This is a genomic window from Gammaproteobacteria bacterium (genome assembly GCA_035501935.1).
Classification (GTDB): Bacteria; Pseudomonadota; Gammaproteobacteria; order JAJPIJ01; family JAJPIJ01; genus JAJPIJ01.
Genome location: DATJVC010000023.1, coordinates 1 through 46,994 on the forward strand (window position 1 = coordinate 1; position 46,994 = coordinate 46,994).

44 protein-coding genes are annotated in these 46,994 nt (G+C 61.8%); 34 read left to right on the forward strand and 10 right to left on the reverse strand.

All coding sequences use genetic code 11. From position 1 onward, the window contains the following. Positions 1–256 (reverse strand): type I restriction-modification system subunit M N-terminal domain-containing protein (locus VMH34_05670; GenBank protein HTT08261.1); only part of this gene is annotated, 256 nt, incomplete at its 3' end. A gap of 225 nt (positions 257–481) precedes the next feature. On the opposite strand from VMH34_05670, the gene VMH34_05675 reads away from it, so the two are divergent. Both VMH34_05675 and VMH34_05680 read left to right on the forward strand, forming a co-directional pair. Further along, the gene (locus VMH34_05675) at positions 482–1,702 is read left to right on the forward strand and encodes a divalent metal cation transporter (protein HTT08262.1); all 1,221 of its coding nucleotides are present in this window, start codon (positions 482–484) and stop codon (positions 1,700–1,702) included. A gap of 329 nt (positions 1,703–2,031) precedes the next feature. Then, positions 2,032–3,603: an NAD(P)/FAD-dependent oxidoreductase gene (locus tag VMH34_05680; protein ID HTT08263.1), complete on the forward strand. Its 1,572-nt coding sequence runs from the start codon at positions 2,032–2,034 to the stop codon at positions 3,601–3,603. Here the strand turns inward: VMH34_05680 and gluQRS are convergent. The 4 genes from gluQRS to queF form a co-directional block, all read right to left on the reverse strand. Beyond that, positions 3,590–4,498, reverse strand: coding sequence for a tRNA glutamyl-Q(34) synthetase GluQRS (gene gluQRS, locus VMH34_05685; protein ID HTT08264.1), 909 nt, complete (start codon positions 4,496–4,498; stop codon positions 3,590–3,592). The genes VMH34_05680 and gluQRS overlap by 14 nt on opposite strands. Before the next feature lie 159 nt (positions 4,499–4,657). After that, positions 4,658–5,059, reverse strand: coding sequence for an RNA polymerase-binding protein DksA (gene dksA, locus VMH34_05690; GenBank protein HTT08265.1), 402 nt, complete (start codon positions 5,057–5,059; stop codon positions 4,658–4,660). A gap of 371 nt (positions 5,060–5,430) precedes the next feature. Beyond that, positions 5,431–6,162 carry a sulfate transporter CysZ gene (cysZ, locus tag VMH34_05695; GenBank protein ID HTT08266.1) on the reverse strand — a complete coding sequence of 244 codons (732 nt, stop codon included), beginning with the start codon at positions 6,160–6,162 and terminating at the stop codon, positions 5,431–5,433. Positions 6,163–6,175: 13 nt separating this feature from the next. Beyond that, positions 6,176–6,565, reverse strand: a complete 390-nt coding sequence (gene queF / locus VMH34_05700; protein HTT08267.1) for a preQ(1) synthase — start codon at positions 6,563–6,565, stop codon at positions 6,176–6,178. Between the two features lie 160 nt (positions 6,566–6,725). Between queF and smc the strand changes: the two genes are divergently transcribed. The 3 genes from smc to ligA all read left to right on the forward strand — a co-directional run bounded on the left by smc (position 6,726) and on the right by ligA (position 13,274). Beyond that, positions 6,726–10,244 (forward strand): chromosome segregation protein SMC, encoded by a 3,519-nt coding sequence (gene smc, locus VMH34_05705; GenBank protein HTT08268.1) that lies wholly within the window; start codon positions 6,726–6,728, stop codon positions 10,242–10,244. 250 nt (positions 10,245–10,494) lie between these two features. Further along, positions 10,495–11,238, forward strand: coding sequence for a cell division protein ZipA (gene zipA / locus VMH34_05710; GenBank protein HTT08269.1), 744 nt, complete (start codon positions 10,495–10,497; stop codon positions 11,236–11,238). Further along, positions 11,235–13,274 carry an NAD-dependent DNA ligase LigA gene (gene ligA, locus VMH34_05715; protein HTT08270.1) on the forward strand — a complete coding sequence of 680 codons (2,040 nt, stop codon included), beginning with the start codon at positions 11,235–11,237 and terminating at the stop codon, positions 13,272–13,274. The genes zipA and ligA overlap by 4 nt, the downstream gene beginning before the upstream one ends. Before the next feature lie 9 nt (positions 13,275–13,283). On the opposite strand, the gene VMH34_05720 is transcribed toward ligA, so the two are convergent. Beyond that, complete coding sequence (locus VMH34_05720) at positions 13,284–13,781, reverse strand: hypothetical protein (GenBank protein HTT08271.1); 498 nt, start codon at positions 13,779–13,781, stop codon at positions 13,284–13,286. Between the two features lie 5 nt (positions 13,782–13,786). Next, on the reverse strand, positions 13,787–15,427 hold the full coding sequence (nadB, locus tag VMH34_05725; protein ID HTT08272.1) for an L-aspartate oxidase: 1,641 nt from the start codon (positions 15,425–15,427) through the stop codon (positions 13,787–13,789). Positions 15,428–15,566: 139 nt separating this feature from the next. Here nadB and rpoE point away from each other — a divergent pair, with 139 nt between their 5' ends. The 13 genes from rpoE (at position 15,567) to VMH34_05790 (ending at position 27,657) form a co-directional block, all read left to right on the forward strand. Beyond that, positions 15,567–16,142 carry an RNA polymerase sigma factor RpoE gene (gene rpoE / locus VMH34_05730; GenBank protein HTT08273.1) on the forward strand — a complete coding sequence of 192 codons (576 nt, stop codon included), beginning with the start codon at positions 15,567–15,569 and terminating at the stop codon, positions 16,140–16,142. Positions 16,143–16,149: 7 nt separating this feature from the next. After that, positions 16,150–16,749 carry a sigma-E factor negative regulatory protein gene (locus tag VMH34_05735; GenBank protein HTT08274.1) on the forward strand — a complete coding sequence of 200 codons (600 nt, stop codon included), beginning with the start codon at positions 16,150–16,152 and terminating at the stop codon, positions 16,747–16,749. A gap of 4 nt (positions 16,750–16,753) precedes the next feature. Continuing rightward, positions 16,754–17,755, forward strand: coding sequence for a MucB/RseB C-terminal domain-containing protein (locus tag VMH34_05740; GenBank protein HTT08275.1), 1,002 nt, complete (start codon positions 16,754–16,756; stop codon positions 17,753–17,755). A gap of 37 nt (positions 17,756–17,792) precedes the next feature. Then, positions 17,793–19,226: a DegQ family serine endoprotease gene (locus VMH34_05745; protein HTT08276.1), complete on the forward strand. Its 1,434-nt coding sequence runs from the start codon at positions 17,793–17,795 to the stop codon at positions 19,224–19,226. Between the two features lie 253 nt (positions 19,227–19,479). Then, entirely contained in the window at positions 19,480–21,276 is a 1,797-nt protein-coding gene (gene lepA, locus VMH34_05750) for a translation elongation factor 4 (GenBank protein HTT08277.1), read from the forward strand. Beyond that, on the forward strand, positions 21,276–22,055 hold the full coding sequence (gene lepB, locus VMH34_05755) for a signal peptidase I (protein ID HTT08278.1): 780 nt from the start codon (positions 21,276–21,278) through the stop codon (positions 22,053–22,055). Before lepA ends, lepB begins: the two co-directional genes overlap by 1 nt. Before the next feature lie 28 nt (positions 22,056–22,083). Beyond that, complete coding sequence (locus VMH34_05760) at positions 22,084–22,476, forward strand: DUF4845 domain-containing protein (GenBank protein HTT08279.1); 393 nt, start codon at positions 22,084–22,086, stop codon at positions 22,474–22,476. Between the two features lie 12 nt (positions 22,477–22,488). Next, positions 22,489–23,172 carry a ribonuclease III gene (rnc, locus tag VMH34_05765; protein HTT08280.1) on the forward strand — a complete coding sequence of 228 codons (684 nt, stop codon included), beginning with the start codon at positions 22,489–22,491 and terminating at the stop codon, positions 23,170–23,172. Further along, on the forward strand, positions 23,162–24,097 hold the full coding sequence (gene era, locus VMH34_05770) for a GTPase Era (GenBank protein HTT08281.1): 936 nt from the start codon (positions 23,162–23,164) through the stop codon (positions 24,095–24,097). Before rnc ends, era begins: the two co-directional genes overlap by 11 nt. A 30-nt stretch (positions 24,098–24,127) precedes the next feature. Continuing rightward, complete coding sequence (gene recO / locus VMH34_05775) at positions 24,128–24,832, forward strand: DNA repair protein RecO (GenBank protein HTT08282.1); 705 nt, start codon at positions 24,128–24,130, stop codon at positions 24,830–24,832. Between the two features lie 78 nt (positions 24,833–24,910). After that, a complete protein-coding gene (gene pdxJ, locus VMH34_05780; protein ID HTT08283.1) occupies positions 24,911–25,648 on the forward strand; it encodes a pyridoxine 5'-phosphate synthase in 738 nt (245 codons plus the stop codon). After that, on the forward strand, positions 25,624–26,025 hold the full coding sequence (acpS, locus tag VMH34_05785) for a holo-ACP synthase (GenBank protein ID HTT08284.1): 402 nt from the start codon (positions 25,624–25,626) through the stop codon (positions 26,023–26,025). Before pdxJ ends, acpS begins: the two co-directional genes overlap by 25 nt. 3 nt (positions 26,026–26,028) lie before the next feature. Beyond that, positions 26,029–27,657, forward strand: a complete 1,629-nt coding sequence (locus VMH34_05790; GenBank protein HTT08285.1) for a peptide chain release factor 3 — start codon at positions 26,029–26,031, stop codon at positions 27,655–27,657. 11 nt (positions 27,658–27,668) lie between these two features. Here the strand turns inward: VMH34_05790 and VMH34_05795 are convergent, their stop codons facing one another. Next, positions 27,669–29,972, reverse strand: a complete 2,304-nt coding sequence (locus VMH34_05795; GenBank protein HTT08286.1) for an Rne/Rng family ribonuclease — start codon at positions 29,970–29,972, stop codon at positions 27,669–27,671. Positions 29,973–30,325: 353 nt separating this feature from the next. Between VMH34_05795 and VMH34_05800 the strand changes: the two genes are divergently transcribed. Both VMH34_05800 and VMH34_05805 read left to right on the forward strand, forming a co-directional pair. After that, positions 30,326–31,327 carry an RluA family pseudouridine synthase gene (locus VMH34_05800; GenBank protein HTT08287.1) on the forward strand — a complete coding sequence of 334 codons (1,002 nt, stop codon included), beginning with the start codon at positions 30,326–30,328 and terminating at the stop codon, positions 31,325–31,327. A gap of 32 nt (positions 31,328–31,359) precedes the next feature. Further along, the gene (locus tag VMH34_05805) at positions 31,360–32,322 is read left to right on the forward strand and encodes a S49 family peptidase (GenBank protein HTT08288.1); all 963 of its coding nucleotides are present in this window, start codon (positions 31,360–31,362) and stop codon (positions 32,320–32,322) included. Here the strand turns inward: VMH34_05805 and VMH34_05810 are convergent. Further along, complete coding sequence (locus VMH34_05810; GenBank protein HTT08289.1) at positions 32,314–32,925, reverse strand: Maf family nucleotide pyrophosphatase; 612 nt, start codon at positions 32,923–32,925, stop codon at positions 32,314–32,316. The two genes, VMH34_05805 and VMH34_05810, sit on opposite strands and share 9 nt — an antisense overlap. A gap of 136 nt (positions 32,926–33,061) precedes the next feature. Here VMH34_05810 and VMH34_05815 point away from each other — a divergent pair, with 136 nt between their 5' ends. From VMH34_05815 to VMH34_05880, 14 genes are all read left to right on the forward strand, one after another. Beyond that, positions 33,062–33,496 carry a DUF177 domain-containing protein gene (locus tag VMH34_05815; protein HTT08290.1) on the forward strand — a complete coding sequence of 145 codons (435 nt, stop codon included), beginning with the start codon at positions 33,062–33,064 and terminating at the stop codon, positions 33,494–33,496. Positions 33,497–33,530: 34 nt separating this feature from the next. Continuing rightward, positions 33,531–33,710: a 50S ribosomal protein L32 gene (gene rpmF, locus VMH34_05820; protein HTT08291.1), complete on the forward strand. Its 180-nt coding sequence runs from the start codon at positions 33,531–33,533 to the stop codon at positions 33,708–33,710. Between the two features lie 39 nt (positions 33,711–33,749). Continuing rightward, on the forward strand, positions 33,750–34,766 hold the full coding sequence (gene plsX, locus VMH34_05825) for a phosphate acyltransferase PlsX (GenBank protein ID HTT08292.1): 1,017 nt from the start codon (positions 33,750–33,752) through the stop codon (positions 34,764–34,766). Further along, on the forward strand, positions 34,763–35,740 hold the full coding sequence (locus VMH34_05830) for a beta-ketoacyl-ACP synthase III (protein ID HTT08293.1): 978 nt from the start codon (positions 34,763–34,765) through the stop codon (positions 35,738–35,740). The genes plsX and VMH34_05830 overlap by 4 nt, the downstream gene beginning before the upstream one ends. Continuing rightward, entirely contained in the window at positions 35,741–36,682 is a 942-nt protein-coding gene (gene fabD / locus VMH34_05835; protein HTT08294.1) for an ACP S-malonyltransferase, read from the forward strand. After that, entirely contained in the window at positions 36,683–37,426 is a 744-nt protein-coding gene (gene fabG / locus VMH34_05840; GenBank protein ID HTT08295.1) for a 3-oxoacyl-ACP reductase FabG, read from the forward strand. A gap of 160 nt (positions 37,427–37,586) precedes the next feature. Next, a complete protein-coding gene (acpP, locus tag VMH34_05845; GenBank protein ID HTT08296.1) occupies positions 37,587–37,823 on the forward strand; it encodes an acyl carrier protein in 237 nt (78 codons plus the stop codon). Between the two features lie 111 nt (positions 37,824–37,934). Beyond that, the gene (fabF, locus tag VMH34_05850) at positions 37,935–39,176 is read left to right on the forward strand and encodes a beta-ketoacyl-ACP synthase II (protein HTT08297.1); all 1,242 of its coding nucleotides are present in this window, start codon (positions 37,935–37,937) and stop codon (positions 39,174–39,176) included. A gap of 15 nt (positions 39,177–39,191) precedes the next feature. Next, a complete protein-coding gene (gene pabC, locus VMH34_05855) occupies positions 39,192–40,064 on the forward strand; it encodes an aminodeoxychorismate lyase (GenBank protein ID HTT08298.1) in 873 nt (290 codons plus the stop codon). After that, positions 40,057–41,088 (forward strand): endolytic transglycosylase MltG, encoded by a 1,032-nt coding sequence (gene mltG, locus VMH34_05860; protein HTT08299.1) that lies wholly within the window; start codon positions 40,057–40,059, stop codon positions 41,086–41,088. The genes pabC and mltG overlap by 8 nt, the downstream gene beginning before the upstream one ends. Continuing rightward, entirely contained in the window at positions 41,085–41,708 is a 624-nt protein-coding gene (gene tmk / locus VMH34_05865) for a dTMP kinase (protein ID HTT08300.1), read from the forward strand. The genes mltG and tmk overlap by 4 nt, the downstream gene beginning before the upstream one ends. Beyond that, a complete protein-coding gene (holB, locus tag VMH34_05870; protein ID HTT08301.1) occupies positions 41,702–42,715 on the forward strand; it encodes a DNA polymerase III subunit delta' in 1,014 nt (337 codons plus the stop codon). Before tmk ends, holB begins: the two co-directional genes overlap by 7 nt. After that, on the forward strand, positions 42,712–43,068 hold the full coding sequence (locus VMH34_05875) for a PilZ domain-containing protein (GenBank protein ID HTT08302.1): 357 nt from the start codon (positions 42,712–42,714) through the stop codon (positions 43,066–43,068). The genes holB and VMH34_05875 overlap by 4 nt, the downstream gene beginning before the upstream one ends. Before the next feature lie 61 nt (positions 43,069–43,129). Further along, complete coding sequence (locus VMH34_05880) at positions 43,130–43,930, forward strand: TatD family hydrolase (GenBank protein ID HTT08303.1); 801 nt, start codon at positions 43,130–43,132, stop codon at positions 43,928–43,930. Positions 43,931–43,947: 17 nt separating this feature from the next. Here the strand turns inward: VMH34_05880 and VMH34_05885 are convergent, their stop codons facing one another. Continuing rightward, positions 43,948–46,038, reverse strand: coding sequence for a copper-translocating P-type ATPase (locus VMH34_05885; protein HTT08304.1), 2,091 nt, complete (start codon positions 46,036–46,038; stop codon positions 43,948–43,950). Positions 46,039–46,994: the final 956 nt, after the last annotated feature.

The following is a 46,994-nucleotide window of genomic DNA, read 5'->3' on the forward strand; positions in this document are numbered from 1 at the left end:
GGGCGTCTTCAGGGACAAAAAATGTGTATTTGTCTGGATTGGCTAGCTGTGTGGCAATGGCATCGTCCGCCATCCCTTTGGCCCGGAGGTCTTTGGTCAGTTGCTCGCGTTCCTGATCGAAGAGATCACTCATTCGCTTAAGGAACAGCATGCCGAAGATGTATTCCTTGTACTCTGAGGCATCCATATTCCCGCGTAGGTCATCGCACGCGCGGAACAGGAGGCTTGAAAGCTGGCTGAGGGTAAGCTTAGTCATTGGGTGATCGACGTTTAAAGATCCTGGACCGAGTGCATTACTCAGTCGCTTTTTATTATTTAAAGATTATGGCGCAATCGGATAGGGAACGCACTTTGAACTGAGTCGGTAAAAAGCGGTCTCCAGTAATACTCAAAAAAACATAAATAAGATACAGTTGCCGCAATGACTTCTGCTCATCACAAACATCGCCCAAAGATTACCCTGCGGCGGATTTTGTCAAGTTTGGGGCCCGGACTCATCACGGGGGCCGCGGACGACGATCCGTCCGGGATCGCCACCTACTCGATAGTTGGCGCGCAGCTTGGCAACAGCATGTTGTGGACCTCCCTGCTTACCTGGCCGCTGATGGCGGCGACGCAGATGATGTGCGCCCGCATCGGCATGGTGACGGGGCGGGGACTGGCGTTCGGGCTCAAGAAGAAATTTCCCCGTTGGCTGGTGGTTGTGGCGGCTCTGGCGCTGCTGGTGGCCAATACCATCAATATCGGCGCGGATCTCGCGGGCATGGCCGACGCCGTCGAGATGCTGAGCGGGACCTCATCGCATTTCTGGGTAGTGCTGTTTGCCATGGGGATCAGCTGGGCCACGGTGCAGCTGCGCTATGCGCAAATCGCCAATACGCTGAAGTGGCTGGCGGTCTTTTTGTTCTCTTATGTGCTGTGCGCCCTGGTGGTCAAGCCCAACTGGCACGCGATTATGAAGTCGGTGCTGTTGCCGTCACTGCCGCGGACGTCGGATGAATGGCAGATGCTGGTGGCGCTCCTCGGCACCACGATCAGCCCGTATCTGTTTTTCTGGCAGACCTCGCAGGAGGTGGAGGAGGAGAAGGCCAGCGGTCGGCGCACCCGCCGGGCGCGCCGGAATGCCACGCCTGACGAAATTCTCAATCGCAAGCTGGATGTCGGGATCGGAACGTTTTTCTCGAACATGGTGATGTTCTTCATCATGGTGACGACGGCGGCCACGCTGCACCGGCACGGCATTCTGCACATCGAGACTTCGCGCGAGGCGGCCGAGGCGCTGCGGCCCATCGCGGGCGACGGCGCGGCCATCCTCTACACGATGGGGATCATCGGCGTGGGCCTGCTCGCCATCCCGACGCTGTCCGGCTCGGCGGCCTACGCGATCGCCGAGGTGTTCGGCTGGCGGCGGCAGGGGCTGGACGAGAAGGCGCACAAGGCGCGGGCGTTCTACGCGGTGGTGCTGCTGGCCACGGCGGCGGCCCTGGGACTGGACTTTTCCGACGTGAACCCGGTGCGGGCGCTGTACTGGACGGCCGTCATCAACGGGGTGCTGGCGCCGGTGCTGCTGTTCGGCATCCTTGCGGTGGCCATGGACAGGCACATCATGGCCGGGCAGCCGAGCTCCAATCTGGGCCGCACCATGGTCGCTATCACTGCTGTCATCATGTCTTCGGCGGCGGTCGCGATGTTCGTGGTCTAGCCAGGTTGGCGCAAAACTACTGCGCTCGACATCACTTTGTTGCTCGGGATTCGAAAATCCTCATTTACTGGCGTGTAAACTCCGGTTTTCTCACCCCTCGCGTCGCGTGCTGTACACGGCCGCGACCCGGTGCGCGCAGCGGCGAGTGCGGGAGCGGTCGACAGCGACCCGGTCAGTGTTGAACGCGGCCTTTGCGCCCCTACCCGAAAGAGCTGCTTCGCAGCCACGAGTCCGGGGCGCCTCGTGACGTTTTGCACCAACCTGTTTGAGCGGGTTAATGCATACTACTAAGCTCGGCGCCGAAGCGGCGGACAGGACGGAGAGGGCGCGTGGACAATCACTACGATGCCATCGTGATCGGCTCAGGGATTGGCGGCCTGACCGTCGCGGCGATGCTGTCCCGCTACAACCGCAAGCGCGTCCTGGTGCTGGAGCAGCACTTCACCGCCGGCGGCCTGACGCACTGCTTCAAGCGCAAATCGGTGTACCTATTCGACGTCGGCTTGCATTACATCGGTCAACTGCAGCCAGGCACGATGCAACGGGCGATCCTGGACTACCTGACCGGCGGCGGCTTGCAGTGGACGCCGATGCCGCACGTTTTCGACTGCTTCGTCTATCCGGACATCGAGTTTCATGTGCCGGCCGATCCGGCGGAGTACCGCCGCGCGCTACAGGAGCGTTTCCCCGCCGAGGCGGCCGCCATCGCGGCCTACTTCGCGGATATCGAGTCTACCGCCGCCTGGTACACGATGGCGCACATGACGGAGACATTTCCCTGGCTCGCGCGCAAGGGCTTCGATCTGGCCTTAGCGCTGCTGGGTGGCCGCGCGCGCATGATCACGAAGGCGTATTTCGACTCGCGCTTCCGTGACGACAAACTCAAGGCGCTGCTGGCCTCGCAGTGGGGTAATTACGGGCTGCCGCCCTCGCAGAGCTGCTTCGGCATCCACGCGCTCATCGTGGCGCATTACTTCAAGGGCGCCGCCTATCCGGTCGGCGGCGCCCGGCGGATATTTTCCGCGATCCTGCCCGCAATCGAGGCGAATGGCGGCGCGGTGCTCACGCGCAGCCGGGTCGATGAGATCCTGGTGCGCGATGGGCGCGCCTGCGGCGTTCGCGTTTCCGATCCATACAAGCCGGACCGACCTTCCCGGGAATACCGGGCGGACGTCATCGTCTCCGACGCGGGGGCAAAGAACACCTACCTGCGCATGCTGCCGCGCGATGTTCCGATCCCGTTTCGCACGGCGCTTGAGGCCGTTAAGCCCGGCTACAGCGCGGTCGCAGTCTATGTCGGTTTCAAGGAGTCGCCCGCTGCGCTGGGCTTCAAGGGCGAAAACTACTGGGTCTACAAGGGCTACGATCACGATCGCCTTGCCACGGAAGGCGCATGGGGGGATTTTTACTATCTTTCATTTGCTTCTCTGAAGGACCCGCAGGCGCGTGCCCATACCGCCGAGATCATTACTTTTACGACCTATGAGAAATTTGCCCGATGGAGAGGCACCGACTGGCGACGGCGCGGGCCGGAATACGAGGCATTCAAGCAGCGGATCGCAGACAGCCTGCTCTCCGAGGTGGAAAAGCGCTTCCCCGGGTTTCGAGGACTGATCGATTACATGGAGGTCTCCACGCCGCTTACCGTGGAGAAATTTCAAGCCGGCCCGGCCGGCGCCTTCTACGGGCTGCCGGCGGTGCCCGAGCGCATCGGCAAGCCATGGACGCACGCGCGGACGCCGGTGCGGAATCTTTACCTGACCGGCACCGACACCATGTCTCTGGGGATTGTCGGCGCCATGATGGGCGGGATGAAGACGGCGGCGTTGTTGAACGGCGCTCTGGGCTTCCCACGCTTGATGAGCGCCGTGAAACGGGCGGCGCGGACTAACCGATCGTAATTGCGCCTTTCACAGGTACTGACGCCCGCATCCAATTGTTGCCCGCCCAAGCCAGGACATCGGAAGCAGAGGCAGTTTCCAGTCCTCCCGGTGGCATCTGACCGAGAAATTGCAGGGCGTGACAGAGCAGGGCGCCGGCCTGCGTGGTGTCGATGGCGGTGGCGCCGTTCTGCTTGCTGAGTTTGCGTCCATCGGCGCCGAGGGCGACCGGCAGGTGCAGGTAGCGCGGCGTGGCCAGACCGAGCAGGCGTTGCAGGTAAATCTGGCGCGGGGTGGAGTCCAGCAGGTCCGCGCCGCGCACGATGTCGGTGATGTCTTGCGCGGCGTCATCAACGACTACGGCGAGGTGATAGGCGATGACGCCGTCCGCGCGTTTGAGGATGGTGTCGCCGGCCTCGCGTTGCAGGTGCTGGGTAAATTCGCCTTGCAGTGCGTCGGTGAAGCTCAGGGGTTCATTGGGCAGGCGCAGACGCAGCGAGCGGCCGCGCCTGCCGGGCGGCAGGCCACGCCGACAGGTGCCGGGGTAGGGTTTGTCGCCGACTTCGGCACGGGTGCAGGCGCATTCGAACAACCGACGCTCCTTTTTGAGCCGCTCCAGCACGGCAATATATTGTTCGCGGCGGGCGCTTTGGTACAGCACTTCGCCGTCCCAGCGCAGGCCGAGCGCATCGAGCGCGCGCAGAATGGCGTCCGCCGCGCCGGGGCGGTTGCGCGGCGTGTCGAGGTCTTCGATGCGCACCAGCCAGCGGCCGTTGCGGGCGCGGGCGTCGAGGTAGCTGCCGAGCGCGGCGACGAGGGAGCCGAAGTGCAGCGGGCCGGTCGGGGAGGGCGCGAAGCGCCCGATGTAGAGATGGGAGGATGAAACAGGGGCAGTTTTATTGATACGGGAAATCAAATCATTTCACGGCAACGCGATTATTAATCCGGGTGTTATTTTGTATCCGTTCGTGCTTCGATACCTCAGTACGAACGGTTGAAACGTAACCTGCCGTTCACTCTTCGATACCCTTCGGTACCCCGGGACAGGCCTCAGAGCGAACGGCATTTTATTGTTTTACGCGCGTTGCTTCTCGCGGATTTCATCCAGCGTCTTGCAGTCGACGCACAGGGTCGCCGTGGGCCGGGCCTCCAGCCGCTCGACGCCGATCTCGATGCCGCATTCCTCGCAGTAGCCGTACACGCCGGCGTCCAGCGCGGCGAGCGAATCGTTGATCTTCTTGATCAGTTTGCGCTCGCGGTCGCGGGTGCGCAGTTCGAGCGCGAATTCCTCCTCCTGCGTGGCGCGGTCGTTCGGATCGGGGAAGTTGGCGGCGTCGTCCTGCATGTGGGCCACGGTGCGGTCGACTTCCTCCATCAGATCGCGCCGCCAGCCGAGCAGCAGTTGACGGAAATGCTCGACCTGTTTGGTGTTCATGTAGTCTTCGCCCGCGGAACGGCGGTAGGGCGTGACCGGGATCTTCGGGCCTTTGGTGGTGTCCGGCGGCTTTATGGGCGGCAGCGGGCGGGCCGAAAAAACCTTTGGAACCGGCGGCGGCATCCTGGTTTGCTGGGCCGTGCTGACCACCTTGAGCATCGGCGCGGCGGGTTTCCTGACGGGAACGGCGGCCGCTTTGACTTTGGATTTGGCCACGACCGGCTTTTTCACGGCCTTGACGGATTTTTTGGGCGCCGGGCGTTTCTTCGCCTGCGCCTTTTTCTTCGCCGGGCTGGACTTCGCGGCGGGTCTCTTTTTCGCTTTGGGTTTCTTTTTTGCGGCCATGTTTTCACTCCTGCCTCGCAAAACAGGCGGCGATATTACTCGCAAAAAGTGATGGTAGGCAACAACGGTCAGGATCGGGGTTTTGTCAAGGCGGAACCCGAACGGTCGAGATACATCGCGGTGGCGCCGGCCACCGCCGCCGGCATGGCGATGAAGTTGATGAGTGGCAGCAGGCTCAGCAGCAGCGTGCCCGCGCCGAAGCCCAGGCACAGCCAGCGGTTCTCCGACAGCCAGCGCCGCTGGGCGGCGAAATCCAGTCCGTGCAGGCTCATGGGATAGTCGACGTAATTGTAGGCCAGCAGCCAGGCGGTGAAGAAAAACCACAGCACCGCGCCAACAACAGGCACGAACAGCAACAGTAAAAAAGGAATGGTCAGCAGCAGGATGTAGCCCAATTTACGCAATTCGGTGAGAAAACCCTTCAGGATTTCGGCCGGCAGATTGCCGAGGCGCGTCGCCGCGGCCGGCCCGCCGCCGAGGTGGCGGGCCACCGCCCCGGCAAGCCAGCCGTTGAACGGCGCGCCGATGAGATTGGCCAGCAGGCTGAAGCCGAAGTACAGGATCATGAGCGCGGCCAGCGCCACGACGGGCCAGATGAGATATTGCAGCCAACTGAGCCACGCCGGCAGCAGCCAGTGCATCAGATGGCTCAGCCAATCCCACAGCCACCACAACCCGCCGGTGAAGAGCAGGGCGCTGATGCACAGCGGCACCAGCACGTAGGGACGCACGCCGGGGCGGTTCAGCAGCCGCGCGCCGGTATGGACATAGCGTGCGCCTTGTAAAAATGTTCCAAGCATCAATCGGCCTGTGTCAGGGCAGGGTGACGGGCGCGGGCGGCTGCCAGCCGGGCTGGCGGTATTCCGCGACGACGGTGGGATAGGTGCCGCCGCGGACGTTGAAGGCCGCGGTCAGGCGGGCATAGCGCGGCGCGGCGGCGCGCACGATGTCATCGAGCATGCGGTTGGTGACGGCCTCGTGGAAGGCGCTGTCATCGCGGAACGACCAGATGTAGAGCTTGAGCGATTTCAGCTCCACGCACAGCCGGCCGGGTACGTAATGCAGGTCCATGGTGGCGAAGTCCGGCTGGCCGGTCTTCGGACACAGGCAGGTGAACTCCGGCATGCGGATGTGGATGGTGTAGTCGCGCTCGGGCGCCGGATTGGGGAAGGTTTCCAACTCGCGGCTGGGTTTGCTGGACATGTTCAGGCTCGAAATTTTCCGGCGATTAAGATAACACAGCGCGGGATTTTTATGGCGGAGCGCGATTTTCGATAACCATTAAATAATCAGCCGCTTATACGATCACGTCTGCGTTTCCACGCGCTTGTCGGCGGCTTGGTGAATTGTGTATTCTCCCGCCATGCGCATCAGCAAGATCAAGCTCTCAGGCTTCAAGTCGTTTGTCGATCCCACTGTCATTGAACTCCCCGGAAATCTGACCGGCATCGTCGGCCCCAACGGCTGCGGCAAGTCGAACATCGTCGACGCCCTGCAGTGGGTGCTGGGCGAGATGTCGGCCAAGCATTTGCGCGGCGATTCCATGGCCGACGTCATTTTCAACGGCGCCACGACGCGCCAGCCGGTCGGGCAGGCCTCCGTCGAGGTGATGTTCGACAACAGCGACGGCAAGCTCGGCGGCCAGTACGCGAGCTACGGCGAAATCTCCATCAAGCGCCAGGTCGGGCGCGACGGCATTTCCTCCTATTATCTGAACGGGGCGTCCTGCCGCCGCCGCGACATCATTCATCTGTTTCTCGGCACCGGCATCGGCCACCGCACCTATTCGGTCATCGAGCAGGGCATGATCACGCGCGTCATCGAGGCCAAGCCGGACGAGTTGCGCATGTTCCTGGAGGAGGCGGCCGGCATCTCCAAGTACAAGGAGCGCCGCCGCGAGACCGAGAACCGCATGCACGCCGCCAACGAGAACGTGGCCCGCCTGAATGACATCCGCACCGAACTCGACACGCAGTTGCAGCACCTGACGCGGCAGGCCAGGTCCGCCGAGAAATACCAGCAGCTGAAGCAGGAGGAGCGCCTGACGCAGATGCAATTGCACGCGCTGCGCTGGCGGGCGCTCAAGACCGGGGCCGATACGCAGCGCGCGCAGAGCGAGGCGGCCGTCAACGCGGTCGAGGCGACGCTGGCGGCGCTGCGCTCGACCGAGGCCGAAATCGCCCGCCAGCATGAGGCGCAGACCGCGGCGACCGACGAGTTCAACACCCTGCAGAGCCGCTACTACCAGATCAGCGCCGATCTGGCGCGCACCGAACAGAGCATCCAGCACGCCGGGGAACGGCGGCAGGGCATGGAGCATGAGCTGGCGCAGACGCGCGCCAACGTCGAGGAGACCCAGCGCCAGATCGCCGGCGACCGGGAACGCCTGGCCGCTCTGGGCTCCGAGCGGCAGCAGCGGGAGCCGGAGCAGAACAAGCGCCAGCAGCAGGAGCAGGCCACCGCGGCGAAGGTGCAGGCCGCCGAGCAGTCCATGCATGAGTGGCAGACGGCGTGGGACGCCCTGAACGATCGCTATGCGGAAGCGAGCCGCGCCGAGCAACTGGAACAGACCCGGCTGGAACATCTGCAGGAAGGCATCGCGCAGGCGCAACGGCGTCTGGGCGCGCTGAAACAGGAGCAGGCCGACATCAAGCCCACGGCCCTGACGAAGGAAGTGGAGTCCCTGCAAACCCGGTTTGCCTCCGCGGAGTCCGGTCATCAGGACATGGGCAGGCGTCACGACGCGCTTCAAGCCGCCATGCAGGAATTGCGCGAAAAAATACGGCGCCATACGGAACAGCTCGACCAGCTGCGACAGGAGCGGCAGGTATTGCGCGGTCAATCGGCCTCCGCGGAGGCGCTGCAACAGTCCGCGCTGGGACTGGAACGGCCCGGCATGCGCGAGTGGCTCACCAGGCACGGCTGGCAGGCCAGCCAGCGGCTGACCGCCGCGATCGAGGTCGAGTCCGGCTGGGAGCACGCGCTGGAGGTGGCGAGCCCCCTGCCGCTGTCCACCTTGTGCCTGCCCGATCTCGACAAGGCCGTGACGGCGATGACGGACCTGGCCGAGGGTCGCATCGCGGCGCTCGCCACCAAACGCGCCGCCGCCGCGGGCGCGGAGATGCCGTCCGTGCCGCTGCCGGCGCTCGCGTCCAAGGTGAAGGCGCCGTGGCCGCTGAATGATCTCCTGGAGGGAATTTACGCCGCCGAGGACATCGCCACGGCGCGGAGGTACGTGAAATCACTGCGCGCCGGCGAATGCATCGTGACGCGTGACGGCACCCGGCTCGGGCCCGGCTGGGTCGACGTCCAGCATGACGCGGCGCAGGGCGGCATGCTGGCGCGGGCGCAGGAATTGCAGAAATTGCAGCAGCAGCTCGCCGCGCTGGAGACGCGCATCGACAGGTTTTCCGTCGAGTTCGAATCGCAACAGAAGAAACTCACCGAACTGGAGGCGCAGGAAGGCGATGTACGCGCGGCGATGGAACAATCGCACGGCGGCATGGCCGCGTTGCAATCGGAACTGGCGGCACGCGGCGCGCGGCTGGAGGAGACGGAGGCGCGCCGCCGGCGCATCGAGGAGGAGATCGGCGAAATCAACGATCAGATCGCGTTGGACAAGGAGGCGATGGAGCGCGCGCAAGAGGCGATGCAGGAGGCGCACCGCGACGCGGCGCGGCTGGAAAAGGAGCGCGCCGGCCAGCAAAAGGCGCGCGAACGCCTGCAGGAGGCATTGCTGGAGGCGCGCGAACATTGGAAGCAGGCGCACGAACTGTTGCGCCAGTCGGCGCTGCGCTGGGGTGGCGTGGTCTCGGAGCACACCGCGGTCGAGGAGGCGGTGGCCCGCAACCAGACGTTGTTGCAGCGTTTGCAGGATCGGCAGCGGGAGTTGGATAAAGCGCTGAAAGAATCGGTGGCGCCGACGCGGGTACTCGAGAGCGAGCGGGAAGCGCTGCTGAAGTTGCGGGTGGAGGCCGAGGGTACGCTCAAGCAGGCCCGTGAAAAAGTGCAGGAACTGGACCGCCAGTTGCGCGACTCCGAGCAGCGCCGCCTGACGGTCGAGCGCGAGTTGTCGGAACGCCGTGACGAACTGGAACGCGTGCGCGTGGAGATGAGCACTCTTGAAGTGCGCCTGCAGGCCATCCAGGAGCAGGTCGAGGCCGCCGAGGGCAGACTCGAGGAAGTGCTGGCGCAATTACCGGCGGACGCCGAAGTGCCGGCGTGGGAGGAGAGGCTTGGCGAACTCAACCGCAAGATTCAGCGCCTCGGTCCCATCAATCTGGCGGCCATCGACGAATGCACCACGCTTTCGGAGCGCAAGGAATATCTGGACCGCCAGCACGCCGATCTCACCGAGGCGCTGAACACGCTGACGGAGGCGATCCGCAAGATCGATCGCGAGACGCGCACGCGCTTCAAGGAAACCTTCGACAAGGTCAATTCCGGTTTCCAGACGTTGTTTCCCATCCTGTTCGGCGGCGGTCACGCCTATCTGGAGATGGTCGGCGAGGATCTGCTGGAGACCGGCGTCACGGTCATGGCCCGCCCGCCGGGCAAGCGCAACAGCACCATTCATCTTTTGTCCGGCGGCGAAAAGGCGCTGACCGCGGTGGCGCTGGTGTTCGCCATCTTCGAGCTCAACCCGGCGCCCTTCTGCCTGCTGGACGAGGTGGACGCGCCACTCGATGACGCCAATGTCGTGCGCCTGTGCGATATGCTGAAACAGAAGGCGCGCGACATCCAGTTCCTGTTCATCACCCACAACAAGATCACCATGGAGATCGCCGGGCAGTTGATCGGCGTCACCATGCAGGAGGCGGGCGTGTCGCGGCTGGTGGCGGTGAACATGGAGGAGGCCGTGCGCCTCGCCGCCACCGGCTAGCAGGTTGATGTAAAGCTGCTGCGCTCGACATCACTTTGTTGCTCGGGATTCGAAAATCCTCATTTACTGGCGTGTAAACTCCGGTTTTCTCACCCCTCGCGCCGCGTGCTGTCTTCGCTCGCGACGCTTTACATCAGCCTGCCAGAGTCTTTCATTCACATGATTTAATGACTTGGCGCGCTGCGAGGCGTGCCGCAAGTTATAATTCCGCTCTGCTGACCTTGACTGGGAAAGGTTTCTCCCGCGCGCCATGATGACGCTGGCCATTGGAATCGCCATCGGACTGGTTCTGCTCGTGGCTGCGGTGTTGTGGCGCCGTCGTGCGGCGGCGCGCCTGCGGTCGTTGCGCGCGCAGGCGACGGCCTTTACGACCGATGACCTGGGCAGGCCCTTTACCGCCAGGCGCGAAGAAGAAGGCGTTGACTACGCCGGCACGCTCGCCGAGTTGAGCGGCTGGGTGCGGGAGGCCAAGCGCGACCCACTGGCGCCGGGCACGTCCGCCAAATCCAAACGACCGGCGCGCGGCGCGCCGCCGCCCGCGCAGATGCCGCTCACCTTCGCCGAGGAAGCCGCCCACTGGCGCAAGGTCGAGCGCGTCATCACGTTATATGTCGCGGCGCCGGGCCAGGCTGAATTCAACGGCGGCGATCTGCTCGATGCCCTGGCCGCCATGGATATGCGCTTCGGCGAGATGTCCATCTTCCATTACTACGGCGCGGGACAACTGCACGGGACGCAACCGCTGTTCAGCGCCGCCAATATGCTCGAACCCGGCGGCTTCGACTTGTCGGCGATGGAGCGGTTCACCACGCCCGGAATTGCGTTGTTTTTGTGCCTGCCCTGCCGGCTGAATCCCGGCATGGTGTTTGAATTGATGTTGAACACCGCCCAGCGCCTGGCCGAACGACTGCAAGGGCGGGTGCTTGATGATGTGCGCGAGCCGTTGAACGCGGCGGCCATCGAGCACATGCGCCGTTCCGTGAAACAGCCATGACCCGCGGCAGGCGGCAAGTGGCGGATGAAATCGAGGCGCTGCGGGAGCAAATCCGCAGGCATGACCATGCCTATTATGTCCTCGATCAGCCCACCATCCCCGATGCCGAATATGACCGGCTGTTTGCCCGGTTGCAGCAGCTGGAATCCGAACATCCCGGACTGGTCACGCCCGATTCGCCGACACAGCGCGTCGGCGGCCGGCCGCTGACGGAATTCAAGCCGGTCCGCCATGCCGTGCCCATGCTGTCCATCCGCACGGAGACCGACACGCAGGCAAGCGGCGCCGAAAATTTCGATGCCCGCATCCGCCGCGAATTGAAGCTGACGAACGACGATCCACCGGTGGAATACGCCGCCGAGCCGAAGTTCGACGGCCTGGCGATCAACCTGCGCTATGAACGTGGACACCTCGCAAGCGCCGCCACGCGTGGCGACGGCGAGACCGGCGAGGACGTGACGCAGAACATCCGCACCATCCGTTCCATCCCGCTGCGTCTGCATGCGGAACACGCGCCCCGCATTCTGGAGGTGCGTGGCGAGGTGTATCTGCGCCGTGATGACTTCGAACGACTGAATGAGCAGCAGAGCGCGCGCGGTCAGAAGATCTTCGTCAATCCGCGCAATGCCGCCGCCGGCAGCGTGCGCCAGCTCGATCCGGCCATCACCGCGCAACGGCCGCTGTCATTCTTCGCCTACGGGCTCGGCGAAGTGCAGGGCGGCAAGTTGCCCGCCACGCACAGCGGCCTGCTGGATTGGCTCATCAAGATCGGTTTGCCGGTATGCGAATATCGCGCGGTGACCGAGGGGGTGGCGGGGTTGGTCGAATTTCACCGCCGCATGGGCGGGCAACGCGACCATCTGCCGTTCGACATCGACGGGGTGGTGTACAAGGTCAACCGGCTGGATTTGCAGGAGCGCCTGGGTTTCGTGACCCGTGAGCCGCGCTGGGCGGTGGCGCACAAGTATCCCTCGCAGGAACAGGTCACCAGGGTTCTGGACATCGTGGTGCAGGTCGGCCGCACCGGCAAGGTCACGCCGCTCGCCAGGCTGGAGCCGGTGTTTGTCGGCGGGGTCACGGTCAGCAACGCCACCCTGCACAACGAGGATTTCATTCGCGCGCTGGATCTGCACATCGGCGACACCGTCATCGTGCGCCGCGCCGGCGACGTCATCCCCGAGGTGGTGAGCGTTCAGACCGAGCACCGGCCGGCGAAGGCACGCGCCTTCAAGATGCCCAAAGAATGCCCGATCTGCGGCTCGCCCGTGGTGCGCGAGGAGGGTGAGGCCGCGCATTACTGCACGGGCGGCGCGCAGTGTCCGGCGCAGCGCGCGCAGGTGCTGCTGCACTTTGCCTCGCGCCGCGCCATGGATATCGAGGGCCTCGGCGAGAAACTCGCGGAACAGCTGGTGGCGGCGGACAGGGTCAAGACGCCGGCCGATCTCTACCGCCTGACGGATGAGCAGTTGCTGTCGCTGGAGCGCATGGGCGAGAAGTCGGCGGCCAACCTGCGCGAGGCCCTGGAGAAAAGCAAGCATACGACATTGAGCCGGTTCATCTATGCGCTCGGCATCCGCGACGTCGGCGAGGCGACGGCGGAGACCCTGGCGCGGCATTTCGGCAGCCTGGAGGAATTGATGCAGGCCACGGAAGAGGAATTGCAGGGGGTGGAGGACGTCGGTCCGGTGGTCTCCGCCAACATCGCCTCATGGTTTCATCGCGCGGAGAATCGGGAATTCGTCCATCGACTTCGTCAGGCCGGGATCCGCTGGGAGAATCTGCCGCCGCGTCCGCGGCAGCTGCCCTTGTCCGGCAAGACCTTCGTGCTGACCGGCACGCTCAACTCGCTGTCCCGTGACCAGGCCAAGGAAAAATTGAAGCTGCTCGGCGCCAAGGTGGCCGGCAGCGTCTCCAAGAAGACGGATTACGTGGTCATGGGCGCCGATCCGGGCGGCAAGGCCGACAAGGCTCGCGAACTCGGCGTCAAGATCCTGGATGAGGACGCCTTGCTGGCGCTGCTGAAGAGCACTCAATAGGAGTACGCATTACCGGGGCTTTCTCCTCCCGAAGAGGAACCACGCGTAGAGGATGGCGAGCAGCAGCACGTTCGGAATGAAAATGATCGGGTGCGACCACGGCACGCCGTTGAAATGGGTCTCCGCCACCGGCCACAGGAACGGCGTCGGAAAGAACGCGGTGCTGTGCGTGAAGATGTCCATGACGATGTGCAGCGCCCACGCGCCCATCTCGAGGAGCGGTTTCCTCCTGATCAGCCACACCAGCGCGAACGCGACGGAGAACACCACGAGGCTGTGCGTCACGTTGTAGACGCTGTGCACGTAGGCGGGGATGGTCGAGGGGTCCGGCCGTCTGCCGAGATGGTTCATGAAATCGAGCCCGTGGATCAACATGCGGTTTGCGAACAGCGGTCCAAACGCGAACAGATCGGGCATCACGCCGAACGCGAACGCCGTCCAGAAACTCCGCCTGCTGCCGCGGCCGACCGTGATGCCGCCCCAGAGGCCGTGGGAGAGGATGTCCATTCTTGTTATTGGCGGCGGATGGCGGCGAGGGTGTCGGCGCTCAAAACGGTGTCGCGCTGCCAGACCCGATCGTCGCGATTGGGATAATCCAGCGTGTAATGCAGCCCGCGGCTTTCCTTGCGCAGGAGCGCGGAGTGGATGATCAACTCCGCGACCTGCGCCAGATTGCGCAGCTCGATGAGGTCGTTGGTGACGCGGAAGTTGCCGTAGTAATCGGCGATCTCGGAATGCAGCAGCTGCACACGGTGCAGCGCGCGCTGCAGGCGCTTGGTGGTGCGCACGATGCCGACGTAGTCCCACATGAAGCGCCGGACCTCCTCCCAGTTGTGCGACACCACCACTTCCTCGTCGGAGTCGGTGACCTGGCTTTCGTCCCAGAACGGCAGCGCAGGCGGCGCGGGAACGGCGTCGAGATGGGAGAGAATGTCGGCGGCCGCGGCCCGGGCAAAGACGCAGCACTCAAGCAGCGAGTTGCTGGCCATGCGGTTGGCGCCGTGCAGTCCGGTGCAGGCGGCCTCGCCGATGACGTACAGCCCCGGCAGATCGGTGCGGCCCTTGAGATCGGTGACGACGCCGCCGCAGATGTAGTGCGCCGCCGGCACCACCGGGATCGGTTCGTGCGTCATGTCGATGCCGAACTCCAGGCAGTGGGCCTGGATGGTGGGGAAGTGCTCGCGGATGAATTCCGCGGGCCGGTGATGGATGTCCAGATAGACGCAATCCGCGCCGAGGCGCTTCATTTCGTGGTCGATGGCGCGGGCGACGATGTCACGCGGCGCCAGCTCCGCGCGCGGATCGAATTTGTGCATGAACGGGGCGCCATCCGGGAGCAGCAACCGTCCCCCTTCGCCGCGGATGGCCTCCGTGATCAGGAATGACTTCGCCCTGGGATGGTACAGACAGGTGGGATGGAACTGGATGAACTCCATGTTGGCCACCCGGCAGCCGGCGCGCCAGGCCATGGCGATCCCATCGCCGGTGGCGACGTCGGGATTGCTGGTGTAGAGGTATACCTTGCCGGCGCCGCCGGTGGCCATGACCACGAAGCGGGCACGGAAGGTCACGACGTGCTGGTGCTTGCGGTCATAGACATAGGCCCCCAGACAGCGGTTCTCGGTCAGCGCGAGCTTGGCGCCGTAAATCAAATCGATGGCCAGATGGTTTTCAAAGATGGCAATCTGCGGATGGCCGCGAACGCGGGCCTCCAGCGTTTCCTCCACCGCCTTGCCGGTGGCATCGGCGGCGTGCACTATCCGACGATGGGTATGGCCGCCTTCGCGTGTCAGATGCAGTTCGGTGCGGCCGCTGGCATCGGTGACGGTGGTAAACGGTACGCCCAGTTCCTTCAGCCAGCGGATGCATTCGTGGCCCCGCTCGACCACGTATTCGACCACCTCACGGCGGCACAGCCCGGCCCCGGCCTCCATCGTATCCGCCACGTGTGAGGCGATGGAGTCCTTGGCGTCCACCACCGCCGAGACCCCGCCCTGGGCGTAGAGGGTGTTGCTCTCGGTGAGCCGGCTTTTGGACAGGACGGCCACCCGGGCCCCCTTGGGGGCGTGGCCGGCCAGATGCAGGGCCAGACTCAGACCCGCGGCGCCGCTGCCGATGACGAGAATGTCGTAATCCTGTTGTTGCTGGCTCATTCGGTAATCGCCGATAATCCCTGAAAATCAAGGCGTCATCTTATACGATGATGCCCCTGTCGCGTTGAAACTATCCCTGCGCCCCGGGGTCTATTGCCTTCAGACTCGGGCGCTGTGAGTGAACTAAGGAGCGGGCCCGGTGGGCGATAACAGCGCAGATGTGGCCTTGGTGGAGAGGGTGCAGCATGGCGACAAAAAGGCATACGACCTGCTGGTTCTCAAGTACCAAGGCAAGATTATCAAGCTGGTGTCGAGGTTCGTACGCGATCCCAGCGATGCACTGGACGTGGCTCAGGAAGCCTTCCTCAAGGCCTACCGCGCGCTGCCCAACTTCCGCGGCGAGAGCGCCTTCTATACCTGGCTGTACCGCATCGCCATCAACACAGCCAAGAATTACCTGGCCACCATGTCCCGGCGTCCGCTGGAGGCGATGACGGGGAGTGATGAGGATGGCGAACAGGAGATTGAAGACTGGCAAAGTGATTGGGAAACGCCGGAGAATCTGCTGCTGACGGAGGAGATTCAGCAGACGATCGCCAGGGCCATCGCCGGCCTGCCGGAGGATTTGCGCATGGCGATTACGCTGCGCGAGCTGGAAGGGATGAGTTATGAGGAGATTGCCACCGTGATGGCCTGCCCCATCGGCACGGTGCGATCGAGAATTTTCAGAGCGCGGGAAGCCATCGATGGCAAACTGCGTCCGCTTTTGGAGTAATATTTTTATGGCACATGATGATCATAAAGAACAGCTGTCCTTGCTGGCGGACGGTGCGCTGACCCCGCTCGAAGCGGTACGAATGGTCGGGGTGATTGCCGGCAACGATGAGTTGCGGCGCACATGGATGCGGTACCACCTCGTCGGCGAGGTGATGCGCACCCCGGGACGGATTGCCTGGACGCCCGGGCTGGCCGCGCGGATTCGTGATGCGCTGGAAAGGGAACCCGCGCTGCTGGCTCCCCGTCCGCAGCGCGCCATGATGGCGCAGTGGTTCAGACCGCTCGCGGGGCTGGCCGTCGCAGCCTCCGTGGCGGCGGCCGCGGTGTTGTTGCTGCCGCGTAATCAGCCCGCCGTCGTCAATTCCACACCCGCGCTGGCGTCGGCACCGGCAATGGAAGGCAATGCCGGCCCCATCATCCTCGGCGCGCAGACGGTGGGCTGGCCGGGTGAAAATGCGGCGCCGCATGCCGCCACCGTGGTCAAGCCCATCCCGCGCTCCCGGCTGAATGGTTATCTGGTCAACTACAGCGAGCAGCGTGCGCTTATCGGCAGCCCCGGTGTGCCTTATGTGCGGGTGGTCGGTTACGAGCCTGATCAACCCTGACTCCATGTCACCAAATCGCAGAGTGAACCGGCGGCCGGCGGCGTCGCTTCTCCTGTTGGCGCTGGTTATTCCGTTGACGGCCGCGGCCGCCGAGGCGGTTTTGTCGGCACGGGAGCTTTTCGATCGCATGAAGGACGCGGTCCGCGATCAGAGTTATGACGGCGTGCTGGTCTATGAGCGCGGCCAGGCCGTCGACAGCATGCGCATACTTCACCGCAACCGCGAAGGTGCGGAAGAGGAACGCCTGGTCTCGCTCTCCGGTCCGCCGCACGAGGTTGTCCGCAATAATGGCACCGTCAGTTGTTACTTCCCGGAGTCCCACTCGGTCATCGTGCAGAAGAACCAGCCTCCGTCGCTGTTTCCCGGATGGATTCATAATGCCGATGAGACCTCGCGACTCTACCGGTTCGTGACCCTGGGAAGGGATCGATTGGCCAATCGCGACGCCACCATCATCGGCATACAGCCGCGCCACGCATTCCGCTATGGTTACCGGCTGTGGATCGACGACGCCACGTACTTATTGCTGAAATCGGACGTGGTCAACAGCCGCGGCTCCGCGCTCGAGCAGATTTTTTTCACGCAACTTACCGCGCCGGCGGACATCCCTGACGGCGATCTGGCGCCTTCCATGCAGAACCAGGACTATCAGCGCGTGGAGAACACGGGGGAATTGACGGCGACGGAGTCGCAGGAGGAGGTGACGAAGACCCATTGGCAGGCGCACTGGCTGCCGGAGGGCTTTACGCTTCGTGAGCATGAAGTGAAGACCATACCCGCGCACCAGATGCCGGTGGAAAATCTGACTTATTCCGATGGCATCGCCGTGATATCCGTATTCGTTGAAAAGACCGATCAATCGCAGGAACCGCTGCAGGGGTTTTCCATGGTGGGCGCCGTCAGCACCTACAGCATGCTCATCGGCGATCACCAGATCACCGCGGTCGGCGAGGTGCCGCCATTGACCGTGCGACAAATCGCCTCGTCCATGGCGCCCGCGCCTTGACGTGTTCATTTCCAAATTCATCAACCGGGGTTCAATCATGTTTCAAATTCGTTCATTGCTGGTGCTGGCACTGGGATTGAGTTGGCTGACGGTCGGTGTTGCACAGGCACGTTCGCTGCCTGAATTTACCAAGCTGGTCGAAGACAATGGACCGGCGGTGGTGAACATCGCCACCACCTCCAAGATTGAACGCGGCCCGCACGGCCTGCCGCGCGAGTTCCAGATCCCCGATTTGCCCGAAGACAGTCCGTTGAACGATTTCCTGAACAAATTTTTCGGGCCTGAAGGCGCACCCGGCGAGGCCGCCCCCAGCCAGTCCCTGGGATCCGGATTCATTATTTCCAAGGACGGTTACATCATCACCAACTATCACGTGGTGAAGGACGCGGATGAGATCGTCGTGCGCCTGAGCGACAAACGCGAGCTCAAAGCCAGACTCATCGGCCAGGATGAGCGCAGTGACATCGCGGTGCTCAAGATCAGCGCCGATAATCTGCCCACGGTCAAACCCGGCAACACCACCGATCTCAAGGTCGGGGAGTGGGTGCTGGCCATCGGCTCGCCCTTCGGGTTCGACCACTCGGCCACCGCCGGCATCGTCAGCGCCAAGGGCCGCACATTGCCCAATGAAAACTACACGCCTTTCATACAAACCGACGTTGCCATCAATCCCGGCAATTCCGGCGGGCCGCTGTTCAATCTGGATGGCGAGGTGGTGGGCGTGAATTCGCAAATTTTCAGCCGCACCGGCGGTTCCGTGGGAATTTCGTTTGCCATCCCCATTGAAGTGGTGATGAACGTCTACCAGCAACTGCGCGACAAGGGCAAAGTCAGCCGCGGCTGGCTGGGCGTGCTTATCCAGGATGTCACCCAGGATCTGGCGGAATCCTTCGGCATGAAAAAACCACACGGCGCGCTGGTCTCGAAGGTGGTGCCCGACGGCCCGGCCGCCAAGGCGGGCGTACAAGCGGGCGACGTGGTGGTGGCGTTCAACGGCAAGGATATCGACAGTTCCGCCGATCTGCCGCCATTGGTGGGCAACGCCCACGTCGGCGATCACCTGCCGCTGACCGTCCTGCGCGACGGAGAGGAGAAAAGTCTGCAAGTCGAGGTTGGGGAACTGCCCAAGGAAGAAACCCCGGTGCTGGCGTCCGAGGGGCCGGCCCCCTCCGGAACCCGGAGCGAACAGCTAAAGGTGACGGTGAAGGATTTGACCAGCAGTCAGCGGGAGAAGATGGATTTGGAGGATCAAGGCGTACTGGTCGAAAAGGTGGACCAGGGACCGGCCTATCACGCGGGAATCCGTGAAGGCGACGTCATCCTCATGGTGGACAATGAAAAGATACAGAACGCGGGACAATTCAAGGAAATCGTGGGCAAGCTCGCGGTGGGGAAATCCGTGCCGGTGCTCGTGCAGCGCCGGGGCAATCCGCTGTTCCTGGCGATGAAAATGCCGCCCAAGAGCGGCTGAGCATGGCCGCCCCGGCCGGCGGGGCCGCCTGTGCGATCGCGGCCGTGCGTCGATGCGGGCCATTGGTTTTCAGGGGGTGGATTTTTCCTTCACGTTTGCGGCGGAGACTGGCGATGGCGATTCGTTGTCGGCATCTATTTGAGCCTCCGGCAATCTCGGCTAGAATCGCGACCCTGTGCACGGCCGGTGTCTGTAGTCAGACGCGCGGGCTGCCGGCAGACGCCAACTCTCATCACTATTGCCAACGCCCGCGATGGAGCATATCCGCAACTTTTCCATTATCGCCCATATTGACCACGGCAAATCAACCCTGGCTGATCGGCTCATTGAAGCCTGCGGTGGCTTGAGCGCGCGGGAGATGGAGGATCAGGTGCTCGATTCCATGGATTTGGAGCGTGAGCGTGGCATCACCATCAAGGCCCAGTGCGTGACTCTTGATTTCACGGCGGATGACGGCAGGGTGTATTGCCTCAATTTGATTGACACACCCGGGCACGTGGATTTTGCCTACGAGGTTTCCCGTTCACTCGCCGCCTGCGAGGGCGCGCTCCTGGTCGTGGACACGGCCCAGGGCGTCGAGGCGCAGTCCGTGGCCAACTGCCATACGGCGGTGGACCAGGGACTGGCAGTCCTGCCGGTGCTGAACAAGATTGATCTACCGGCCGCCGAGCCGGAGCGCGTCAGGAAGGAAATCGAGGAGATTATCGGCATCGACGCGAAAGACGCGGTGGCGGTCAGCGCCAAGCTGGGGACGGGCATCTCCACGCTGCTGCACACGCTGGTGCGCCGCATCCCGCCGCCGAAGGGAGATCCGCAGGCGCCGCTCAAGGCCCTCATTATCGATTCATGGTTCGACAATTACCTGGGCGTGGTGTCGCTGGTGCGCGTGGTCGATGGCAATCTGCGCGTGGGCGAAAAAATCCGGGTCATGTCCACGGGGCGGGATTTCGAGGTCAGCCGCGTGGGCATATCGACGCCCAAGAAGATCGACCGCAAGGAACTGCGAGCCGGCGAGGTGGGCTGGGTCATCGCCGGCATCAAGGACGTGGATGGCGCGCCGGTGGGCGATACCCTGACCGACAGCGCGCGGCCCGCGACCAAGCCGCTGCCGGGGTTCAAAAAGATCAAGCCGAATGTATTTGCCGGCCTGTATCCCACCGATCCGGCAGACTACGAATCGCTGCGCGAGGCGCTTGCCAAGCTGCGGCTCAATGATTCCTCCCTGCATTACGAGCCTGAGAATTCGCAGTCGCTGGGATTTGGATTTCGTTGCGGTTTTCTGGGCAAGCTGCACATGGAAATCGTGCAGGAGCGGCTGGAGCGGGAATACAACCTGCAATTGGTCACGACCGCGCCAACCGTGGTTTATGAGGTGCTGACGTCGGGCAATGATGTGATTTATGTCGACAATCCCGCCCGGCTGCCGCCCGTGGGGAAAATCGCGGAAATCCGCGAACCCATCATTCGCGCCGACATCCTGGTGCCGCAACAATACCTGGGGCAGGTCATCACCTTGTGCGTCGAGCGGCGCGGCGTGCAGAAGAAACTTCTTTATCTGGGCGGACAGGTGGCCGTGAGTTACGAACTGCCGCTCTCCGAAATGGTCCTGGATTTCTTTGACCGGCTGAAGTCCGTGAGCCGGGGTTATGCCTCGCTGGATTACAGCTTCGTGGGGTACCAGCATGCGCGGCTGGTCAAGCTGGATATATTGATCAACGGCGACCGGCTGGATGCCCTGTCCACCATTGTTCATCAGGACCAGGCGGCGCGGCGCGGGCGCGAGGTGGCGGAAAAAATGAAGACGCTCATTCCGCGTCAGATGTTCGAAATCGCCGTTCAAGCCGCCATCGGCTCGCAGATCGTGGCCCGGGAAACCGTCAAGGCATTGCGCAAGAACGTGCTGGCAAAATGTTACGGCGGCGACATCACCCGCAAGCGCAAGCTTTTGGAGAAGCAGAAGGAGGGCAAGCGCCGTATGAAACAGTTCGGTACGGTGGAGATCCCGCAGGAAGCCTTCATGGCCGTGTTAAACATTGGAAAGGACAAATAATGCAGACAAGTGTGGACTTCGGACTGGTGTTGACGGTGCTGACCCTGGTCAGCGGCGGTCTTTGGGCGATCGATGCCTGGGTTTTTGCCCCCCGCCGCCGGCTGCTTGGCGGGGATGGGACGGCAGTCTCCCGGCCGTGGTGGGCGGATTATGCGCAGTCGTTCTTCCCCGTGTTTCTCGCGGTGCTTTTGCTGCGCTCATTCCTCGTGGAACCCTTCCGCATACCCTCCGGCTCCATGATGCCCACGCTCCTGGATGGCGATTTCATCCTGGTGAACAAATACGTCTATGGATTGCGCCTGCCCGTCGTGAACTGGAAAGTGCTGGATGTCGGAAAACCGCGACGCGGCGATGTAATTGTATTCCGCTACCCGGTGGACGGAAGGACGCCTTTCATCAAACGTGTCATCGGTCTGCCCGGAGATCATGTCGTTTACGATGACAAGACCCTCTATATAAACAATGAGAAAATTGCGGTGGAGGAAACCGGCGTCTATGAAGGCAAGGGGCGTTACGCAAGCCATACCGGCGCCTCGGTGCGTGTTGAGCACCTGGACGGCGTCGACCACAGCATACTGGTGTTTCCCGAGCGGCCGCCGCGGAACGCGGATATAATCGTCCCGGCGGACAATTATTTTGTCATGGGCGACAACCGTGACAACAGCATGGACAGCCGTTTTTGGGGCGAGGTTCCAGATGCCAACATCGTTGGCAAGGCCTTCCTGATCTGGATGAATCTGGACCTGGACTGGAGTCGCCTCGGCAACCGTATAAAATGAAACCACGATCGGACTAACAGGAGGTTTTATGTCAGCACATCGTCATCAACAGGGTCTCACTTTCATCGGCTTCCTTATTGTGGCAATCATGGTTGGCTTTTTTGCCTTCGTGGCATTGCGACTTTTCCCAATCTATTCGGAAAAATTCGCGGTGATACAGTCCATGAAATCCGTGGCCAATCTACCCAATATCGGCGCGGCCTCGCCCACGCAAATCCAAAATGACTTGATGAAGAACTTCGTCATCCAGGGCATTGATGAAAAATTCATCAACACTCTCAAGGACGAACTGACGATAGACAAGGACGAAGACGGCAACCGCACCATGACGCTGGAATATGAGATACGGAACAATTTCTATGGCGAACTGGATCTCGCATTGAATTTCAGCTACACCGTCATCCTGCCGGTGAAAGAATAATAGCCGCCATTGATGTTGACGGAACAACAACGCCTGCAGCGATGTGCCGATAAAATCGGCCATCAGTTCCGAAAGGTGGGATTGTTGCGGGCCGCGTTGACTCACCGTAGTGCCGGCGCTGACAATAACGAACGTCTGGAGTTTCTCGGTGATGCAGTCCTGAATCTTTTTATCACCCAGGCACTCTTTGACCGCTTTCCGGAAAAAGATGAAGGACACCTGACCCGCCGGCGGGCGGCGCTGGTCAGGCGGGAGGCACTGGCACGAATCGCCCGACAGCTGGAGCTGGGTGATCTCCTCAAGCTGGGGGAGGGCGAATTGAAGAGTGGTGGAGGCCGGCGTGATTCCATTCTGGCCAATGCGCTGGAGGCAGTCATCGGCGCCGTCTATCTTGATGCCGGATTTGCGGCATGCACAAATACCCTGCACCGGTTGTATGGCACGATGATCGCAGAACAGGATTCGGACGAGATTGCCAAGGATCCGAAAACACGACTGCAGGAATATTTGCAGGCCCGACGCATGCCTCTGCCGATTTACCGCTTGAAGGGCATGGAGGGTGAAGCTCATCAACAGACGTTTGTCGTGGAATGCGAAACGGCAGCGCTCTCCGGCGCCTGGCAGGGCAGGGGGGGCAACCGCCGGGCGGCGGAACAAGCCGCGGCGGAACAAATTTTAAGTCATCTTGAAGCCTGATTTGGCATTGAAATCCCCCGTTGAGGGTTCTGTTCAAGCGCCGGTGCAGCGCTGCGGTCTGGTCGCCATTGTGGGCCGCCCTAATGTCGGCAAATCCACCCTGCTGAACAAGCTGATCGGACGCAAGCTCAGCATCACCTCGCGCAAGCCCCAGACCACCCGCCATGCCTTGCTCGGGATCAAGACCCGCGGAATGAATCAAATCCTCTATGTGGATACCCCGGGTCTGCATCGCAGTCCGGAAAAACACCTCGGTCGTTACCTTAACCGTGAGGCAATGCGTACGTTGCGTGATGTCGATGTAATTCTGTTTCTCATCGAGGCGGCTGGCTGGCGCAGGGGGGATGAACACGTATGGAAGCAATTGCGGGGCATCCCGGCGCCGATCCTGCTGCTATTGAACAAGGTGGATAAATTGAAACAAAAAAAAGAATTGTTACCGCTGTTGAAACAGTTGCAGACGCACGGCCCCTGGGCGGAGATCATCCCTGTCTCGGCCCGCAACGGTGACAATCTGGATCACATGGAGGACGTGATCAGCCGCCACCTGCCCGGACAGTCGTGGCTCTATCCTCCCGATCAACTCAGTGACCGCCCGGAACGCTTTTTCGCGGCGGAGGTCATTCGCGAGAAACTGATGCGTAATCTGGAGCAGGAACTGCCATATCATACCGCTGTCATCGTGGATAAATATGAGGATTCAGCGCACGATGTGCATCTGCATGCCACGATATGGGTGGAGCGCCCCGGGCAGAAGGCTATCGTCATCGGCAAACAAGGCGCCATGCTCAAGCTCATCGGCGAACGTGCCCGGCGGGATATCGAAGCCCTGGTGGGCAAGCGCGTTCATCTCAAGACGTGGGTTAAAGTGCGCGGCGGCTGGACGGACGACGTTCAGCAACTGCGCGAACTCGGATTTTCCTGATGCTCCGTTTGACAGGAAGGGTTGCTCGTAATGCGGGTTGACCTGCATCCGGCGTACTTGCTGCACCGGAGGAATTACCAGGAAAGCAGCTATATCGCGGAGGTGCTTTCCTCCCAGCACGGCCGCGTGGCCCTGATCGCGAAGGGAGCCGCCCGTCCTTCCGCGAAAAGGGCCGCGGGCGCGGCGGCAGCCCTGCAGCCTTTCCAAATGCTCAATATAGCCTGGGCCGGACGGGGCGAACTGCCGGTGCTGACCGGCATTGAATCCTTGGGCCCGGCGCATTTAAACGCGTCAAAATTATTGAGCGGATTTTATATGAATGAATTGTTGCTGCGGCTGCTTCATCGTTCTGATCCGCATCCGGAGTTGTTCGACGCTTACCAGCGGGCGCTGCGTGACCTGGCGGGGGAGGATCGGCCGGAATGGCCGCTGCGCCAATTTGAAGTTCGGTTGTTGCGCGTCATCGGTTATGCGCCGATATTGGATCGCGATGCGGTCTCCGGTCTGCCGGTGCGGAATGATGCGCGCTACGGATACCGCCTTAGCCAGGGGCCCAGCACGGCGTGGGATGGCGACCAGGAAGCCATTGCCATCAGTGGGGCGGGCCTGCTGGCCCTGGCGGGCAATCAGCCTCCGGATCGCGAACTATGGCCTGAGCTCAAACGGTTGTTGCGGGCGCTGCTCGCAGTACATCTTGGCGATCGGCCGTTGACCACGCGTGCATGGGTGCGCTAACAGCGCCGCTTCAGTTTCACGTGTGGCAAAGTCACTGTAGAATGCACGCCCCTTGAACTCGTCAGGGCTCGAATACCCATGCCACCTGCGCCGCCATTGCTGGGCGTGAATATTGATCATGTCGCGACTTTACGGCAGGCGCGACATACGTTTTATCCGTCTCCGCTCGATGCGGCGCTGCTGGCCGAAGGCGCGGGCGCCGATCTAATCACGGTGCACCTGCGCGAAGACAGGCGTCACATCCAGGAGGAAGACGTGCATCGACTCGCCGCTGCGCTGCGGGTGCGATTGAATCTTGAAATGGCGATGACGGAAGACATGATTAATTTCGTGATGCGCCTGCAGCCTTCGGACTGCTGCCTGGTGCCTGAACGCCGCGAGGAATTGACCACCGAAGGCGGTCTGGACGTGGCTGGCCAGACTGACAGGGTGCGATCGGCCTGCGCCAGAATAACGGCGGCCGGCGTGCGTCTGTCACTGTTCATCGATCCGGTTCAACAGCAGGTGGACGCCGCCAGCAAGAGCGGCGCGCCGGTCATCGAGATTCACACCGGCCATTACGCCAATGCCGCCACGCCGGAAGCGCAGGAGAGGGAATTGAACCGCATACGTTCTGCCGCACATCGGGCGCTGGCTCTCGGGTTGCAGGTCAATGCCGGCCACGGACTGCATTATGACAATGTCCTCCCCATCGCCGCGTTGCCGGAGATTCGCGAATTGAACATCGGTCACTCGATTATTTGCCGGGCCGTATTGCACGGTCTGCCGGCGGCGGTGCGCGAGATGAAACAATGCCTGCAAAGGGCGCGCGCATGATTTTTGGCATCGGCGTGGACATGGTGGAAGTGACACGCATCGAATCGGCGCAAAGACGGTTTGGTCCGCGCCTGGCGCGGCGCCTGCTGGCGCCGGAGGAGTTGCAGGAGTATGCCCGCTCCCGCCGGCCATCGCAGTTTCTCGCCAAACGCTTCGCGGCCAAGGAGGCACTGGTCAAGGCGCTGGGCACCGGCATCGGACGCGTGCTTTCCTGGCGGGCCATCCGCGTGGCACATGATCAAAAAGGGCGGCCCTATTTCGATCTCGGTTCGACTTCGGGATATTTATTAAACCAGCATCAGATTTCGGCAAGTCACCTGAGTATTTCAGACGAGCGGGGTTATGCGCTGGCTTTCGTCATCCTGGAGCGTACATAGAAGATGAGCACAAGGCCATCCACTGTGCACAGCACCGCGTCGGAATCACCGGCCGAGGTCCTCCGTGCCGAAGTCGGCCGGCGCCGCACGTTCGCCATCATTTCCCACCCCGACGCCGGCAAGACCACGCTGACCGAAAAACTGCTTTTGCTCGGCGGCGCCATTCAAATCGCCGGCACCGTCAAGGGGCGCAAGAGTTCGCGCCACGCCACCTCGGATTGGATGGAGATCGAGAAGCAGCGCGGCATCTCTGTGACCTCATCGGTGATGCAATTTCATTATCGCAACTGCGTCATTAATTTGCTGGACACGCCAGGACACGAGGATTTTTCAGAGGATACGTACCGGACCCTCACCGCGGTGGATTCGGCATTGATGGTCATCGACGCCGCCAAGGGTGTGGAGGAACGCACGATAAAATTATTGGAAGTATGCCGGCTGCGAAATACCCCGATCATCACCTTCATCAACAAGCTGGATCGCGAAAGCCGCGACCCGTTGGAATTGCTGGATGAAATCGAGCGGATTCTGAGGATTCAATGCGCGCCGGTGACCTGGCCGCTGGGCTCGGGGAGGGACTTTCGCGGTGTCGTCCAACTGCAAGATCAGCGCGTGCGCCTGTTCCGCTCACGCAGCGATGACGGCACAGGCGAGGGCAGGCTGCTGGATGGCATGGGGCATCCGGAAGTGCGGGCCGCCCTGGCGGGACAATGCGGCGAAGTCGAGGAGGCCATGGAACTGGTGCGTGCGGCAGCTACGGCGCCCGATGAAGGCGCCTTTCTCGCCGGCAAGCAAACCCCCGTGCTGTTCGGTTCGGCCCTGAACAGTTTCGGCGTGCGTGAACTTTTGGATTATTTCGTGGTGCATGCTCCACCGCCACGCCATCGCGATACTTTGACGCGTACCGTGCAGCCAGTGGAGGAGAAATTCAGCGGTTTCGTCTTCAAAATCCAGGCAAACATGGATCCCGCGCATCACGACCGCATCGCCTTCCTCCGCATCTGTTCGGGCCGATATCACAACGGCATGCGCGTACGCCATGTGCGTGCAGGCAGGGATGTGACGCTGCAGGGGGCGCTGCGTTTCATGGCGCAGGATCGCGGCGCCACGGAAACCGCCTGGCCCGGTGATATCATCGGCCTGCACAACCACGGCACGATTCAGATTGGCGACACCTTCACCCAGGGTGAGAACCTGAAATTTATCGGCATACCCTATTTCGCGCCGGAATTGTTCCGACGTGTCGTATTGCGGGATCCGTTGCGCATGAAGGCGTTGCAGAAGGGTCTGGTGCAGTTGAGCGAGGAGGGCGCCACTCAGGTGTTCCGTCCATTGCTCGGCAATGAGCTGATTTTGGGGGCGGTGGGAATGCTGCAATTTGAAGTGGTGGCCTGGCGCTTGCAACATGAATACGGCGTGCAATGCAGCTTCGAACAGACTCCCGTTGCCGTGGCGCGCTGGGTGGAATGCGGTGACGGCGGCCGTTTGAAACAGTTCGAGGAAAAACTGCACGCGCACCTGGCGCGCGACGGCGCCGGCAATCTGGCCTATCTGGCGCCCAGCCGCGTCCATCTGGAATTGACCATGGAACGCTGGCGGGAGGTTCAATTCCGGACCTCCCGCGAACATTAAAAAAGAAGGTGCTACGGATCCGCGGAAGGTTCCGGGGGACGATTGGGGTTGATTTCCGTGACTTCCTCGTCCGAACTGCGATCCTCAGTAGAGTCAGGGTGATCTTCGAAGGAATGTTCCGTGACTGAAGAAGACGCTTCTTCCTGAGGCTCCGGATGTACCGCCGGCTCCTTGTGGAATCGCGGATGCAGTTCCGTGATCGCCTCGGAATCCTGCTCCGCTTCCATGCCGATGTGAGACTGCTCATCGCCAGCCATCGCCGGTTCTGATTCAGGGGCGGTCGCACCGCCATCTTCCGCATGGCGCTTTTCGGAGTGCACCTGCATGCCCCGCTCCCCCTCACGGCGCCGGCGTCGGCCGCCGCGGCCACCTCGCCGACGTCGGCCACCACGGCGATGCTCGGAAGCCTCGTCTTCCTCGGGATGGACTTCGGCAGGCGCTGAAACAGCCGTGGGTGCGGCGGATTCCTCCACCGGTTTGGCGGGTGGATGGCGTGCGGGACGATGCCCCCCACCGCGATGCTTGGCGTCGCGGCCCGCCTTCGGTGCGGCATGATGTGGCTTGGGGCGCGCGGGACGATGATCCGGCTCGGCGGGCGCGGCCTGTTGATACCCCGCGTCATTGGCGGGGGCCGCCCCGAACAGGCGCGAGAACAGGCGCTTGGCGGTGCTCCAGAGCCCGGCTTCGGAAGTCACCACGGGCATGGTTCGCGGCGGTAGTCGCTTGTGCACGTCCTTGACGGCCGGTTCCTCATGGAGCGGCTTCAATGGCGGTGGTATTTCCGGCTCCTCCAGCGCGGGTGCGGCCACCAGCTTGTAGCTGCTTTCGCTGTGCGCCGAATGGCCGGTGTCCTGATCCCGCAGGCGCTCCAGTTTGAAATGCGGCGTCTCGAGGTTGATGTTGGGCACCAGCACCACGCTGATCTTGTGCCGTTCTTCTATGCGATGGATCTCGCGCCGCTTTTCGTTGAGCAGAAAGGTGGCGGCATCCACCGGCACCTGCGCCACCACCTTGGTGGTGGATTCCTTCATGGCCTCCTCCTCGATGAGGCGGAGGATGGACAGCGACAGTGATTCGACGCTGCGGATGGCCCCATTGCCGCTGCAACGCGGGCAGACGATGTGGCTGAATTCCGCCAGCGAAGGGCGCAGCCGCTGCCGCGACATTTCCAGCAGGCCGAAGCGGGAAATCTTGCCGACCTGCACCCGTGCCCGATCAACCTTCAGGCTTTCACGCAGGCGGTTTTCCACGTTCCGCTGGTTGCGCGGGTTCATCATGTCGATGAAATCGATCACGATCAATCCGCCCAGATCGCGCAGACGCAATTGCAGGGCGATCTCCTCGGCGGCTTCGAGATTGGTGTTGGTGGCGGTTTCCTCGATGTCGCCGCCGCGCGTGGCGCGCGCCGAATTGATGTCGATGGTGATCAGCGCCTCGGTCGGCTCGATGACAATGGAACCGCCGGAGGGCAGGGTGACTTCGCGATCGAACGCGGATTCGATCTGGCTTTCAATTTGATAGCGCGTGAACAGCGGAACGCTGTCGCTGTACAGTTTGAGCTTCTTCAGATTATGCGGCATGACATGCTGCATGAAATCCGCCGCTTTTTCGTATAGCGACTGATCATCGATGAGAATCTCGCCGATGTCGCTGCGGAGGTAATCGCGGATGGCGCGGATGATGACGTCGCGATCCTGATAGATCAGGAATGGTGCGTGACGTTCGCGCGCGGCTTCTTCTATGGCCTGCCACAACTTGAGCAGGTAATCGAAATCCCATTGCAAATCCTCCGGGCCCTTGCCCACCCCCGCGGTGCGGAGGATAAGGCTCATGCCTTCGGGAACGTTCAGGGCGTTCATGGTGTCACGGGCTTCGTCGCGATCGGCGCCCTCGATCTGGCGCGAGACGCCCCCGCCGCGGGGATTATTGGGCATCAACACCAGATAGCGCCCGGGGAGGCTGATGAAAGTGGTGAGCGCGGCGCCCTTGCTGCCGCGTTCGTCTTTTTCGACCTGGACGATCAGTTCCTGGCCTTCACGCAGCAGGTCACGGATGTTCTGACGGCCGCCGGCGGATTCGGAAAAATATGCGCGCGAGACTTCCTTGAGCGGCAGAAAACCATGACGTTCGGCGCCATAGTCGACGAACGCAGCCTCAAGACTGGGCTCGATATGGACAATGCGGCCTTTGTAAACGTTGGACTTTCTTTGCTCCCGGCCGGTGGACTCGATATCCAGGTCGTAGAGCTTTTGTCCATCCACCAGTGCTACCCGCAACTCTTCCCGTTGAGTCGCGTTGATCAACATTCTTTTCATTATCGCAATCCCGTAGCGTCGGCGGCTGGTTTCCGGCGGCGGCGTCACTCTGGACCACCGCGCACTCGAACCCCGATTGCCACCGCCGTCGCTGATGCGCAACAGCGCGGCAACCACCGCGCACGCCTGTCAAATCCCACAACCCCAAGGGCGTGGAGAAAAAATTGAACGGTATCTCGGTGTCATGCGTACGTGGCGCATGCCCCCATGGCCCACTATGATGATAGCGGCGCCTACCGGTCAAACAGCCGCTGGCAGGCGCTAACCAGATGGATGCACAAGCGAGAAGACTTTAAAGATCATTGAGTTAGCGTACAAATCTCGCAAGCCAGCGGTTAGCTACTATATCAGCGATGAGAATCTACGGCAATAAAACGGCCCTCAAGGGCATGGAAACGGCATTGGAACCGCGTCTGAGCGGCGTCCGGCATGTCCACGTGGACGGCGAACAAGCCGGCCGAAGGGTGGATAATTTCCTGTTTGGTTTGTTGAAGGACGTGCCTAAAAGCCGCGTCTATCGCATGTTGCGCACGGGGGAGGTGCGCATCAATGGACGGCGGGCAAAACCCGAGACGCGCCTGGCGGTGGATGATCGGGTGCGCATTCCACCCGTCCATGTGGAAAACACCGCGCCCCGCGCCCACGGCACAGGCGCGACTCCGCTGCCGGTGACGGTGCTTCATGAGGATCCGGGCCTTTTGGTGATTGACAAGCCCGCCGGCATGGCGGTGCACGGCGGTTCGGGCATTCGTTTGGGGGCCATTGAACTGTTGCGGCGCCAGCGTCCGGAGTGTGCCTATCTCGAATTGGCGCACCGGCTGGATCGGGACACCTCCGGCTGTCTGATGATCGCCAAGAAGCCGTCGATTTTGCGGTTGCTGCACGAACAACTGCGCTCGGGGCGGATTGAAAAACGCTATCTGGCGTTGGTGAGGGGCGCCTGGCAGGGAGGTGAACGGACGGTGCGGGCGCCGTTGCTCAAAAATATCCTCGCCGGCGGCGAGCGCCGGGTCAGCGTCAGCCGCGACGGGAAGGAATCGGTTTCGCATTTTGCGCCAATACAGGTATTCCCGCAGGCCACCCTCGTGGAGGTTCTGCTGGAGACCGGGCGCACGCATCAAATCCGCGTCCACGCCGCGCATATAGGCCATCCCATCGCGGGTGACGGGAAATACGGCGATGTCAAATTCAATCGTGACATGAAACTTCGGGGACTGCGCCGCTTGTTTTTACACGCAGAGCGATTGCATCTGCCGGCACCAAGGCCGGATGAACGGTCATTGGAGTTCCACGCGCCGCTGCCGCAGGAATTGAACGCCGTACTCAATGAACTTAAAACCGGGGTACAATTCTAATTTCTGACACACATCACGACGCAAAGTAACTTATGACGGAACCCGCACCCACATCGGCCGGCAGCAATGACTGGCAACGCCGGCTTGTTGATCGCTTCGCGTTCGAGGTGCTGGCCGAGCAGCGACGCAGCCGCCGGTGGGGGATTTTTTTTAAACTGCTGGGACTTGCCTATCTGTTCTTGCTGCTTGCAGCCTACAGCGGTTCCAGTTGGAAGACCGGTGCCATTACCGCCGGACGTCATACTTCGCTCATCAATATCCAGGGAATCATCAGCGATGACGCGGATGCGAGCGCGGACAATGTCATCGGCAGCCTGCGGGAGGCCTTCGAGGACAAGAACACGGCCGCGATCATATTGCGCATCAACAGCCCCGGCGGCAGCCCGGTGCAGGCGGGTTATATCAACGATGAGATCTACCGCCTGCGTCAGAAACACCCGGACATCAAGGTATATGCGGTCATCACCGATATCTGTGCCTCCGGCGGCTATTACATTGCCTCGGCGGCGGATGAAATTTATGCCGACAAGGCCAGCATCGTGGGTTCCATCGGCGTGCTTATGGACGGATTCGGTTTTGTCGGCACCATGCAGAAATTGGGGGTGGAGCGACGCCTCCTGACTGCCGGCGAGCACAAGGGTTTGCTCGATCCCTTTTCACCGGAGAAACCCGACGAAGTGGCGCACATCCAGGGTCTGCTCAAGGAAATTCATGACCAGTTCATCAATACCGTCAAGAAAGGTCGTCGCGATAGATTAAAGCTGGACGATCCGCAATTGTTTTCCGGATTGGTGTGGACCGGGGTGCAGGCGCTGGAGCTGGGGCTCGTCGACGGCCTGGGCAGCAGCAGCTATGTTGCCCGCGAGGTGATCAAGGAGGAAAAGATCGTCGATTACACCCACAAACAGGACTATTTCGAGCGGTTGACCAGCCGGATGGGCGCCACGTTGTACAATTCCTTCAGTCGCCTCGGCGAACCCGCCCTGTTACGCTGAATGGGCGGCGGGCGCGAACACATCGATGCCGGCGTTGGCCAGCATGCGCGTCAAGGTGATCAACGGCAGTCCGATGAGCGCCGTTGGATCGTCGCCGGACATTTTCTCAAATAGTGCGATGCCGAGTCCTTCGGACTTGAAACTGCCGACGCAATCGTAGGGTTGTTCGCGCAACAGATAGGATTGCAATTCCTCATCCGTGTAATTGCGCATGTGGACCGTATAAGGCACGCATTCCACCTGCTCGGTGCCCTGTGCGGCGTCCAGAACGCAGATTCCCGTGAGAAAAGTCACCGGGCGTCCCCGCATCAATATCAATTGCTCCGCCGCCCTCTGAAAATCCCCCGCCTTGCCGAGCATCTGCGATCCCAGGGTGGCCACCTGGTCCGCCCCGATGATCAGGGCCGCTGGAAAGCGGATCGCAATGGCCCGCGCCTTGTGCCGCGCCAACCGGATGACCAGATCGGCCGGCACCTCCCCCGCATGTTGCGACTCATCCACCGCCGGCGCGAATGTGGTGAACGGCAACCCCAGGCGCTGCAGCAGCATTTTTCGGTAAGGGGAAGAGGAGGCCAGAACGACCCGTGACGGGGCTGAAGACATGGGATCAATTAGCTTTTGAGTTTGTCCGGCATATATAATAGCCGGCCTTATGGGTGGGGTATTACCCGATTATATTGAGCCGCTGCGGCTGGCAGAAGCCGGGGCGCATCTCAACGGAGCGATACCTGCGGAACGCATGCCCAGGTTGGCGCCCTTGCTGATCAAGGGCGCGGATGCGGGTGACGTTTGCGTCGATTTTCATTTTAATGATGATGGCGAAGGTCATCCGGTGTTGACGGGCCGGCTGACCGCCACATTGCCGGTATCCTGCCAGCGCTGTCTGCAAGCCATGACTGTGCGTATCGATGCGCCGGTGCGATTACGCATGGTTCGGGATGAGGGTGAGACGCCGCCTGATGTGGATGTGCTGCTTGTGACCACAGAGGCCATGTCACTTGCCCATATTGCCGAGGAGGAGTTGCTGTTGAGCATGCCGATGACGGCCAGGCATCCACAGGCCGATTGTCCCGTGAAACTGCCGCGTGGACAGGGTCCGGCGGGTGAGCATCCTTTTGCGGCCCTGGCGGCGCTGAAGAGGGAGGGGCGGACGAAGCATTCTGACGTTAAGTGACACTATCATATGAGTTTCAGTAAGGAGATCCATCATGGCGGTACATCAAAATCGTAAAACATCTTCGCGGCGCGGCATGCATCGATCGCACGATGCACTGACACCGGCCACTTTGTCGACCGAACCCACCAGTGGCGAGGTGCATCGCCGGCACCATGTAAGCCCCGACGGTTACTACAAAGGCAAGAAGGTCATTCGCGACGCGGGCGAATAGTCCGCCCGCGCTCCATTCGCGCTGCCTGGCCGGCGTCTTGTGCATACTCGAATCGCGGTGGACGCGATGGGTGGGGACTTCGGCCCGCGTGCCACCGTGCCGGCGGCGCTGGCCGCCATGCGCAAATATCCCGATCTGGCCCTGATCCTGGTGGGCGATGGCGATGTGCTGCGCCGGGCGCTGGTCGCGCAAGGCGTCCCGGAGGGCGAGCGGCTGGTGGTGCGGCATGCCTCCCAGCAGGTTGAGATGCATGATTTGCCTTCGCAGGTCCTGCGCAAGAAGAAAGACTCCTCCATGCGGGTGGCCGTCGATCTGATAAAGGAGGGATTGGCGCAGGCTTGCGTCAGCGCCGGCAACACGGGGGCGCTCATGGCCATCGCGCATTTTGTTTTGAAGACCCTACCGGGCATCGATCGACCCGCGATATGCACCGCGCTTCCCGGCGTGCACGGACACACCCATATGCTGGATCTGGGCGCCAATGTGGATTCCAGTTCCGAGGAGCTCTTTCAATTTGCGGTCATGGGCAGCGTGCTCACCAGCGCGGTTGAGAACAAGGAGCGGCCCACCGTGGCGCTGCTGAATATCGGTGAGGAGGAAATCAAGGGCAATGATCGCGTCAAGCAGACTGCGGCCCTGCTGGCTGGCAGTTCACTGAACTATGTCGGCTATGTCGAAGGCGATGACATCTTCGAGGGCAGGGTTGACGTCATCGTTTGCGACGGCTTCGTGGGCAATATCGCCCTCAAGACAGCTGAAGGTGTCGCCCGCGCCCTCGTGCAGTTTGCGCGGGAGGAGTTCACGCGATCAACCTTCACAAGAATGGCGGCCCTGCTCAGCCGGCCGGCGTTGCGCGCGGTCAGGAAACGGCTGGACCCCCGTGAATACAACGGCGCCAGTCTGCTCGGGCTGCGCGGCATTGTCATCAAGAGTCACGGCAGCGCCGATGATTTGTCTTTTCTGCGCGCCATCGAGGAGGCACGGCTGGAGATTGAAAAGAATGTGCCGGAACGGATTTCCCAGCAGTTGAGCGCCTATCTGGGGACGGCACAATGAACGTCGTTCACTATTCCAGAATAGCGGGCACGGGCGGATATCTGCCCGCACAGGTGTTGACCAACGCCGACCTGGAAAAGCGGATCGATACCACGGACGCCTGGATCAGCGAGCGTACGGGAATAAAAAAACGTCATATCGCCGCCGCCAATGAAACCACTTGTGATCTGGCCGAGCACGCCGCCCGGCGGGCGCTGACCGCGGCGCAAATCACGGCGGGCATGCTTGATTTAATCATCGTCGCCACCACCACGCCCGACGTGGTTTTCCCCAGCACCGCCTGCCTGCTGCAGGCGCGTCTGGGCATCGGGGGTTGCGCCGCATTCGACGTGCAGGCCGTCTGCACAGGATTCATTTATGCGCTGGCGATTGCCGATCAATTCATCCGCGGTGGCACATCGCGGCGGGTGCTGGTGGTGGGGGCCGAAACGCTGTCGCGCATCATCGACTGGACCGATCGCAGCACTTGCGTGTTGTTCGGCGACGGCGCGGGCGCGGTGGTGCTGGAGGCCGCCGATCGGCCCGGCATCTTGAGCACGCATCTGCATGCCGACGGACAATATCAATCCCTGCTGCATGTGCCCGCCGGGGTATCCAAGGGCTACGACCAATTGCGCAATGGCGAGGCCTACATGCAGATGGAGGGCAAGGAGGTCTTCAAAGTAGCCGTGAACACGCTGGGGCGCATCGCGGATGAAACCCTGGCGCACAACCAGATGGATCGGTCCCAGATCGACTGGCTGGTGCCGCACCAGGCCAACCATCGAATCATCGCCGCCACCGCGGAAAAACTAAAATTGCCCATGTCGCAGGTGGTGGTGACGGTGGCGGAGCACGGCAATACCTCGGCGGCCTCGGTCCCGCTGGCGCTCGATGTCGCGGTGCGCGACGGCCGCATCAAGCGCGGTGAAATCCTCCTGCTGGAAGCCTTCGGCGGCGGCTTCACCTGGGGCTCCGCGCTGTTGCGATATTAAATGTCGCTCGCGTTTGTTTTTCCCGGCCAGGGTTCACAGTCCGTCGGCATGTTGAATGCGCTGGCGGCGCACAGCCCGGTCATCGAAGCTGCTTTTGCGCAGGCCTCGGCGGCATTGGGCCATGACCTCTGGCGGGTGGTGCGCGAAGGGCCGGAGAAAAAATTAAACAGTACGGTAATGACGCAACCGGCCATGCTGGCCGCAGGCGTTGCCATCTGGCGTTTGTGGCGCGAGCGGGGCGGCGTGATGCCGCAAATCATGGCCGGCCACAGTCTTGGGGAATACACGGCCCTGGTATGCGCGGACGCGCTTGATTTTGAAGCTGCGGTCACTCTCGTGGCGGCGCGCGGGCGCTGCATGCAGGAGGCGGTGCCCGAAGGCAGCGGCGCCATGGCGGCAATCGTGGGTCTGGAATTGGAACCGTTGCAGCAGATCTGCGCCCATGCCGCGCATGGGGAGGTGGTCGCCTGCGCCAATCTCAATGCGCCGGGGCAAATAGTCATCGCCGGTCTTCGGGCGGCGGTGGGGCGGGCGATGGAGGCCGCGAAACAGGCAGGCGCGAAACGTGCCGTGCTCCTGCCGGTCAGTGTGCCGTCGCATTGCGAATTGATGCGCCCGGCCGCCGATCGATTCCACGCTGTTTTGAACAAATTACCCTTGCAATCCCCGCATATCCGCATCCTGCACAATTATGACGTGGAATCTCATGATTCGCCTTCGGACATCGTCGAGGCGTTGCGGCGGCAGCTTTACAGTCCCGTGCGCTGGATAGAAACTACGCAAAAGATCGCCGCCAGCGGCGTGCGTTTCCTGATCGAGGCCGGTCCGGGCAGGGTGCTGAGCGGGCTGTGCAAACGCATCGACAAGACATTGCAATGTCTGCCGGTTTACGATCCGGAAACATTACAGGCGGCACTGACCGCGACTTCGGGGGGACAATAAATGGAATTGTCCGGGCAAATCGCGCTGGTTACCGGCGCCAGCCGTGGCATCGGCGCCGCGATTGCACAGGCCCTGGCGCAACAGGGCGCCATGGTCATCGGTACGTCGACGACCGCTGCCGGCGCGGCGACCATCAGTCAGGCGCTGCAAGGGTTCAATCCCGCCGCACAGGGCGTGGTGCTGGATGTGACTCAGCCAGGCTCCATAGAAGCATTGATGATCGCATTGGAAGCGCAGAAGCTGAGTCCCTCCATCCTGATCAATAACGCGGCGATCACCCGTGACAATCTGCTGATGCGGATGAAAGATGAAGAATGGGAGGCCGTGGTGAACGCCAATCTGTCCTCCGTGTTTCGTCTTTGCAAAGCGGTGCTTCGAGGCATGATCAAGGCGCGCTTTGGGCGCATCATCAATATCTCCTCCGTGGTGGGAGAGACGGGAAATCCGGGGCAGTGCAATTACGCCGCCGCCAAGGCCGGCCTGTCCGGGTTCACCAAATCGCTGGCCCGCGAAGTGGCCAGCCGTGGCATCACCGTAAATGCGGTGGCACCGGGGTTCATTGACACCGACATGACCCGTGCGCTCAACGAGGCGCAGCGTGAAGCCCTGTTGTCGCAGATCCCCGTCAACCGGTTGGGCAGACCGGAGGACGTCGCCGCCGCCGTGGTCTTTCTGGCCTCCAAATCAACCACCTATATCACCGGGGAAACCCTGCACGTGAATGGCGGCATGTACATGCCGTAAATGTTTATTTATAACTTTAATTATACAATATAACTAATTGATATTATATATAAAATTAATATTTATACAAATGATAATTTTTGCTTGCAAGTTGAGTGGTTTCCACTAAACTAACGCCGCCGCAGAGATGGCGGCCAAAACGTTGGAGGAGTCATCCGCTATGAGCAGCATCGAAGAACGGGTAAAAAAGATCGTGATTGAACAATTGGGCGTGAAGGAAGAAGAAGTGAGCAATGAGTCCTCTTTCGTGGACGATCTGGGCGCGGATTCTCTGGACACGGTGGAACTGGTGATGGCGTTGGAGGAGGAATTCAAGACCGAAATTCCGGATGAGGAGGCCGAAAAAATCACCACCGTTCAGCAGGCTATCGATTACGTCAAGGCCCATCAGGGTTAATGCCCGCAGGGGTCACGGAAAGGCCGCCGATCATGAGGCGATGATCGCGGCCTTTCGCATTAATGAGCGGCGGCGGAATGTAATGTCAGTATCATGGGAGGATTACCGGTAGTGGCGAGAAGACGCATTGTAGTGACGGGGTTGGGCATGGTCAGCCCGGTCGGTAACACGGTTGCGGAATCCTGGGCCGCCATACTGGCGGGTCGGAGCGGCATCGGACCGATCACCGTTTTTGACGCCTCCAATTTTTCCGTGCGCATCAGCGGTGCCGTCAAGAATTTCGATCCGACGCAATACATCACCCCCAAGGACGTGCGCAAGATGGATACCTTCATCCATTACGGCATGGCGGCGGGCATCCAGGCCATCACGGATTCGGGCCTTGAGATCAACGAAGGAAATGGCGAACGGGTCGGCGTCATCATCGGTTCCGGCATCGGCGGCCTGCCGGGCATCGAGGAGAGCTACAGCGAATATTTGCGCGGTGGCCCACGCAAGATTTCCCCCTTCTTCGTGCCCAAGAACATCATCAACATGATCTCCGGCAACCTGTCCATCAAATACGGCATCCGCGGACCCAGTTACGCCATCGTCTCGGCCTGCGCCACCGGCGCGCACAGCATCGGCGACGCCGCGCGGCTGATCGAGCGCGGTGACGCCGACATCATGGTCGCCGGCGGCGCCGAGATGGCGACCACGCCCACCGGCATCGGCGGTTTTGCCTCCGCCAAGGCGCTGTCCACCCGCAATGACGAGCCGGAGCGTGCCAGCCGGCCGTGGGACAAGGATCGCGACGGGTTCGTGCTGGCCGATGGCGCCGGTGTCATGGTGCTGGAGGAATACGATCATGCCCGCAGTCGCGGCGCGCGCATCTACGTCGAACTCACCGGTTACGCCGCCAACAGCGACGCACACCACATGACGGCGCCCTCCCCGGGGGGAGAGGGCGCTGCGCGCTGCATGCGCATCGCCCTCAAGGATGCCGGTCTGAATGCCGAACAGGTGCAGTACATCAACGCCCACGGCACTTCCACGCCGTTCGGCGACAAGGCGGAGACCGATGCCGTCAAGAGCGTTTTCGGCGCGCACGCCTACAAGCTCGCCATGAGTTCCACCAAGTCCATGGTGGGCCACATGCTGGGCGCGGCCGGTGGTGTGGAGGCCATCTTCACCATACTCGCCATCCGCGATCAAGTGGCGCCGCCGACCATCAACCTGGATACGCCAGATCCGGAGTGCGATCTGGACTATGTGCCCAATCAGGCGCGACCGATGAAGATCGACGCGGCGTTGTCCAATTCCTTCGGCTTTGGCGGCACCAACGCCACGCTGATTTTTTCACGCCTGAGTTGACCGCCCGGCGCTGACATGCCGGGGAACAGTGCGGCGCGGACGGCCACGCTCATGTTCCTGATCAACGGCGAGCATCGCGATTCCCTACCGGCGACCGACCGCGGCCTGCAGTATGGCGACGGTTTGTTTGAAACCGTGGCCGTCATCGCCGGCCGGCCACAGCACTGGCAGGCACACCTGAAACGGCTGGAAGCCGGTTGCGCGCGGCTGGGGATCCCGTTCCCCGGATCAACAATGCTCGACGACGAATTCAGCCGCATGCCGCAATCGACCGGGCGCTGGGTGCTCAAGATTATCGTCACCCGCGGCAGCGGTGGACGCGGCTACCGTCCACCCATGCCCGCGCAACCCACGCGCGTGCTCTGCCGGTATCCGTGGCCGGATTATCCTGATGATCTCGCCGACCAGGGCGTGCGCACGCGCGTGTGCACCACCCGGCTGGGCTTCAATCCGGCGCTGGCCGGCGTCAAACATCTCAATCGGCTGGAACAGGTAATGGCCCGCCGCGAATGGGACGACGCCGGAATTGCCGAGGGCTTGATGTGTGACGCTGAAGGGCGTCTCATTTCGGGAACCATGAGCAATCTGTTTCTGGTGACGCGGGGCAGGGTGGGCACGCCGATCTTGACGCACGCGGGCGTCGCCGGCGTGATGCGCGAGCAGGTCATCGATGCCTGCCGCCAGTTGAATCTGCCCGTGGATATCGGCGCATGCGGAGAACCGGACCTGAAACGGGCGGATGAAGTATTCCTCACCAACAGCCTCATCGGCATCTGGCCGGTAATCGAGATTGTGGGAACGGGAGGTGGAACGATGCAACCCGGCCCCGTCACCCGCGCCTTGCGGACGCACATGCAGGAACTGGGCGCATTACCCCAACATGGTTAAACGCCTCTGCATTCTGGGGCTCATCGCGGCCGTGCTGGGAGCGGCGGGATGGCACGCATATCGCTGGCTGCGTGATGACTATGCGCGCTGGCAGGCCACTTCCCTGCAAGTGCCGGCGGACAAGGTCACATACGAACTCCGCCCCGGCATGAGCGTGCGGGCCGTGGCGGAAGATCTGGAGGCGCGCGGCTATCTGTCGCAGCCACTGTATTTCCGCCTGCTGTCCCATCAACGCGGGCTGGCCGGAAAAATCAAAAGCGGTGAATACGCCATCGAACGCGGCATGACGCCGCTGGCCCTGCTGGAGCGCTTCGCCGCCGGCCGCACGGTGGAGTATTCCATCACCCTGGTCGAAGGCTGGACCTTTGCACAGGTGAGGGCCGCCTTGGAGCAGCACCCGGTGGTTATCAACACATTCAAGGGCATGGATGACGGCCTCATCATGCAACGCCTCGGACACCCCGGAGAACATCCGGAGGGCCGTTTCTTTCCCGATACGTACCGCATCAGGAAGGGCAGCACTGATGCCGAGGTGTTGACCCGCGCCTATGGGCGGATGGAGAAATTATTAAACGACGTTTGGATCGCGCGCGCGGCGAATCTGCCCTATCAAACCCCCTACGAGGCCTTGATCATGGCCTCGTTGATCGAGAAGGAGACTGCGGTGCCCGGCGAACGCCCGCTCATCGCCGCGGTCTTTCTCCACCGGCTGCGCGTCGGCATGAAATTGCAGACCGACCCGACCGTCATTTACGGTCTGGGGGCGTCCTTCGATGGCAACCTGCGCAAGCGCGATCTCGAAACCGATACGCCTTACAATACCTATACGCGCGCCGGCCTGCCGCCCACCCCGATTGCCATGCCGGGCAGAGGCGCCATCGAGGCGGCCCTGCACCCGGCAACGTCGCCGGCACTGTACTTCGTGGCGCGGGGTGACGGCAGCCATCAATTTTCAAACACCATCGAGGAGCACAATCGCGCCGTGGCCCGCTATCAACTTTCACAGAAAAGCGCCCGCCCGTGAGCGCGCTGTTCATCACTCTGGAAGGCGTCGAGGGTTCCGGCAAAAGCACCCATCTGCCCTTCGTCGCCGACTGGCTGCGCCAGCGCGGCCGGCAGGTGGTCATCACCCGCGAGCCCGGCGGCACGCATCTCGGCGAGCTGATACGCGGCATCCTGCTCGACAACCGCCATCAGGACATGTCCGCCGACGCCGAACTTCTGCTCATGTTCGCGGCCCGGGCGGAGCATCTGCATCAAGTAATCAAGCCCGCGCTGGCCAAGGGCTCGGATGTCGTCTGTGATCGTTTTACCGACGCCACCTACGCCTATCAAGGCGGCGGCCGCGGCCTGTCCGCGGAGCGCATCGCGCAACTGGAGCAGACGGTGCAGGGCGAACTCCGCCCGCATTTCACCCTGCTGTTCGACGCGCCGTTGGAAGTCACCGTCGAACGTGCACGATCGCGAGGGCAGCCGGATCGCTTCGAGAACGAACGGCTGGCGTTCCATCGGCGGGTGCAGGATGTTTATCGCACACGGGCGACGGCCGAGCCGCGGCGCTTTCTGATCATCGACAGCAGCGGTACGGTGGAAGCCACGCGGGCATTGCTGACGCGCAAACTCACGGAGCGGGTGCGGTGCTGAGCCCGTATCCATGGCAGGCGGAGGCCTGGCAGCGGCTGCAAGCCTGGCGCCGCAGTGAAACCCTGCCGCACGGCCTGTTGCTGACCGGGCCACTGGGCAGCGGCAAGTTCGACATGGCGCGCGTGTTCGCGCAAGGATTGTTGTGCGTCCGCGCTGTTGACGGAATACCGTGCGGGGAATGCCAGGGCTGTCATTGGGTGGAGGCTGGGACGCACCCCGATCTCCGCCTGATCACTTTTGAAGTGGACGAAAAGACCGGCAAGACGGCCAAGGAGATCAAAATTGCCCAGATACGCGAGCTGATAGAATTCGCCCAGCTCAAAAGCCACACCGCGCCCCTGCGGATCGCCATCGTCCATCCGGCGGAATACATGAACCGGAACGCGGCCAACAGCCTGCTGAAGACACTTGAGGAGCCGCCGCCCGCCACATACCTTATTTTGATTGCGCATCAGCCCTCGCGATTGCCGGTGACTGTGCGCAGCCGCTGCCAGGTATTGCGCCTGTCGGCGCGCGCGGAGGCCTCCGCCGTGAACTGGCTGAGCCGGCAATCGGCCTGCCATGGCATCGACCCGGCGCCGCTGCTGAGGGAGCACGGTCCACTGGAGGCATTGCGGCTCCTGGAAAGCGGGGAATGGGGTGCGCGCACCACTTTGCTGCGGCAGGCCGGGGATTTGCTGCGCGGCACGGCCGATCCGATTGGAATCTCATCGCAATGGACGCGTCTCAACGCAATCCCATTGCTGGCTTGTCTGGAATCCCTGTTGATTGACGTGGCACGACTCAAGGCGGCGGGAGAGGAGGGGATGCCGGTCCACAAGGATCTGCTGCCCAGTTTGCATGATCTCGCAAAAGCGCTAGACTTTCCGAAATTATTCGACACGCAGGCGCTTATCCGGGAATCCCGGCAGTTGCTGGAACGGGGTTCCAATCTGCGCGAACAGGACGTGCTGGAAGAAATTGCGCTACACTTGTCCGCAAAACCGATGGAAGCCATGACGCCATGAGTGCACCGGCCAGCAATCCCCGCAAGGGCATTTTGTCCCTCACCATCAAGGAAAAAGGGGCGCTATATGCCTCTTATATGCCATTTATAAAGAATGGCGGTCTGTTTGTCCCGACCAACAACGCCTACAAATTGGGTGAAGAGGTATTCATGTTGCTGACTCTGCCTGACAGCAAGGACCGCCTGCCGGTGGCCGGGAGGGTGGTCTGGCTCACACCGAAGGGCGCCCATGGCAACAAGAACGCCGGCATCGGCGTGCAATTCAGCGAACTGGACAAGGGCACCACTCGCGGTAACATCGAAAAGCAACTCGCCGGCGTGCTGAAGTCGGACCGCCAGACCCACACGATGTAACTGTTCCGCGCCGCCGGAAACACGCGGGCATCCCGCTGTCTTTAACTCAGGCATGACCAACATGCTTATCGATTCCCACTGTCACATCCCCCTGGTGCTGGAACAAAATCCGGGTGCAGGATTGACTGAACTGCTTGCCGCCGCGCGCGAGGCGGATGTCGGTGGCATGCTCTGTGTCGCCGTGGATTTGGAAGGCGTGCCCGGTCTGCTGGGCCTGTCGCGCAGTCATCCAAATATTTATATCTCCGTCGGCGTGCATCCCAATGCGCATCCAACGCATGAGCCGGACATGGACACGCTGCTGGCGTATGCTCGTGATCCGCGCGTGGTCGCCATCGGCGAGACCGGGCTTGATTATTACCGCAGCCGGGGCGAACTCGGCTGGCAACACGAACGCTTCCGCAGGCATATCCGTACCGCGCGCGCCGCAAACAAGCCGCTCATCATTCATTCCCGCGAAGCGCGGGGTGACGTCATCAAGGTGCTGGCGGAAGAGAAAGCAGATGATATAGGCGGTATAATGCATTGTTTTGTTGATGATTATGATATAGCACTTAAAGCATTACATTTGAATTTTTTGATCTCGTTCTCCGGCATCCTGACCTTCAAGAACGCCGCGCCACTGCAGGAGGTGGCCAGGAAACTACCGCTCGATCGGCTGCTGGTGGAGACCGACTCGCCTTACCTCGCGCCGGCTCCCCATCGCGGCAAGGGCAACCAGCCCGCCTATGTGCGCCATGTGGCGGAGTTTCTGGCCTCGCTCAAAGGAATGACGTTCGCAGAAGTCGCGGAACAGACCACAAAAAATTTCCTGGATTTGTTTCCCACGACTCGAACCGGTCTGGCTCTCGCCGCAGCCTAGCGTTGCGAGTCGACCCCTTACAAGCGCACCCGGTTGAGGCGCAGGGCATTACCGACCACCGACACCGAACTCATGCTCATGGCGGCGGCGGCAATCATCGGTGACAGCAGCAGGCCGAAGAATGGATACAGCACGCCCGCGGCGATCGGCACGCCAAAGGCATTGTAGACAAAGGCGAAGAACAGGTTCTGGCGGATGTTCCGCATCGTGGCGCGGCTCAAACGGCGCGCCCGTACCATGCCATTCAAATCCCCCCTCACCAATGTCACACCGGCGCTTTCCATCGCCACGTCGGTGCCGGTGCCCATGGCAATGCCGACCTGCGCCTGGGCCAGCGCCGGCGCGTCGTTGATGCCGTCGCCCGCCATGGCGACGATACGGCCCTCGTTTTGCAGTTGTTTGATGATCTCCGTTTTTTGCTCCGGCAAGACTTCCGCGACCACGCGATCGATGTTGAGTTTGCGTGCGACGGCCTCGGCAGTGGAGCGATTATCGCCGGTGAGCATGACCACCTGCAGACCTTCCGCATGCAACGCGCTGATCGCGTTGGCAGTGGTGGGCTTGATCGGATCGGCAACGCCGATGAGGCCGGCGGCACGGCCGTCGATGGCGACAAACATCACCGTCTGACCATCGGAACGCATGGCGGCGGCTTGCGCCTCCAGTTCCGGCGAAGCGATGCCTAGGCTTTCCAATAATTTGTTATTGCCGATGCCTGCTTTTTTGCCGCCCGTGGCGCCGGTGACGCCTTTGCCGGTCACCGATTGAAAATCGGCGACATCGGCCGGGTTCAGACCGCGTGCCTCACCACCGGTCACGATCGCCGCGGCCAGTGGATGCTCGCTGGCGCGCTCCAGGGAAGCCGCGACCTGCAATATATCGTTCTCGGCGAAGCCGGGCAGGGCAACCACGCTGGTCAGCACGGGTTTGCCGAGCGTGAGCGTCCCCGTCTTGTCGGTGACCAGGGTATTCACTTTTTCCATGATTTCGAGGCATTCGGCGTTCCTGATGAGCACGCCGGCCATGGCGCCGCGGCCGGTGCCGACCATGATCGACATCGGGGTTGCCAGTCCGAGCGCGCAGGGGCAGGCGATGATGAGCACGGCAACGGCGTTGACGAAGGCATGGGCAAGCCGCGGCTCCGGCCCGAGGGTCCACCAGGCCGCAAAGGTCATCACTGCGGTCAGCACCACGATGGGCACGAACCAGCCGGAGACCAGATCCGCCAGCCGCTGAATCGGGGCGCGGCTGCGCTGCGCCTCGCTGACCATACGCACGATCCGGGCGAGCAGGGTGTCGCTGCCGACCTTCTCGGCGCGCATCAGCAAGGCGCCGGTGCCGTTGATGGTGGCGCCAATCAGGCGCTCGCCGGACTTTTTCTCCACGGGGATCGGCTCGCCGGTCACCATCGATTCATCGACGCTGCTGCCTCCCTCCGTGACGACGCCGTCCACCGGTACCTTCTCGCCGGGACGCACACGCAGGATGTCGCCCGGTTTCACCTGCTCGAGCGGGATGTCCTCCTCATGGCCGCCGTGGACAATCCGCGCGGTCTTGGGCGCGAGGCCGAGCAGCATCCTGATGGCGGCGCTGGTCCGGCTGCGGGCGCGCAGCTCTAGCACCTGCCCGAACAGCACCAGCGCTGTGATGACGGCCGCGGCCTCAAAATAAACCGGCACCGTGCCGTCGGCCATGCGTAGCGACGCCGGGAAGATGGCCGGCACCGTGATGGCCGCGGTGCTGTACAGCCAGGCGACGCCGATACCCAGCGCGATCAGCGTGAACATATTGAGATGGCGGAATACCAGTGATCGCCAGCCGCGCACAAAGAATGGCGCGGCTCCCCACAGGACCACGGGCGTGGCCAGCAGAAACTCCAGCCATTGCAGCCACACCGGATTGATTACATTCATGACGACATGGGGAAGAAATTCAGCGCCCATCGCCAGCAGAAAAAGCGGCAGCGCCAGCATGGCGCTGATCCAGAAACGCCGCGTCATGTCGGCAAGTTCCGGATTGTGTTCTTGAGCAGTGACTGCGCGCGGCTCCAAGGCCATGCCGCATTTGGGACAGTTGCCGGGATGGTTTTGACGCACTTCCTGATGCATGGGACAGAAGTAGGCAGCTATTTCAGCGGCGGTGTGCTCTGTACGCGGATTCGCCTGTTTGTGATGCCTGGCGTGCCCATGTTCACAGCAGGCGGCCGGTGTATCGCTGGTTTTCATAGTACTTAATGTAATCGAGAAATCAGCCCACCGATTGACGCACATCAATCTAGATAATCAGTAGGCGCCAGCATTGGCGCGGTTCTCCACGTGGTTCCTTGGCCACATATCATTTCGCATAATGTATATTATGTAAAATAGACGAAGGGTCGGGTAAATCAAGTAAAGGGGCTCACCATGACGTGGGCCTTTGAGGTTATCCAAGAAGCCTTCAGCGGTGACCCTCGCCTGTTGAGGGATGTCCAGCTGGCTTGCGGGATCTCTACCGAAGACGCCGCAAAGTTCTGCCTGGTATCGCCGGAAACCTTCCGGGGTTGGCGGAATGGCCGGCGCGCGAACCCGGCCGCTGTGCGCCTGTTGTCAATTCTCGCCGGTTACATGCCCTGGCGTGGCTGGGAGAAATGGCGCATCGATTTCGATGGAGAACTCTGCCTACCTCCTGACCACAAGTATGGCGTCAAAAGGTCAGACATCGTAAACATCCCCTACCTCCTCGGCATCCGTGAAGAATACCTCCGTGCCCGCGGAGAGGAAGGTGTAGCCTCTGACCGCGTCATTGTGCCGATGCGAAAGAAGGCTGCGGCAGCCGTAGAGACACCGCGCTCTCCTGAGAGCCGGAAAGTTCAGCGGCTGCGGGTACGCGCGCCTCCGGAGACTGAGAGCAGACGTAAGACGTCATCGCCTCGGTTAACATCCAGGTCAACAAGGGGGTAACATGAATCAAAGTTTGGGCATGCTGCAAGCATCAGGCAGCGAAGGGCGCCAGATGATAGTTGCAACTCTGGGAGAAACTCAGACCCAGATAAACTATTTTGATTCTGCAGGAGGACTTGTGGTTT

Bases quoted from the DNA above. Each gene is read 5' to 3' on its own strand.
- cysZ (HTT08266.1), bottom strand. From the start codon at position 6,162: ATGCTTGGAACATTTTTACAAGGCGCACGCTATGTCCATACCGGCGCG.
- queF (HTT08267.1), bottom strand. From the start codon at position 6,565: ATGTCCAGCAAACCCAGCCGCGAGTTGGAAACCTTCCCCAATCCGGCG.
- smc (HTT08268.1), top strand. From the start codon at position 6,726: ATGCGCATCAGCAAGATCAAGCTCTCAGGCTTCAAGTCGTTTGTCGAT.
- zipA (HTT08269.1), top strand. From the start codon at position 10,495: ATGATGACGCTGGCCATTGGAATCGCCATCGGACTGGTTCTGCTCGTG.
- ligA (HTT08270.1), top strand. From the start codon at position 11,235: ATGACCCGCGGCAGGCGGCAAGTGGCGGATGAAATCGAGGCGCTGCGG.
- VMH34_05720 (HTT08271.1), bottom strand. From the start codon at position 13,781: ATGGACATCCTCTCCCACGGCCTCTGGGGCGGCATCACGGTCGGCCGC.
- nadB (HTT08272.1), bottom strand. From the start codon at position 15,427: ATGAGCCAGCAACAACAGGATTACGACATTCTCGTCATCGGCAGCGGC.
- VMH34_05735 (HTT08274.1), top strand. From the start codon at position 16,150: ATGGCACATGATGATCATAAAGAACAGCTGTCCTTGCTGGCGGACGGT.
- VMH34_05740 (HTT08275.1), top strand. From the start codon at position 16,754: ATGTCACCAAATCGCAGAGTGAACCGGCGGCCGGCGGCGTCGCTTCTC.
- VMH34_05745 (HTT08276.1), top strand. From the start codon at position 17,793: ATGTTTCAAATTCGTTCATTGCTGGTGCTGGCACTGGGATTGAGTTGG.
- lepA (HTT08277.1), top strand. From the start codon at position 19,480: ATGGAGCATATCCGCAACTTTTCCATTATCGCCCATATTGACCACGGC.
- lepB (HTT08278.1), top strand. From the start codon at position 21,276: ATGCAGACAAGTGTGGACTTCGGACTGGTGTTGACGGTGCTGACCCTG.
- VMH34_05760 (HTT08279.1), top strand. From the start codon at position 22,084: ATGTCAGCACATCGTCATCAACAGGGTCTCACTTTCATCGGCTTCCTT.
- rnc (HTT08280.1), top strand. From the start codon at position 22,489: ATGTTGACGGAACAACAACGCCTGCAGCGATGTGCCGATAAAATCGGC.
- recO (HTT08282.1), top strand. From the start codon at position 24,128: ATGCGGGTTGACCTGCATCCGGCGTACTTGCTGCACCGGAGGAATTAC.
- pdxJ (HTT08283.1), top strand. From the start codon at position 24,911: ATGCCACCTGCGCCGCCATTGCTGGGCGTGAATATTGATCATGTCGCG.
- acpS (HTT08284.1), top strand. From the start codon at position 25,624: ATGCCTGCAAAGGGCGCGCGCATGATTTTTGGCATCGGCGTGGACATG.
- VMH34_05790 (HTT08285.1), top strand. From the start codon at position 26,029: ATGAGCACAAGGCCATCCACTGTGCACAGCACCGCGTCGGAATCACCG.
- VMH34_05795 (HTT08286.1), bottom strand. From the start codon at position 29,972: ATGAAAAGAATGTTGATCAACGCGACTCAACGGGAAGAGTTGCGGGTA.
- VMH34_05800 (HTT08287.1), top strand. From the start codon at position 30,326: ATGAGAATCTACGGCAATAAAACGGCCCTCAAGGGCATGGAAACGGCA.
- VMH34_05805 (HTT08288.1), top strand. From the start codon at position 31,360: ATGACGGAACCCGCACCCACATCGGCCGGCAGCAATGACTGGCAACGC.
- VMH34_05810 (HTT08289.1), bottom strand. From the start codon at position 32,925: ATGTCTTCAGCCCCGTCACGGGTCGTTCTGGCCTCCTCTTCCCCTTAC.
- VMH34_05815 (HTT08290.1), top strand. From the start codon at position 33,062: ATGCCCAGGTTGGCGCCCTTGCTGATCAAGGGCGCGGATGCGGGTGAC.
- rpmF (HTT08291.1), top strand. From the start codon at position 33,531: ATGGCGGTACATCAAAATCGTAAAACATCTTCGCGGCGCGGCATGCAT.
- VMH34_05830 (HTT08293.1), top strand. From the start codon at position 34,763: ATGAACGTCGTTCACTATTCCAGAATAGCGGGCACGGGCGGATATCTG.
- fabD (HTT08294.1), top strand. From the start codon at position 35,741: ATGTCGCTCGCGTTTGTTTTTCCCGGCCAGGGTTCACAGTCCGTCGGC.
- fabG (HTT08295.1), top strand. From the start codon at position 36,683: ATGGAATTGTCCGGGCAAATCGCGCTGGTTACCGGCGCCAGCCGTGGC.
- acpP (HTT08296.1), top strand. From the start codon at position 37,587: ATGAGCAGCATCGAAGAACGGGTAAAAAAGATCGTGATTGAACAATTG.
- pabC (HTT08298.1), top strand. From the start codon at position 39,192: ATGCCGGGGAACAGTGCGGCGCGGACGGCCACGCTCATGTTCCTGATC.
- mltG (HTT08299.1), top strand. From the start codon at position 40,057: ATGGTTAAACGCCTCTGCATTCTGGGGCTCATCGCGGCCGTGCTGGGA.
- VMH34_05875 (HTT08302.1), top strand. From the start codon at position 42,712: ATGAGTGCACCGGCCAGCAATCCCCGCAAGGGCATTTTGTCCCTCACC.
- VMH34_05880 (HTT08303.1), top strand. From the start codon at position 43,130: ATGCTTATCGATTCCCACTGTCACATCCCCCTGGTGCTGGAACAAAAT.
- VMH34_05885 (HTT08304.1), bottom strand. From the start codon at position 46,038: ATGCATCAGGAAGTGCGTCAAAACCATCCCGGCAACTGTCCCAAATGC.